This is a genomic window from Actinospica acidithermotolerans, assembly GCF_018139625.1.
Taxonomy (GTDB): Bacteria; Actinomycetota; Actinomycetes; order Streptomycetales; family Catenulisporaceae; genus Actinospica; species Actinospica acidithermotolerans.
Map to the genome: position 1 here is coordinate 1 of NZ_JAGSOH010000059.1, position 44,767 is coordinate 44,767.

The window sequence follows — 44,767 nt, forward strand, 5'->3', positions numbered from 1 at the left end:
CGCGCCAGGCGTTCAAGCTCCGCGCGCTCGTCATCGGTCAGGACCAACTCGCCGGCCTTCGGCCGTCCGGTACGAGGCATGCCCCATCGTATCACTTAGCTAACGAACTTTAGGCGCAGGACACTAGCGCGTTCTCCACGATGAGACCAACCGGGCCGAGGCGTATCGACTGACGGCCTCCGATGATCCAGCAGAGATAGCCAAGCAGGCCGAGCACCACCGGCACCCCGACGAACCCGCCCTCCGCTGCACGATGGCGCATCGAGACGATGCCGGCAAGATAGGCGAACAGCGGCAGGGCGCCGGCCAGCGCTCCGCAGCAGAGCACGGAGCCCCTGTTGCGCACGACAGTCTCGCTGCCCCGACGCGTGATCAGTCCCCGCGTGACGCTCGCCATGACCAGCTCCCTTTATCGCCGGGCAACCGCCGCGAATCGCAAGGCTACCAACACCTGCATTGGCTGGCTAACCACCTGTTTACAAGATCCGTAGTAGCGTCCGCGCCTCGCGCACGTCACGCTGACCTGCGGCCCCGTGGCCCGCTCCCCGCCAATGACCGTGATTGACCGCCATTACCGCTCCGTACGGGCACGCCGAAACGCGTAGGCTGCCGTGGCGCCTTTCGATCATGTCAAGCAAGTGCGGCGTCTGCGCTGACATAATGCGCGCGTGAGTCGAGCCTATGCGGTATGGCGCAGCGTACCCAAACATGACCGCGTCGAAGTGTGCAGGCTCGCTAAACAGCGCCTGCCGCACCCCAATCCGGCTGTAGCTGCGGCGGCTTCCGAATGGGCGCGTGCGTTCCAGCGTGGCGCCTGGTGGCGAAGGGTTCCGCCGTTCGTGCTCCCCGTGCTCGGAATCACCGAGGGGAACTTGACGTACGCATTGAGACCCAATGCGCCGTTTCGTCCAGTTCTTACTGCCGCATCTAGTGTTGTTGTCCTGTCCGGGCTGCTTAGCTGGAATACCCGGAATATCGCGAGCCTTGTGCGTACCCTGCCAACCACAGAAAAGCCAATGCCATCGCCGGTAGACAATTAGGCCAGCGACAAGACTGTCTGTCCATATTCGCTGTCAGCTTGGGAAGCATACTACGCGCCCCTTCGCTGACCTGCGCGCTGGTCAGCGGCTCGACGTGGAGTTGATCTCCTGTGAGTCCCTGTGATTCACGGTTCGGCTAACTCCTGACGGGCACGCGGCGGGCACGGCCGCACGGCGATGCGATACGTTGACTATCTGGCCGTTGACACGGCATAATCTCGCACACTGAGTGTGCAGGACGCTTGCTAGCCTCGATCCTTCAGCCGTAGTCATCCCTTGACTCAGGGGTTCGGCTGGCTTGGGTTGGAGCCCGGTTCGCGGCGTTTGTCCTCGCGGTGTGCGGGCTGGGGCTTGGCGTGGCCACCGCTTCGGCGGTTGACGCCCGCTTGACCTGCTGCTTCTCCTCCTTTCTGGTCGGTCCGGCGCTCAGGCCGGCGCCGGGATCGCGCCGAGGCGTTCCCAGGCCTCGATGACGGCGTGTGCCCACGGCCAGGTCTGCTCGATCTTCAGGATGCGTCGGCGGGCGTGCGTGACCAGGCGCGCGGGGATGTGCAGGATCGTCGTGCGCAGCGTCTCGGGTTCCGCGGCGGCGAGTTCGCGATGCTCGTCGAGGCCGAGGAGCTGGAGGTAGGCGAGCAGGTCGGCGGCGAGGTTCGCGGCCAGCAGCCAGGCCTGGTTGCGCGCGTATCCGTGGAAGGGCAGGGTTCTGATGCCGGTGGCCTTCTCGGTGCGCACCCGGTCTTCGACCACGGCGTGCTGGCGGTGCAGGGTGTCGAGGAAGAACACGTGGTGCGAGCCGGGCACGCCGCGTCCCAGGTCTTTGATGTTCGTGACGACCAGCTGGTAGCGCCAGCCAGTGGCTTTCTCGAACTCGGTGAGCTTCTTCGCGTGCCTGCGGGTGGGTTTGACCCGCCGGGCGATGAAACGCAGCCCGTCCGGCCAGCCGGTCCGGCGCCACAGCCCGGTCAGCTCGGCGACCTGTGCGACCGGGTCGATCGACCCGTCCTGCTCGACCGCGTGTACCCAGGCGTGCTCGGGCAGATCGGCGATCGCGGCCTCCTCCGCCGCGGTGATGGTGAACCCGCTGGTGAACGCGACCTTCCGGCGCGCGGTGGACAGGGAGAGCAGGTGCTCGAGCAGAGCATGGCTCGCACCCGCTCCATCCAGACGGATCAGAATCCTGCGGCGATGTCCGCGCGGGAGCTGACCGAGCGGGTCGCCGAGGACCGCGATGTGCTCGGAGGCGGTGTTCGAGCCCGCGTTTCCCGGCCGGAGCATCATGGCCAGGCACTCGAACGTGTTCGTGCACCACGCGGCCAGCGGGGCACCGGTAGGCCGTCGGCGAGGTGCCCGCGTGGTGCGGGTCCTTTTCCGGCGGCCCCCGGCCCGAACCGCCCGTGCGACTTTCACCGCAGGCGGCTCTCCAGTGATCTTCGTGCTCCGTCAGCCTCCGTGGTGGATGAGGTGGTGGCAGTCGCGGCAGACCACGAGGGTCTTGCGCCGTTTCTTGAGCATCACCGTCACCCAGTGCGGGTGTGGCTGCCTGCGGTCGGACAGATCTGCGAGCTTGGCGACGTGGTGGACAGCGATCTCATCGTGTCCGTTGCACAGCTCGCAGCGGCCGGCCAGGAGCCGGGAGACCAGCTCCTTGCGCCGGACCGGGGGCGCGAGCGCGGACTTGTCCACGATCAGCGCCTTCCTGTTCTGCCGCAGCGGAACTCCGCCGAACCTTGCGACCAGCGGTTTCCTGCCGGGACGCGTGGTAGTGGCCTGGAAGCACTTGTAGGGCCCGTACGGTGTGTCGATCCTGGCCCGGTATCTCCGGGACATGGCCGACACGGTCGAGCGGTGCTTGCCAGCCAGCGTCTTGAGCATCGAGGTCTCCATCACCCAGTGGAGCCGGTCCAGGCGGAAGACGTCCGATGCCAGCAGGTAGTACTGGACGATGCCCCGGTATTCAGCCCCGAACCGCCCGATGATCTCCCGATCGGTGGAGCCCATCAGGTCGGAACGGTGCACGGGTTTGCCGCGCTTCATGAACCGGGTGCACTTGGCCTCGATCATCGAGGTCGGCACCCGCAGCCGGATCACTCCGTTGACCGACCTGCGCCGGTGGGTGATCCGGGTGCTGCTGTGCTGCACCGTGATCTCGTAGCCGAGGAATCTCGCCGCACCGGTGCGGGCGTGAGTGATCAGGGTCTTGTCGTGCGAGAGTTCCAGCTTGAGTTCTTCGCGCAGGAACACCGCCAACCGCGCCTTGATCTTCTCGGCTTCGGCCTTGGGTCCGGCGAACCCGAGCAACACGTCGTCGGCATAGCGGATGTAGCGAAGCCGCCGGTAGCCCGGATCCATCGGATCAGAGCTGGGCAGCTCGCGCAGCCGCTTGCGGTGAGCCCGGAACGCGGCCATATCTCCGCGATCCCTGGCCCGACGCATCGCGTAGTACGTGTTGTGGTACTCCCGGCTGGGGGTGCGCTGGGAGCCTCGGGTGTATTCCGGGATGAGGACCTGCTCGACGAAGGTGTCCAACCGGTCCAGATAGATGTTGGACAAGATCGGCGATGCCACGCCGCCCTGCGGGGACCCGCTCAAGGTGGCGTGGAACACCCACTCCTCCAGGTATCCGGCTTGCAGCATGTGCCGCACCAGCCGCAGGAACCGGCCATCGTGGATCTTCTCGCCCAGCGTGCCCAGCATCACCCCGTGGTCGAGGCTGCCGAAACAGTCGGCGATATCGCCCTCGATGAACCAGGCCGTGCCCTGCCACGTGTCCGCAATCTTCCTGAGCGCGGTGTGGCAGCCCCGGCCCGGCCGGAACCCGTGGGAGGCGTCGTGGAACCTCGGCTCGTAGTACGCCTCCAACAGCAGACGCACCACCTCGGCCACCAGCTTGTCCGTCCACGTCGGAAGGCCCAGCGGGCGGCGGCCTCCGTTCCTTTTCGGGATGTGCACCCTGCGGGCCGGGCTCCACCGGAAGCGCTCATGGCGCAGCGCGTCGATCACGCGCCCGATCTTGCCCAGCGACATGCCGTCCACGGTCTCCCCGGTCGCCCCGGCCGTCATCGCCCCGTCGTTGGAGTAAAGACGCCCGTAGGCCAGCAGGTACAGCTGCGGGTTGAACAACTGTCGGTATAGCTCCTCCAACGGCAGGCCCCGCCTGCCGCGTTCACGCAGGACACCAAGCACCGTTTCGGCGCTCTGCATTTCGCATACCTCCCGAATCCTGGTGTCCGATCACCTGTGCCCCTTGGCCCTGCGGACGGCTTTCCCGTCCTCCTCGGCAGGTCGTAACTCCTGCGACTACTACGGGCACTCCGTCGCCATAGGGCTCGCGCCCCGTAGGCGATCCCATGTTCGTCTCCGACATACGTCTCGAGCGTGAGGTAGGCGCCCCACTCATCCCCTCGAACACCCTGACGGGGTGTCGCTTCGCCGCCCGGAAGGTGCGGAGGCCATTCCATCAAGCCGCCGCAGGCGACGACACCGGCCTCAGACGCCGTGCCGGTGGAGCCTTCGATTGTCTCCGCTGGAGATTGGGGTTCAAGCAGTCAAGCCTTCGCCATGTCACGCGGGCCCCCTGACGCGCCGCCCGTAGCGTCTCGGCACAGCCGTCAGTTTCCTGGCATGCTCTGGTCCCGTCACCGTTTCCGGATCGGGTTAGCCATCGGGCCCAGGAACCTCCTTCCAAGTTCCTCCCGGCTGCACCGGGGATACATCGAAGCGCCTCATGGCGCACTGAAAGCCCCACGTCCCCTTGTACGTCCCGGCCGCCCGCTCCTTCCTGGACGAGCAGGTGATCACGGTCGCGTCCATGTCGATCACCGTCCAGCCCGTGAGCGGTCTGCCCAGGATCACCAGCCATGGGAACCCGCCGTCGCGATCGGCCAGCAGTTCCCACGCCCGCGCCCGCACACTCGCCCTGGCCTCGGCAATCCTTGTCCGGGCCCGATCGTCGATCTCCCCGAGCAACCGCCACAACGTCGAATCCGACGCACCGTCGCCGATCAGCACGGCGTGGTGCCGGGCGAGCAGTTCGGCCTGCCGCAGATTCCTGGCGCCCAGCGCGATCCCCACGACCAAGCCGACCAGCGCGTTCGCGCGATCCAGCCTCCACGGACTCGACACCAGAGCCCCGCGCAGCCCTCCGACCAGCCCGACCCGGTCCGCCGTGCGGTGCAGCAACACCGCTCCCGCGTGCCCGACCAACCCACGACCCGAAGCCTCGAGCCCAAGCCCGCGGTCCCATCCACTACGCTTCTTCACCTGGAAGGTGCCTCGCTCCACCCGTCTGATCAGTCTTCAGCAAACCGATCATCGCAGGTGGCGGGCACCTTCCGTCATCTGGGCATCAGACCACGGATCCAGCCTGAATTCTTGAGGCTAGGAGCGGAGGCGTACACAGGAGGGACAGGTCGTTGTGTTCGTAAGCCGATGGCGCACGCCGCGACAGGCTGAGTGCGCGACGAACTTCCACACCATGCGAACCGCGTCCTTGGTCCTGCGGACACCGACGCATCGTGAAGCTAAAATTGCCATGGCCGGCGCTAGCGATGACGAGGCTCAACGTTGGTTGGGCTGGGAGCAGAAAGACGTATGCCCCGAGCCTCACCGCGCGACGTTATTGTCAGCCTCGGTCAACGAAGGTGACCGACCTGAGCGGTCTGTGGATGCTGCCTTCTGGGCACTCATAGCGATTGACCCAGGTCGACTCGCTATTGCTGGTCTCGTGGGATTTGTGCATTCGCCGGACGGGCTTTACAACCACGTCGGTGGTCATCTTGCTCCGCAGTATCGCGGCCGAGGCCTTGGGCGCGAGTTGTTCGCCGCCGCTCTGGTCCTCGGGCACCAGCACCTTGGAATTGAAGTCATCCGCGCGGGCGCTGAGAGCTCCAACATTGCGAGCCGCAAGTCACTGGAGGCTGCAGGATTCCGACCAGTCCATGGCGCTCCAGCCCACTCGCTTCCTAACGGAAGAGTCATAGCGGCCTGCTGGTACGAGCACGCCGCTCGGGCGTCTAAATGCCGCAGATCTCCCCGACCATAGCTGCCACGCCGATCGTGTAAGTGGACCAAAACAGGCATCATCCCACTGCTGAGCGCAAGACCCTCCGCTGTCAGCTTGGGAAGCAGAGTATCCACACCTGCGCTGACCTGCGCGGTGGTCAGAGGCTCGACGCGGAGTCGATCTCCCGTGAGTCCCCGTGATTCACCGTTCGGCTACCTCCTGACGGGCACGCGACGGGCACGGCTCGGCACTCCTGTCGCAGCGCAGTTGACCGGCCTCCACGGACGGCCTGTGCCTTCGCTGCCACCTGTAAGACGCGATCGTCCAATGCGATGGTGAGGAGCCCACCGATGCCTCGACTCTACGGTGCTCTGGCCTCGATCTTGGCCACAGTAAGTCTCGTCATGCTTGGGCTGATCATCCTCGGATACGGCGCATCACCGCTGCCGGTCCGCACCGCGCAGTACGCGGTGTGCATTGGCGGTCTCGTTCTCGCGGTCAGGCTTACGCGCGAAGCGTGGAGACGCCAGTAGCAACCGACCAGGTAGCTGAAGCCATTCGTCATGCCGGAAGTGAGGCATTTCGAACGCTGCCGTGTCAGGGCGGATACAGGGTCTCGGCTGGCGCGTCCTGGCGTCGTCCACTGTGGTCTGCGCTTGATCAACTCTCGTCAGCTGTTGCCTGTTGTCGTCTGCCACCGGGTCTTTCGCTGACTTCCTCGCCGGCGGTGGTGGGGGCGGACACGGGCGTCGCGATTCCGCCTGGGCCGAAGCGTACGTCGGTGAGAACGGCTTCCACCTCGGGCCGCTGTTCATCCACGCGTACGCGCTCGCGTACATCGTGGGTATCGCGCTCGCGGTGTTTCTCGGGCGCCGCCGCTGGGCGTCGGTCGGCGGGGACCCGGCGCTGGTCGAGGAGATGGCGATCTGGGGTGTGCCCGCCGGTCTGATCGGCGGCCGGATCTACTTCGACATCACCACCCCTGCTGCGATTCCGCACGTGTGGTACGGCGTGTTCGCCATGTGGGATGGCGGCATGGGTATCTGGGGCGGAGTCGCCCTGGCCGCAGCTGTGTGCATCTGGCGGCTGCGACGCCACGGCGCGAGCGTGCCGCTGATGATGGACGCCCTCGCCCCCTGCATCATGATGGCCCAGGGAATCGGACGGATCGGCAACTACTTCAACCAGGAATTGTTCGGCGGCCCCACGACCCCGCCCTGGGGCCTGAAGATCGACCCGCAGTACCGGCCGCCGGGCTACACCGGGTACGCCACCTTCCAGCCGACCTTCCTCTACGAGCTGATCTGGGACTTCGGCTTCGCCCTGTTCCTGATCTGGCTCGGACGCACCGGCAAGCTCCGCCCGGGCGGGCTGTTCCCGCTCTACGTCGCCGGCTACTCCGCGTTCCGGATCTTCGAGGAGTCCATCCGGATCGACTACTCGCAGTACATCCTCGGACTGCGCCTGAACTTCTTTATCGCCGTTGTGATGACCGCAGTCGGCTTGGCCTGGTTCGCCGTCAATCAGCTGCGCCCGCGCCGCGGCTCGGCAGCACCGGAGCCGGAGGCGGAAGGATCGACCTCCGAAGCGGCCGCCCAGCGCGCTCAAGGGGAAGCGGCACAATACCCAGGTCGGCGGCCGCGGGCGGCGGCGAAGACACCCTCGCAGCCCGCTGGGCCCGAGGACTGAACCGCCCGCATCCAGTCCGAACGAGCGATCCTCCGCGTCCGACCGCCGCGAGTATTGCACGGCGCTCGGCCCTTCAGACGAGCCAGTAGGCGGGGCCGTCTGGTTCTTCGAACACGCTCGAGCGCGGCCGGTGGTCGCCGCTCCGGCCGCGGCATTGATCCTGATCGGAGGTCAGCGGCGTCGAGCGCCCGCACGAGCGCGTCGAGCTTCATCGCGAGGAAGCCGCGAAAAGCGCACGACTCGGCGCTCGACGCGTCGATGCTCTCGGCGAGAAGCTCGTGATCCGAGAAGGCGCACGCCAATTCGTCCAGCCGGGTAGCGACGTATTCGCGGAAGGCGGCCTGGTCATCCCATGATGTGCGCGCCGTACCGTCCCCAGCCATCGCTACCTCTCTGTAGCCCCGTCCGACTCGGTGCATCCGCGGCCCAGCCGAGGTCAATCGTATCGGCTACCGAAATATTCGGCTGCCATCGGGTAGCTCGAGGGCATGCGCAGGCCATCGGAACTCGCGGCCGGAGGGCAAATCGGTACGGCGATCTGGTTGACCACGTGCGCGACCATCGCATTGTGCGCGCTCGCCGGACGGCATTCGGGCCGGTTCGTCTTCGCGCGCGGCCAGCAGGCACTCCCACATGCATACTGCGACGCATCTGAGGTGAAGCGAGGGCTTCGGTCCACAGCGATGAGGAGCGGGTTTGGCAGCGCCGCTGGTCGCGGTGCGACCCGGCGGGCCGGGGTACTGACCCTGATCCGCCGGCGCCGGGTCTTTCTCGGACCCTTTCCTACAGCCCCTGTCGAGCTCTAACCGTTGTCGCCGTCGGTGACCTTCACCGTCCAGGAGCACTCGGAGTTGACGCTTAGGTAGAACGTGCCCGGCCCGTCGTGCAGATAGGTCGTGTCTTGGCCCTTGTCGCCCATCGCGTTAGCCACAGGGTCGTCGAACAGGTCGTTGCCGCTCTGCTGGACGTCGGCGATGAAGTTGCCGGAGGTGCCGAAGCTCGCGCAGTCGTACGTGTAGGCAACGGAGTAGTCGCCGCTGCTGATCGTGAAGCTCTTGGTGGACTTGATGCCGTTGCCCTCTACGGTCAACACGACCTTCTTGGCCGGCGCCTGAGTCGTGGCTGGTGCCTGCGTCGTCGCCTGAACTGTCGCCTTGGCCCCGGCCGTGCTCGGCGCTGCGGCGACGGTCGTCGAGGTGCTGGCCGCGGCGCTGCCGCTTGACTTGTTGCCGCCCGCTATCCCGACGATCACGATGAGCAGGAAGAGACCGAGGATGGAGAACAGGACGATGCGCCCCTTCTTGCCCTTCTTCGGTGGCTGCGGCGGCCGGTAGGGCATGTACGGGTGCTGTGGCTGCTGAGGCTGCTGTCCGAACAGCGGGGCCTGCCCGTACTGCTGGTCCGATCCGTACTGAGGTGCCTGCCCTGCCGGCGGCTGGCCGCTACGTGAGCGTGGTGTGCCCCACCCATCGGACGGCTGCTGTCCCTGGTCGTACATCTGCCTCTCCCCTTGCGAAGTCTTAAGCGCGCGCACGCGAGCGATAGGCCGCCATGACTCCACTTGTTTATGTTTGTGATCTGTTATTCACATCGGTGAGCGCAGTCGAAGGCTGCAGGGCAGCCGAGCCCGTTGGAGCCCGCTGCGCAGACTGGGCCGGAAAGGTACCGGTCCAGTCTGCGGTCTGATCCGCTCGGCGCGGGTTTCGGCGTGCCGACGATCAGTTCGCTGAGGCCTGCTCTTGCTGGGCGGCGTTGGAGTTGGCCACGTTCGCGGCGTCCCGGAGCGCGTTGCTGACGGAGTGCAGTTGGGGGCGGTAGGTGCCGTCCCACTCGCCGCGGAATCGGGCGGCGTCGGCGCCGACCCACTGCACGCCGTGCAGTTGGCCGGTGAGGGAATTGATGATGTTGTCGATCTGCTCGGCGTCGTTCGACAACTGGCTGGCGAATGCCCGGACAGCCTCCGGATCCATGCCTTCGAACATGTCTTCTCCGCTCTCTCTGTTCGTCAACTGTTGTTGCGGACGGCCGCGGTGGCCGCCGGGGTCGGGGCGCCGGTCAGGCGTCGGTCCAGGCGAGTTGCACCGCGGTCGTTCTCCCTCCGGCCACGAACAGGGCGCGTCCGGGTGGGAAGTCTGTGGGGTCGATGCGGTTGAAGCCGGTGCGGAAGTGCGTGAATCCGTCGGTTTGCAGCGGGGCGAGGGCGAGGCCGGTGCGGCCCGACTTGATCGGTCCCTGGAGCCCGTTGGGCGAACCGGCGGGTGCGGAGCTTTCCGTCTCGCCCACGACCAGCCGGCGTTCGTGGACGAAGGCGCGTGCGAGTTCGGTCAGCGCGCTTTCGGCGGTGGCGAACTCCGGGAAGCACTCGATGAAGAGAGCCGCGCGACGCACCGGGTCGGGGGCGCGTTCCTGGAGCAGCTTCTCCGCCATCTGCTTCGCGGACTCGATCGAGTCCGCACAGGTGCTCCAGAGCGTGAGCCGGGACAGCTCGGAGGGTCGCGGGGCGAAGAAGTGCAGTTCGATCTCGGGATCCCAGCGGCGTAGCGCGCGAGCGAGCGTGCGCAGCGTTCCGGTGCGGCCGGAGCCGGGTGCTCCGGTGACGATGAAGGATCCGCTCGGCGTGAAGGTCTGCGGTTGGAGATCGGTGACCCGCAGGCCGATGACGGGCATGCCGTTGACGTCTGCGGGTAGAGTCGCCAGCGGGATGCGCTCCGGCACGCCCTCGATGGCGGGCGCGGCCGTGATGCCGGCTTTGACCATCGAATTGGCGAGCCGTCGCGTGTAGTTGGCTTGGATGCTGACGTCGTCGCTGCCGCCGAGGACTGCGGTTTGCAGCTCCATGCCGTGCAGGAGACCGCGTCCAGGAGGTGAGTCCGGCTTGAGGACGTCGGTGGGCGCGCCGAGCATCGCGTATTCGTTGGGGTCGGCCAGCCGCATCACGAGACGGGTCTGGATCGAGGAGGCGATCGCGTGCGGCACGGCGGCGGCGCGGTCGGCGGTTACCAGCACATGCACGCCCACGGGGCGTCCGGCAGCGGCGATGGCGGTGAAGTTCTCGAACACGCCGTCGCGGTCGTTCGACTCGTAGGCCTGGCGGAACGCTGCCATGCCGTCGACGAACAGCAGGATCCGCGGTTCGCCCGCCGCGTGCTCGCCGACTTTCTGCCGGTAGGCCGTGATCGAGCTGACCTCCGCCTTGGCGTAGCGGATCGCGCGCTCGCCGACCACTTCGCGGAGCCAGCGCAGCAGGCGCGCGGCGAGTTCGTGGTCGCCGGCGCCGATGACGTTGCCGACGTGCGGTAGCTCGGCGAGCATCGCCAGGCCGCGGGAGGCGAAGTCGAGTCCGTATACGTGGGTCGGGTCGATGGCCGCGCCGCGGGCGGCTGCCGCGGCGATGGTGCGCAGCAGGGTGCTCTTACCGGATCCGCCCGTGCCGTAGACCGCGAGGTTTCCGTCGTCGTCGGGCCGGAACGCCACAGTCGGCTGCTTCTGCTTACCTGGTTCGTCACCGAGCGCGAACACGAGTGTGTTCGGTCGGCCCGTAAGGGGAAAGCGCGACCTGTCGGCGAGGTCGTACACACGCCGGAGTTCGTCGAGCCACGGCCGGGCCGGTGCGGGCAGCGCGGCTTCGGTGTTGGCGGCGTTGATCGCCTCCACCATACGTTGCAGGTCGGTCGGTCCGGGATCGGCGAAACTCTCCTCGGCCTGCCGGCGCCACGCTTCCCCGGCGCCGAAGCGGAGCGGTTCGATCCCGATCTGAGGCGTGGGCCGGGACCGGGTCCAGCCGCCGGCGTACCCCACCTGGAAGGGCACCAGCCGACCGGGACCGGTCTTGGAGACAGCTCGCCCCGGTACGTCCTGGTCGAAGTAGGCGGCCTCGCGCGAGCCGAGCACGTCGAGGCTGTCCGCCTCGTCCGCCATGCGCAGCCCTAGACGCAGGTTCGTGTTGGCGCGCAGGTTGTCCGAGATCACTCCGGCCGGGCGCTGGGTGGCGAGGATCAGATGCACGCCGAGCGAGCGGCCGCGCTGGGCGACGTTGATCACGCCGTCGACGAACTCGGGTAGTTCCTTGACCAGGGCGGCGAACTCGTCGACGACGATCACCAGGCTCGGCGGCGCGTCGCTGTGCCCGCGGGATTCGAGTTCGAGCAGGTCTTTGGCACGATGCCTGGCGAAGTGCTCCTCGCGCCGGTGCAGTTCGGCGGACAGCGACGCCAGGCAGCGGCGCACGAGGTGTTTGTCGAGGTCGGTGACGAGACCGACGGTGTGCGGAAGGCGGTCGAGGTCGCCGAAGGCCGATCCGCCCTTGTAGTCCACGAGGAGAAACGTCAGGCGTTGCGGGCTGTGGGCGGCGGCCATCGCGAGGATCCAGGACTGGAGCAGTTCGCTCTTGCCGGATCCGGTGGTGCCGCCGACCAGGGCGTGCGGTCCATCGGCCCGCAGGTCGAGCGCGTGGGCGCCCCCGGCGCTGGTGCCGATCACCGCGCGCAGGGTTCCGGGTCTGCGCAGTCCGTCGGCGGTCGGCGGCGCGTAGTGGCCGGTGAGGATCGATCGGCTCTGCGACCAGCGTTCGAGGATCGCCGCCGATGTGACGCTGGCCTGCTGCTCGCCCAGCGCGATCAGCGGCACGCTGCGCGGCAGGTCGCTGGCGTCATCGGTCCGTGCGGCCGCGTCGGTAAGCGGCGCAAGGCGCATGGCCAGGTCGGCTGCCGTCGCGGCGTCGAGCGGCTCGTAGGCGACGGGGTCGACGTGCTCGCCCGATTCGGCGAACGCGACCGACCCGCGGTCGCCGTCCACGGTCGCGAACACGCGGCACGCGGCGGGCAGCCGGTCGGCGCGATCAGCGATCCAGAGCACGAAGATACCGTGTTCGCGTCCCTGCTCGGCGATCGCCACCAGGCGACTGCGCTCGGCCGGGGTGTCGTCCTCGACGATGACGAGGATCAGCGGCGCGGTGCTCGCGGAGTCCTTGTTCGCGGACCGCTGCGCGAGTTCTGTTTCGAGGGCGGTGAGCAGGGATAGTGCGTCACCGGCAGATGCGACGAGCCGGTGTCCGGGCAGCCGCGGGCTGGGCGTGGTGTGGGGCAGCCATTTGAGCCAGTCCCAGTCCGCTGAGGTGCGGGCGGAGGCGAATGCCGTGATCAGCATTTCGGACGGCGAGTGCAGCGCGGCGCCCTGGATGACCAGTCCGCGTGCGACGCCGAGGGTCGACTGACGCAATCCCGCAAGGCCGATTGCGCCGTGCTCGGCCGGGGCGGCGACCAGCGGGACCGCGGTCACGGTGGTGAGCGAGGAGAGCGCGCGGCCGAGTTCGGCGAGAAGCTCCGGCGAGCCGTTCTGCTCGGCCGACGACTCGATTGTGCTACGCGAGGGCTGGGTCGCGGTGCCGAGTCGGAATTCGCCAAATCCGGGTCCGCCGGGGCGGCGCGCCCAGAGCAAGGGCGTGCCGTGGCGAGCAGCCTCGACGCAGTCGGCGACCGACGGGTGCTCTGCCCGACGCACCTGCTCCTCGCGGGCGGCGGCGACGTGCACGTTTTCGGTGAGCTCGGCAAGGGCCGTGCGGAATTGCGCGGCCTCGCGGCGGTAGTCACGGCGCGAACTGCGAGCGGATTCCCACGCGTAGCCCAGGGCCATCAAAGGGCTAAGGCCGACGAACACCAGCGAGGTGATGCTGTGCGTCGTCAAGTAGAGCACCGCGCCGAGCAGCAGCGGGGTGAACAGAGGGATGATCGGGATGCGGGCGGTCTTGGCCGGTGCGGGCGGCTTCGGGGCCGCGAACGTCTCGCCGAGGTAGGTCGGGTTCAGGCGAGGCGGCCGGTTGAACCCGGCGCTCTCGCCGGTGGCCGCGCTGTGGGCGTCGGACGGATCGGCCTGTTCGAGGCGCAGTTCGGTATCGCCGATGCGCACCGTGTCGCCGACGCGCAGCAGCGCCCGCGCGACCGTGCCGCTGCCGATCTCGAGTCCGTTCGTGGAGCCGAGGTCGCTGATCTCCACCTGTTCGCCGACGGTGATCCGGGCGTGGCGCCGGGAGGCGAGGTCGTCGGCGAGGCGCACCGCGCAGGTCGCGTCGCGGCCGATGAACGCGGTCCCGCGGGGTAGCCGGAACTGCCTGCCCAGATCGGGACCTGCGGTCACCCGCAGCAGCACGGTCGGCCCGGAACCGCGGGCGCTCGGCGGCCGGCCGGCGACGAGGCGGACGGTCGTGCCGGAGCGCAGGCCGCTGCCGGCCACGGTGGCCTCGGGGTCGAGAGCGACCGGGTGCGGTGAGACGACCTGGAGGTAGGGCCCCGCATCGTCCGGCGTCGTCGGTGCGGTGCGCTTGCCGGCGCGGTTCTCCCCCACGGCCAGTGCGGCCGCCAGGTCGGCGACCTTGGCGCCTGCTTCCAGGGTGACGAGCAGGTCGACGTCCGGCTCGCTGTCGCGCCGCAGTGTGATCTTGAGCTTCACCGGGTGCCTCCCGCGGTCCGCAGCGTCCGGCGGGCTTTGGAGAGCGCCGGGATTTCAGGCATGAAGCTGCCGAGGCTGTACGCGGCGCGGGTCCGAGCGCGTCGGCCCGCCTGTCGGCTCAGTTCAGTGCGTGCTCTGCCGAGTCGCGACCAGTAGGCCGCACCCGCCTCGTCGGCCGGGTCGCCTGGACCGTAGACCGCGGCGTCCGCCTGGTGGGCGAGCGCGGCGAACTCGGCGCCCGGAAGGCACTCGGCCTGCTGACGGCGGGTCAGCCCGGCGGGTACCGTGATCCCGAGGTCGCGGCTGTGATCGATCAGGTCCAGCCATCCGGCGGCGAAGCGGTCGGATGCCGTTCCCCGGGTACGTCTGCGCCGTCGGCGAAGCTCCTTGGCGGCGCGGATCGCGCCGGCCACCAGGAGCAGCGCGAGCAGCGGCGAGGCGGCGAGAGCGAGGATGCGCAGCAGGTGTCCCAACCAGCTCGGCAGCACCTGGCTCGGTGCCTTCGCGTGCACGCTGCCCGGCGTGTTCACCCCCGAGCCGATGGGCGAACTCGGAGCCTGCGCCGAGTCGGGCGGCGGCACTACCGTGCCGGCCGCCTGCTGGGTGTTCTGCTTCGGCTGCGGCTGCGGAGCCTTGGAGGGGTCGGGTACGAACTGGGTGTACGGGATGCTCGCCCAAGCGCCGGAGGCGATGCGCACCTGCACCCAGGCGTGTATGTCGGATCCGCGTACGACGCCGTCGGCCTCGGGAACGGCGCCGAACACCACGCGCGCTTGCACGCCGAGGCTTTCGGCCATCAGCGCCAGGGCGGCGGCGTACTGCTCGTCGTCGCCGACCGGCTGGCGGCCGTTGAGGAAGGAGGTCAGCCGTCCGATGCCGTGGCCCGGCAGGTACTCGCCCTGGCCCGCGCCCCCGTCGCTGTAGGCTCCGTTGCGCCGCAGGTAGGACGCGATCGCCTCGATCTGAGCGATCGAGCCGGTCGCGCCCTGATCCCAGGCTGTGGCGCGTGCCGCGAACTGTGCCTGGTAGCCGTCGGTCAGCGAGCCGGACGGGTAGGGCTGGTCGGTGGCGGTCAGCGTCGGCTGGTTCAAGCTCGTTTGCAGCGTCAGGGTGTCGCCGGCCTGCAGGCCGCTGGTGACGATTCCGGAGCCGGTCGCAGAGTCGTACCACAGGTTGCCCGTCTGCTGCGTCGCATCCGCGCCCGTCAATGCGACGCTGTTGACCGTGCCGACGGTGGGCAGCCATACGCGCAGGTCCGTCGGAGCCGCGTATCCGGCATCGATAGTGATCTTGACCGTGGCGCTTGGCCCGGAGACTGGCGCGGTCGGCAGGGAGGAGGAGGTGACGCGGAGGTATTCGTCGCCGTCTGCCGGGTTGACGGCGCCCCAGACCCACCCGTTGTAGTCATCGAGTATTGAGATCTCGATCGGGGCTCCGGCGGGCAGCCCGGAGACGGTGAGGAGCTGCTGGTTCCAGAGTAGGTCGGCGTCCTTGGTGTACTTGCGGAAGCCGCTGAGCGGGCTCGGGTAGTCGGCCACGTTCAGCGGCGGCGAGACTCGGGTGCGCAGGATCGAACGCCCCTCCCCCTGAGCTCCCGGCGCGGACGGCTCGGCGGCCGCTGCGACCGCTCCAGCGGCCAGCAGCGTGACGGCCGCGACCGAGATGCGCAGCGTGCGCGCAGAACTGACGGCGACGGACCGGCCGCCGCGATGATTGCGCAGTGCGGTCCAGATGAGCAGGACGACCGTGAACAGCACGGCGGTGACCGGCCAGTTCGAAGGCTGGCTGGTGCCGAGTGCGAAGGCGAGTACGAGCACGCATACCGGGGATGCCAGCGGCGCCGCCGCGGCCCGGATGCGACGGATCACGAGGGCGCCAGTCGTGGCGCCGACGAGCCCGAGGATGAACGGCACGGCGAGAAACGCCTCGGTGTCACCGACCGGCGGCGGCGTGGTCAGCAACTGCTTCCAGCAACGCACGGCCGTCAGCGCGATCCCGCGCACCGCGGCAGGGGTGGGCGCTCCGAATCCGAGGCCTGATGCGAAGGAGAGCACGACGGGACCGGCCACGAGGTACGCGACTGCGGCGAAGAGCGCCGCGACGGCGACCGAACGCGTCGCCCACGCGGCGAGGCGGGTGGTGAGCAGACCGATCAGCACCCCTGCGACGCCGACTGCGAGAAACGCCCATCCCGCGTACGTGGCGCGCAGGGCGTACAGCGCTATGGCGCAGGCGGCGGCGAGGAACGAGTCGTCGATGAGCGTAGTGCCGGATTCGGCTCGGGAGATTCGTGGCGTTGTCATGCCGAGACGGCCTCACGGATCAGGACCGGCAGATCCTCGATACGGCGCAGCGAAAGAGCGCTGAGCGAACCGGAAGCGGTCACGCCGGTCGGGTTGTCCGGGTCGATGCGGATGGCGATGGAGCGCAGGCCGCGCGGGATGCGTCGGCAGACCTTGCGCAGCTGCGGGTAGTCGCGCACCGATCCGGTGACGATCATCACCGAGGTCGTGCGGGGTGCGACCCTCAGGCCGCGGGCGATCAGCGCGAACAGCCCGCCGCCGGAGTCGGCCTCGGCCCGGGCGCAGGCGTCGAGGGCCTGCGGAATGCTCGGCTCGTGCGCGAGCCGGTCCGCCACCAGCAGCGTCACCTGGAGCTTGTCCTGCAACGCCCGCACGGCGATGGATGCTCCCGTGCTGACAGCGGTCTCGAACTGCGCGGGGTCGCTGTAGGAGGCCAGTTCGCCGTCCACGAGCACGAGCAGGTGGGTCAGCCGGGTCTCGAGGAAGCGGCGGACCAGGAACGGCTTGTCCGGCCGGGTCGAGGCGAGCTTGGCGGAGGAGCGCCAGTGGATGTGCCGGGCGTCGTCGCTCGGCACGTATTCGCGCAGGGTGTGGAACTCCAGGTCGCTGGCCGAAACGTGCTCGGTGACCCTGCCCTCCAGATCGTGCAGTACGCCGGAGCCGAGCGGCGGCAGCGGGATCCGATAGGGGTGCACGAGCAGTTCGCGCTTGCCTGCCAGTACGAGGCGTCGGCGCACGAGTCCGAACGGGTCCCCGCGCACGGCGGTGGCCGGACCCACCTCGATCACGCCGCGCCGGTCGCCGGGAATGTCGAAGGGCTCGAATCGGTGCGCCATGCCCCGTCCGAGAACGGGCAGGTCGAAGGTGCGGCCGTCCGCGCTGCCGTCCGGAACCGAAAGGCGCGCGGGAACGAGGTTGAATCGTCGGCGATCGAGCGGCTCGTGCACTTCGACGGTCACCCGGCAATTGCCGCCGACCGTGATGCGCTGGGAGCTCATCTGCAGCTCTACGCGCAGCGAACTGCGCCCCAACGCCATCGCGCAGCAGAGCACGAAGACAACGAGGCCCATCACGGCGATCAGGCGCAACTCCGGCCAGTGCACGCGGCCGGATGCGCTCCACGCGGCGATTGCGGCCGCGAACACCGTCCATCCGGTGGCGGTTACCGAGCTGAGGGCCGAAAGCGACGCGCGCGTCACCGCGGCCTCGCGCGCAGTTTGGTACGTCGGCGCGGCGGCCTCGGCGAAGGCAAGCAGCCATTGCCTAGCGTGCGGTATCCCGAAACCTGTGGCGCGCACCGGTCCGAGCGTCGGATCGGTACCCGCCATCACTGGCCCTGTCCGTAACCGGGAGTGCCGCGGCGGCGGGTGTGGTCGTCCACGACCGTGGGGTCTTCCCGTCGCCGCGTCAGGTCCTCGGCCACACCGCCGCCGCCGGCGGGCTCGCCGCGGCGGCGGGTGTGGTCGTCCGCCGAGTCGGCGGCGCCCCGGCGCCGGGTGAGGTTCTGGTCCTCGGCGGCACCGGAGTTCCGGAACATCGGCGGCGCCACCGTTTCGAAGATCTCGTCGACGACCTGGTCGGCGGTGATGTCGTGGTACGGCGCCTCGTCGCTGAGCAGCAGCCGGTGGTTGAGAACGGCCTTGCTCAGGTTCCTGATGTCGTCCGGAATGACGTAGGCGCGCCCCTGCGCGATCGCCCAGGTCTTCGCGGCGCGCACGTACGCCATGCACCCGCGCGTGGACAGGCCCAGGTCGACGTACTTGTGGCCACGGGTGGCCTCGGCGATCTGGCTGATGTAGACCAGCACCTCCTCGCGCACGGTCACGCCGGTCGCGAACGCGGCCATCCGGGCGAAGGCCTCGCCCGCGATGACCGGCTGCACCAGTGCTGCACGGTCGCGCACCGTCGTGCCGGACATCAATGCCACCAGCGACCCCTGATCCGGGTAGCCGATCGCCGTCTTCATCAGGAAGCGGTCGAGTTGCGCCTCGGGCAGCGGGTAGGTTCCGGCGTGCTCGACCGGGTTCTGCGTGGCGATCACCATGAAGGGCCGGTCCACCTCGTGCGATCGGCCGTCGACGGTCACCCGCCCCTCCTCCATGACCTCGAGCAGCGCGGACTGGGTCTTGGGCGAGGCCCGGTTGATCTCGTCGGCGACCACGATCGAGTGGAAGACCGGGCCGGGCTTGAAGTCGAACGCCCGGGTGTCCTGGTTGTAGACCACGCCGCCGACCACGTCGGCGGGCAGCAGGTCGGGGGTGAACTGGATCCGGGCGGTGGTGCCCTGGATCGCGTTGGCGATGGCCCTTGCCAGCGAGGTCTTCCCGGTTCCCGGCACGTCCTCGAGCAGCAGGTGCCCGTCGGACAGCAGGCAGGTCAGCGCCAGCCGCACCACCCGGTCCTTGCCCAGGATCGCGCTGCCGACCGCGTCGACCAGCCGGTTGAAGGTCTCGGCGAATCTCTCGGCCTGCTCGTCGGTGATCGTCATCTCAGTGCTCTTTCCTCATCAGGGCCACACATAGGATCCGGACACTCCGCCGCAGGTCACTGTGACGGTGTCTCCCGGGTAGCCGAACCAGTTGTACGAGTCCTTCGACTGATTGGGGCCGTAGGTCTCGTTGATGAAGCCCTGGGCTCCGACCGAACTGTTGAATGAACAGGTCACGTTCCCGCTGAAGTTTGCGGTCTGCACGTGGATGTACGCGCATGAGCTGTTCGTGCAGCTGCCGCCCTGGCAGGCTGAACCGCCGCCGCCACCGCACTTCGTGCCCTGCGAAACCGTGACCGTCGCCGGCGGGGGCGGCGCGGCGGGCGTGCTCTGCGAGGCAGAGCCTGAGATCGAGGATCGGCCCGGGTCGGAGACCGTCACGTTGATCGTGTCGGTCGCGCTGTAGCCCATGGTGTCGCTGCCGTTCCAGCTCCACGCACCGGTGCCGGTGGTGAAGGTCTGGCTCTGCCTGCTCGTGTTGATCTGCACGGTCGCGGACTTGCCGTTCGGGTTCACCGAGACGGTGAAGTTCACGGTCTGCCCGCTCGCGGAGGTCTGGATCGACAGGCCGTTCAGCGGCCCATACGTGGTGACCGACGTCGAATCCGTGCTGTCGCAGGGGCTTCCGGCGTATTGGCCGCCGGTGCTGCCGTTGCAGTCCTGCAGGCTCAACGTCTCCGAGGTGCCGTTCGGCAGCCCGTTGACGGTCTCGGACACACCCGACTGACCTGCCGTCGGGAAGGTCCAGGTACCGCAGGTGCCGCCGCTGTAGGTGCAGGTGACCGTGGAGCTCGCGCCGTGCGAGGCGGGAGCGTCGAACTTGACCGTAGCCTGGCCGTCGACCCCTGTCGGAGTCGCGGAGAGGTTGGCGATCGGGTCCGGCGTGGCCGTCGCCTCCATCTGAGTGCCGGGACTCGGCGGCGAAGTGTGCGCGCTCGGGTTGAGCGACGCGTCGGCGTTCATCGCCGTGACCGTGTAGGTGTACACGGTGCCGTCGTTCGCGATTCCCGCGTCCAGGCAGTTCGTCGCCGTCACGTTCGAGCAGACCGTGTCGGTTCCACCGCCGGTCCGGGTGACTGTGTAGGTCGTCGGGCCGGGGCCGTTCGGATCCACCGCGGTCCACGAAATCGTCACGGCGCGGGAGTTGGATCCCGCCAGCTCGGTCGCGGAGAAGCTCGGTGCCGCCGGTTGGGCCGGAGCTCCGGCGGACTGGCCGGAGACGGTCGCGGACGGACCCGGGCCCTGGCGGTTGACCGGGATCACGGTGAACGTGTAAACCGTGTCGTTCACCAGGCCGGTCGCGGTGAACGAGGTTCCCGAGACCGTCGCGCTGCCGCCTCCGGTCCAGGTCACCGCGTAGTCGAGTACAGGGGTTCCCTGGTCGGGCGCGGCGTTCCAGTTCAGCTTCAGGGTGCCGTTCTGCGGATCGGAGACCGCCAGGCCGCTGACCGCTCCGGGCACCGTGTTCGGCGTGGCGGGACCGGACCGCGCGCTCGCGGGGCTCCAGCCGACGACGTTCTGAGCCTTGACCGTGAACGTGTAGGTGGTGCCGTTGGTCAACCCGGTGATCGTGCACGGCGAAGCCGGGCAGGTCTGGGAGCCGCCGGAGTAGTCGACCTGGTACGACTGGATCGGAGCGCCGTTGTCGGCCGGCGCGGCCCAGGACAGCAGCGCCGCTCCGCTCAGGACCGTGCCGCCGACCACGGGGGTTCCGGGCGCGGCGGGCGGGCCGAGGACGTTCAGGGTGATCTGCCCGCTGCCGCGCTGGTCGGTGCGCGAACTCTGGGCGACGTCGCTGACGACGATGGTGAACGTCATCGTGCCGTGCGAGGTGGAGCCCGGCGTGATGTGCACGACGCTGCCCGAGGAGGAGACCGAGGCGGCCATTCCCGATGACTGCGTGACCGACACCACCGAGTCGACCGGCTGGCGCAGCTGAGAGGTGATGTACGGTGCGACGTCGATCGTCGCGGTCTGGCCCGCCTGGACTCCGTTGACCGCGATCGGCGCGAGCGTCGGCGCGGCGGCGGCCACCGCCTGAACCGCCAGCCGCGAGGTCTTCGCCGGCGATCCGGCCACCCCGATCAGCAGCGTGCCGCTGGACTGCGCCGTCGCGGACGAGTCCGCCGAGACGACCGGCGTGCCGGTGCCGGAACCGGAGACGGACAGCCCGGGCGCGGCCCCCTGCCACTGCGCCGTGTAGCGCAGTGCGGCGGCACCGCCCGGCTGGGCGGTCCAGACGTGGCAGAGCGCGGCGACGTTCAGGCTGACCGACGGGCCGCCCTCGACGACACGGATCGTGTCGGCCGGGCAGCGCAGCACCGGGGTTTCCGGACCGACCTGCACCGGAATACTGACGACGGAGTAGAGTCCGTGCGGATCGGTGAGCGAGGCCCCGTCGGTCACCTGGACGGTGAGCGAGGCGGGACCGGTGTATCCGTCCAGCGCGGTCAGGGTCAGCGCGTGGATTCCGTCGGGTACCGCTCGCAGACCCGACACAGGCCCCGCCCAGATCTTGTCGGCGGTGGTCAGCTGTACGGCCTTGTCGGCGGGGTCGACGATGTAGTCGGAGAGTTTGACCGTCGTGCTGCCGCCCGCGGGCACCGTGACGAGGGCGCCGGGCTTGACGTAGGGCGCGCCGTATCCGGGTGCCGAGACGTAGATCATGCCGATCGTAGTGGCTCCGGCCGCGTCGCGAACCTGGTAGGCGACGGTCTGCGGCGCGGCGGTCACCGGCAGGACGACCTTGGAGCCGCTGATCTTCGCGGCCGCGTCGAACACCTGGGTCACCGTCAGGCCGGAGGCGGATCCGTCGGGATCGGTCACGTGGCCGAGCACGTCGACCGTGATCGTGGTCTGCTTCGGCTGCGGATTCGCGTACGTCGGCACCGCGACGGGCGGATTGAGGTACCCGCTCTGCCCGTGCACGGTGATCGTCGCCACCGACACGGGGTTGACGCCGTCGGTGATGCCGTAGGCGACCACGAGCGGCTTGCCGTTGGCAGCGGGCGCGGTGACCAAGATCGGCGAAGTCGGGGAGCTCAGCGAGGTCCCTGTCGGAAGCGGCTTGTTGAGCGTCGCCAGCGATGTCACGGAAACCGCGTCGTCCGGTGCCGCGACCGCGTCGGCCAGAACGTTCACGCTCACCTGCGCGCCGGGCGACGCCGTCACGTCCTCGTCGACGGCGATCGGAGGCTCAGGTGTGGCGGGCGGGACGACCGCGATGCTGATCGTCGACTGCCCGGTGGCGCCGAAGCGGTCCGCGACCTGGTAGGTGAATGTGTCGGTGCCGCTGCTGGTCGGGAAGGCCTGATAGGTCAGCGAGGTCGCGTTCTGCGACAGGATGCGGCCGAGCGAGGGCGCGGAGCCGAGTCCGGTGAGCGTCACCGAGTCGCCGTCCGGGTCGACGCCGCTCGTGCTGATCGGGATCGTGACGGTGTCGCCGGCGACGGTCCGCTCCTGGATCGGCGGCGGCGCGGGCGACCGGTTCGGGTCCATGGCCGTGGGGGCCGGGTCGACGGTCACGTAGAGGTAGCCGACCGCCTGGCCGCCGAGGTTGTTGCGGGCCAGGTACTCGACGGTCTCGACCACCGGCGACGCGACGGTCCGCGGGGCCGAGTAGGTGACCAGGTCGCCGGTGACGAACGCGGAGCCGTTTGCGGCACCGGCGGTCCCGGAGGGCGAGAGGACCTCGAGTTGACCTGCCCCTGGACTGCCGGGCACGTCGGGGGCCAGGGAGAGCGGCGCACCCGCCAGATCGATGTCCTTCACCAGGACGTCGCTGGTCACGGTGTCGCCGGCGCGCACGGTGGCGTATGTGGGCACGGTCAGCGGTGTGTCGACGGCCGGCGCGGCCAATTGCGTCACCGACACCTGGCCGGTCACCGGGGCGGTGATGCCGTCGGTCACGGTGTAGTCGACCAACTGCGGCACGGCGGACGCGGCAGGTGACAGAGCACTGATGCGCAGCCATCGCCCGTCGACGATGCCGACCTGCAGGCCCGAGTTCGCGTTCACCGGCGCCGCCTGCTGCACTTCGAGTAGCGCGCCGGAGGGGTCGAAGTCCGCGGCGAGCACGTCCACGGTCGCCGGCTGCTGACCGTGCAGCACCGCGATGCTCGGCAGCGTGACCGGCGGTTGCGGGCTGGACGGATCGGCGGTCACATCCACCCGGATCGCGCCGGTGGCGAACGGTGCGCTGCCGAACTGGTCGGTGTAGCTCAGCAGGTAGGTGCCGGGCCGTTGCGCGATGACCGTGACCGCGCCTTCGGCCTGGTTCGTGGTCACGGTGGTGCCGCTCGGCGAGGCCACCGCGGCGGCGATCTCCAGGGCGGCGCCCGGGTTCTGCGGGTCGGCACCGGGCAGGTCGTTGGCCAGCGGGTGGATCACGATCGGCTGACCGACCTCGCCGCGCGCGATGTCGGGCTCGGCCACCGGCGCGATGCCCGCGGTGTCGGTCGGGCTCTGCACCTGGATGGAGAGTGTGCCGGTGACCGGTGCGCCGATACCGTCCGAGACCTGATAATGCACGCTCTGCCCGCCACCGGAGGCCGGAGCGGTGTACTCGACGAAGCCGTCCGAGGTCGCGGCCGCGGATCCGGCCGAGGCGGTGGCCTCGACGAGGGCGAGCGGATCGCCGTCGTAGTCGCGCCAGTCCTGGAGCACCGGGATCTTCAGTGATCCGCCGGCCGGCACGGTCCAGGTGCGTCCGGTGAATCCGGTGCGCAGCGCGGGCAGGGCGTTCTGGCCGGAGGTGCGCACCTCCACTGTCACCGTGGCGGTCGCGGTCAGGCCTTTGCTGTCGTCCACGGTGTACTGGAAGTGGATCGAACCGGCCTGAATCCCGGCGGGCAGCGTGATCTCGACGCTTTGCGCGTCCGGGGCGATCTGCAGTCTGGCACCGGAGTTGTCGGGAGTCCCGACGCTCTGGACAGCGAGGATCGCGCCGGACGGGTCGGAGTCGACGTCGAGCACGTGCAGCACCGTCGTGCGCCCCGGACGGGCGCCGAGTGTGATGTCCTGCGCCTTCGGCGGCAGGTTCGCGGCCTGCTGCTGGTCCAGGTTCGACTGGCTGTTGGAGGAGTTCTTCGCGGACGCGGGCGGCTGAACCGCCGACCAGTCGTCGACCTCGCGCGCGTCGGACAGGTCCCACAGGCCGCCGGTCGCCAGGTCGTTGAGCACGATCTGGTTCCAGTTGACCCGGAAGCGCGGGGCGGCCAGCTCCTGGAGCCTGCTCAGGCCACCGCGCACGGCAGCGGCACCGTTGCAGGATCGCGCGTACCCGTCCGGGGTCTGCGCCCACGCCGCGTAGACGCACGTTCCGAGTTGGACCGGCGCGGCGGGTGCACCGGACCCGATACGTGACAGAGTGCTGACCGCTCCGGTGGCCAGGTCGACGGAGATCAGGTCGTGCGACGTGGACAGCACGACCGAGCCCTCGGCGCCGCCGGCCTGCTGCAGCTGCGTGTGCACATCGACGCCGGGCACGGTGACGCTCGGGCCGCCGATCGCGTACAGCCTGCCGTTCGCCGCGTCGAGAATCACGGCCTGCTCGCCGACCGCCGTGATCCGCGGATCGGTGAGGGCGTGCCCGATGCGCGAGTACTGGACCGACGCGAAGCCGCCGGTGCCCAGCGGCGCGACGATCGCGACCTTGCCGGCGGTGGAGACCGCGTAGATGGTCCCGTCCTGGCCGACGGTCAAGGCCTCATCGGTCGGCGACGCGGACGCGCCGAGGTTCGCGACGGCTGGGCTGCCGGACTGCAGCGCCGCAAGCGAGGTCAGGCCCGAGGCGGGGTCGAACCGCTGAGCACGCACCTCGCCCGTCAAGGAGTCGAGAACCGCGACAGTGCCCCCGGCGAAGCCGACCTGCTGCGCCCCGGACACCGGAACCGCCTGGTCCGAAAGCGTCGTGGCGTGCGCCGAGTCGACGGGATAGAGCTTGCCGGCGGCCTGGTCCCACGCGACGACGGCCGACTCGTCCTGGAGTATGTCGAGCTGGTAGCTCTGCTGGCCGGCCCCCGCCGGCGCGAACGCCGCGTCCAACGCTCCCGCCGGCTTGTTGAGCCGGCCGAACAGTCCGGCGCTATCGCTGGTGACCCAGATCCCGCCGTTGTTGAGCGCGGCGTGCTGCACCGGAACGCCCTGGGCGTCCACCGCCATGAACAGCAGCGCGCCCACCGCGGCGGTCAGCGCGCCGCCGGACAGCGCGGCGGCGAGCCGTCCGCCTCGCCGCCGCGTCGACGTCCTCATCAGTCTCATCTCATTAACTCCCGCAACCCGCCGCCGACCAGGACGAGCCCTGGCCTTCGCCGCCCGCCCGCACGACGCGCACCTGAATGCACATCCGCTGCCCGGCGGGATCTGATAGGTCGATCGATGTGGCACTGGTCGCCCCGGACCGCGAGGTGCCGACAACGCGCCAGGAGAAGCTGTCCGTCGCTTCCCGTGCCGAGTAGCTCCAGGTGAACCGGAGCGTCGCAGAGCTGATACGTGTGGCTGTCACCTCGGGTGTGCCCGGCGGCACCTGGTCGCCGAGCACGCCCGCGTCCTGCGCACCGGGCCCGGTGGCAACCGCACTCGCCGATCGCGAGGCCTGGCCGCCGCCGGATGTGCCGTGCCGCGAAAGACTGCCCGCTGCGACGAGCCCGCCGACCACGAGGAGAGCCGCGCCGCAGACGATCAGCACCCTGCGCTTCGACGGCTTGGCCGGCTCGGGCCCGGCCGGCCCGGCGGCGGTCGGTATCGGAACCGATCCGACCGGCCCTCGCGCGCCCCGAACGTCCTGCGCGGCGCCGCTTGTCACCGGCACGATGGCCGCCTGCAATTGAGCGTCGATCAACTCCAGTACCGCGACGACGTCGGCCGCGCGGCGCGGGCGGGCCGCAGGGTCCTTCTCCAGCATCGAACGCAACAGGTGCTCGAGCGCCGTCGGCACACCGTCACGACCCAAGCCCGGCAACCCGCTGCCGACAACCCGCCGTTCCAGGGCCTCGGGCGAGTTGTCGCCGCCCGGGATCTCGTACGGCGCGTGTCCGACCAGCAGATGCCACAGCGTCGCACCGAGCGCGTAGACGTCCGAAGCCACGCTGCCCCGACTGGCCTTGGTGATCACCTCAGGAGCCGACCAGGCCACCGAGACCGCCGGATCGCCAGGTCCGGCCTGCCCGTTGCGGCTGGGCGTCGCGATCCCGAAGTCGGACAGCCGCGGCGCGCGGCCATCCTCGTCCACCAGGATGTTCGAGGGCTTGATGTCGCGGTGCAGCCAGCTTCTCCGGTGCACCGCCTCGAGCGCCCGGCCGATCCGCAGCCCAGTCTCGACGACCTGCGCGACCGGCAGACCGTACGCCCCCACCCACTTCGAGAGGCTGCCGCCCGGGCAGTACCGCATGACGAAGTAGGGCTGCTGCCGGTCCGCGAGGGTGCCCTGGCCGAGGTAGGGAACGATCAGCGGATCGTCCCCGAAAGAGGAGAGCACCCGGATCTCATCCGCGAACTGGCCGCGCGCACTGTCATCGAGCAACGTCAGAACCTTGACGGCCACCTCCTCGCCGCGGCTTTCGTCGCGGTAGAGGTAGACGACGGCGTAGCCGCCCCTGCCGAGCAGCTTGCCGTCGCCGTAGCCGGGAATCGACGGCGCCTGCGCGCTCATCGCTCTTCCTCGAAGTAGATCCACACGTCCGGCGCGAGGGTCAGCACGGACCCGGGCACGATCTCCTGCGCCGTGCCCGGCGGTAGCAGGCGCGGGGCGAGATTCGGCCCGGCCAACTGGGTGCCGTTCATCGAACCGAGGTCGAGAGCGAGCACCCGCCACCCGTCGAGGCGTATCTCGACATGGTTGCGGGAGACGTCCCGATCGTCCGTGAGCGCGATCGCGTTCGGGCGCGGCCCGGGGCGCCCTGCGGGTATTTCGGGCTTCCGCCCGAACACCGCGTCGCGATCGAGCAGGTAGATCTCGCCGTTCGACAGCCGCAGCCGGCCGAGACACGGGCGCGCGACGGTCACCGGCTCCTGCGGTGCGACAGCCGCGCGGCACACCCGGCAGAAGATCGACTCGGTCGACGTGAGATGCCCGGACGGGCAACGAAGCGCCGTCACCAGGGGCTGGTCGGTCGCGCCGAACATCATCGGCTGCTGCGGCGGGAATGACGGCGAGATCGGCGCAAGCAGCGGTGCCGGGACGTCGGGCGGTGTCGCCGGCTCGGGCAACGGCGCTACCAGCGTCTGCTCGAGGGGTGACGGCGAGGGCCGCGCGATCGGCGCCCCGGGCCACACCGCCTCCGGCTCGAGGGCGGGCCCTGGCTCCGGTTCTGCCTCAGGCTCCAGCGTGCGCTCTGACCTTGGCTCTGGCTCCGCTGCGGGCGCCGAGGCCGGCGCGGGCACCGACCGTCCACTCGGGCTGCTCATCCAATCGAGATCCGATGCCTCGACGATGTACGTCCGAGCGTCCCCAGGCTCCATGAAGTCATCGAGATACGCCTCATCCGATTCCCGTCCCGCCGCTTGCGGCTGAACCGGCTCGGCCTGCTCGACCGACCTGGCCGCCTCCTCATCGACGTATTCGAGCGCTGACGCCATAACGATCCCGCTCTCGATGGGAAGGGTCGCCACATCACCGCGAACATCGTCGGTCGAGGACGCGAGCCGAACAGCGACGGGCTCGCCAGGCAGCGTCTGGCTGCCGTTCTCCTGACGGACTACACACACAACGCCGTCAGCGCCGGTTATCTCGGCTACCACCGCACCGTGCACGACCACGCGCGTCCCACTCTGCGTCTGGTACACGATCGCGAAACCCGCACCGGCCGCCGTCGCCCGCTTCAATTCCTCCAGCATGGCTTCAGCGGCGACCTCCACGCCCTGCCCCGTCTGACGAAGCTCCAACCAGCACTTCTCAAGCCGAACCTCCGACGCGGTATCAGCCAGCAACCAGGCACCGGCCGTCACGAACGCCATCCAGGAACCCGGCAGGTAACGCGAGATCGATTCGGTCATCGCTCCTCCTCGGATGGCGGGCGCGGAACAGTCCGCTCATCCGCTCCCCCTGCGGACGGTTCCTCCTCGTCGGCATGAACGACCACGACGACCGACACGTTGTCGCGTCCGCCGCGACGAACGGCCAGGCTCACCAGCGACGCCGCGGCCCCGGAAGGAGTGGGTTCGGCGCTCAGCACCTCCTCGATCTCCGCATCGTCGACCTCGCCGAACAGGCCGTCCGAGCAGAGCACGAACGTCTCCCCCGGGGTCGGCGGCAGCATGCACACGTCGGGCTCCGGCGCCGGATCCGAGCCGAGGGAGCGCGTCACCACGTGCCGGCTCGGATGTGTGGGAGCAGCCGCGGCGTCCAGAAGGCCCGCCGCGACCAACTCCGCGGCCTCGGTGTGATCCACGGTGAGCTGCGTCAAGGCGCCATGCGCGTACCGGTAGACACGGCAGTCGCCGGCGTTGAAGACCACCCAGTGGCGGCTTCCGCCGTACCAGGCCATGGCGAGCCCGGCGACGGTCGCACCCATGCCCGCCTGCGCGGGATTGCGCTGCGCGGACACGAGAATGTCCTGGTTCGAATCGAAGAGCCCGGTGCGGATGTCGTCGAGCCGGAGATCCTCGCTCATGTCGAGTTCCGCCAGCCGGTCGGTGACGATGGCGCTGGCGACCTCGCCGGCGGCGTGTCCGCCCATGCCGTCGGCGACCACGAAGACCCTGCGCCCGGCAAACACGCGATCTTCATTGACCGCGCGCACCGGGCCTGGATCGCTGGCCGCCCCCGCACTGACCTCGAGCGCCGCCATCGACTCGTCTGTCATCGCGAGTCGCTCTGCGCGGCGACGAAGGGGCGCCCGTCGAAGAGGGCCGCGACGCGTTCCATCGCCTGCTCCCGGGTGACGGGCACGGCGTGATCAGGGCTGTCTGCGGAGTCGGAGGCGGACCAGTTCCCGGCGGCGTCGATGGCGATCGCGACGGCAGCCGACCGGCCATCGCGCTCCGATGTGGCCACCAGCGCGGACGGCGTCCCCTCGGCGAGGTGGCGGGAGAGGAATCGCTGCAGTACGGCGGAGACCGGTTCCCTCGCGTCGAGGACCTCGGCCTTGAATCGGCCGAACCGCTCCGGGAACAGCGCCATCCGCGCCCCGCGCCCGTCTACCAGGTGGACCACGCTGCCACGCTCCCCGCACCAGGCGGCCGCCATCACGCTCGAGCCGTCGTCGTCCGACAGGGCCGTGAGCAGCGCGGACAGTTCGCCATCGAAGCGAAGATCCGGCAGGCTCGCGCGCTCGCCTTCATCCGTCGCGCCAACCGCCTCGCACAGCCCTCGCGCCAGGAGCGACGCTAATCCCGCACGCACCAGCGACGGCCCGCTTCCATCACCGTCCAAGCGCAGATTGCCGCGCAGCGTTGCTCGGCGCCGCGGCCGAAGCGCGAGTACGAACTCCAACTCGGCGAAGGTAAGCGTCAGCGATGTGGTCACGCAGGGGCCTCACGTTCAGGTAGATACGCAGTCCGTGCAGCGACAGACTGAAAGTAGGAGGTTCGAAACCGCGCGACGGCTTAGAGCGCCGGTACCCAATTCAGTGGGTTGTGACGAAGGAGCGAGAAAGCGTCCCGCACCCCGGATGCGACCACCCTCGCACCCGCCTCGGCACCGTGCAGCACCTGCTCGTCGAGTTGTGGGTCGAAATAGGATGCGACGTCGTTGGTCAACTCGGCCACGCCGAACGCGATCCCCGCGCCGACGATCACCGGAGCCACTTCGACGCCTGCCGCCACCAGCGCAACCTCTGCCACGCCGACGCCGACGCTGCCCAAGCTCAGGCCCGTGTCCACACCGGCTTTCAACGTTTCGGCGGAGCCCGGGTCGGCGGACCAGTCGACGGCGAGATTCGTGAAGTTGACGGCCAAGCCCACCACTTCCAGGGGCAGGGCCACCGACTCCAGCGAGTCGAGCACCTCGAAACCCTTGTCAGTCAACCCCAGGTCCTTGAGCTCATCCGCAACGACGCTGACATTGGCCAGTTTCAGGGCGTGCAATCCCTCGGCCCCTGCGGAGATGCCGAAGCTGATCGGGTCGAGGATGTTGAATCCCCCGCCCTCGCCGCTCGCCTCGCGTTGCTGGACTGCTTCCGCGCGCAGGCAGCGCGCCGCGTCCTGCAAGCCGGCTGCGGCGTTTCCGACCATTCCGGAGAAGCGCTGGGCCCAGATCTCGAAAAAATCGTGCGCGTCAGCCCCTTGCCACAACAACTGCTCCAGCACTCCCCCGACCCGACCGCGAATCTGATCGAGGGTCTGCGCATCCGAATCCATCTGGCTCGCAAGAGCGTCCAGCTGATCCGGATCGGCACCGATCAACATGCTTACCCCACCATCCACAGCTGTTGGCCACCAACCAACCGGGCCACCGTAGCGCGGCCGACGACCACGAAGAACAGCTTTGTAAAATCTTAACCATCACGATTCGGTCACCACGGGCCGCTCGCACCGAAGCCCGCCGAGACGGCCGCATGGGCAGAACATGCCTGGCAGGAGGACTCCCGCGCGATCTGCAAGTGAACCATGCTAGATATAGCCATGCTTACATATGTGCCAGCACCAACAGATCCGACGCAGACGCCCAAAGGGTCGGTAATGGGATGGTCAAGATCGCAATACCGCGCGCGACCCTGACGTGGACCGGGCGTTCACCCAGCTTGAAGCGCTGTCGCTATTCACAGCTACCTTTCATCAACCATAGAGTCATCACCTACACATACAGCGCAGCGCTTCGTCACGCGCGGCTGGGGAGAAACCGCTACGACCTGCTTCTGGTACTTACCGGCGAGGGCGCCCTCGCTGCTGGTCAGCCGCCATAGACGGTGCCGCAGCTTCCGGTGGTCGAAGTGACGGGGGTGACGCTGCACGACGTGGAGCGCGGGATCTGCACAGTGATGCTGTATGTGCTCGGATCGCCGGTGACCGCGGCAGCCGGGGTGTCGGCGCTCGTCACACCGTCTGTCACCCATTCGACGACCAGCGCGGGTGCGGCCTGGGTCAGTGTGATGTCGGGGCTCTTGTTGTCGCCGCTTCCCCTGCTGTCGCAAATCGTGTCGATCGACGTGCCGGCGTCGCTGTCGTCGATCGCCAGGCCGGTCCCGCGCGGCCAGGCGGATGCGCCGGAGGTGGCGAATGCCGCACTCACCTCGGCGCTGAACGCCCAGTAGACGTGGTTGCCGGGGCTGCCTTGGTCAGACGTACCGAGAACATCTGAGCACAGCGGATAGAGCCGGTCCGCGGCGATGTCCCGGCCGGCGTGCCATGTGACGGTGACGGTCGCGTGGTGACCGCTCGAATCCTCGATCTGGATGACGGAAGTCTTCACCGCGGCGCCGAAGTACGCGGGGAACGCGGTCAGCCCCGCGCTGGCAGAAGGCTGCGCTGACCGGCCCGCGGCGCCGGCGGATACCGACCTGGTCGGCTGGGCGGTCCGGCCTGCACCGCCGCTGCAACCACCCAGCGCGACCGACATGGCCACACCCGCCGTAAACGCGAGTAGCAGACCGGTACGAGCCGACCGGACCGCTCTCGTCGAGCCCCGTGGCCTCATATTCGTTCCTCCAGCTCGGATCTCGGTTATGCATGCCGCTCATCACGTCGAGCGGAACGAGCAGTCAACGTTGCGCGAGAAGTCGGCCGGTCGCTTTCGCGATGAACGTCTCCAGCGGCTCCGGCTGGCAGTCGGTCCTCAGCAGCAGCGGAGTGCCGCCCTCGGCCTTGCCGAAGCAATGAATACGGCCGGCGCGGACGGCCGCGGCAGGATCGAGATCGATGCGGTCGGACGCTGCGCCCCACAGGACGAGATCGGCCGGCTGAAGACCGGTGCGCAGCAGTGACTTGTCACGTAGCATCGCAAAGCGCCGGGTGGTGTCGAGGCCTCTGCCCCTCAGGACATAGTCGGTCAATCGCTTCCTGATGCTCCACTCCGGGCGACGGTCAACTGCCATGAGCGGGTGGGCGGCGGTGGCCTTATAGGCCCGGCACTGTTTGTCCAGGGCGAATGCCTCGAACTGCCACCGGTATCCGGTGATGACGGTCCGCTCGACAGCCTCCAACCCCGAGGGCCGTGGCGGCGGCGGGCGATGCTCGAGCACCGGCAGCGGGCGCACGCCTTCCTGCTGAAGACGCTTCACGGCCGCGGCGAAGAGCTCACGCATGCGTTCGATCGCCGTACGCCACTCGCGCAGTTCCTCGCGTTCCCAGGCGTCGTGGCGCGACTTCTCCTCGGCGCTCTTGGCGCGTTCGACCGCGGCCTGCGCCTCCAGCCTCCGGCGCTCGGATGACACCAGGTCGTCGAATCCGTCCATAACCCCTCCACAGAGTCGTTTCAACGTCTGAGCGCGCCCACGACGAGCGCGCCGAGGAACGCCAGAACCAGCGCGTAGGCCATCACATAGGCTGCGAAGAACATGAAGGCGAGTGCTGCGACGGCTATGACCAGCAGACTCATTACGATCAACACGCAGGCGCCGATGACCAGACCTGCCAGTTCGCCGATGGCGCTGGTCGTGGCGACGAACGCCAGGTTCGCGGCGGTCGCCGACGAGGTGCGCCGGGGCAGGATCACCGCGAGCGCCCCGAGCGCCGCGAACGTCGCGATCCCCGGGGTGGTGGCAAGCACCGTGGCCAGGCCCCACAGGGAAGACACCGGCCAGCGCAGAGTCCAGATGCCGAGCGCGTCCTGGAACCATCCCGGCCCGCGGCCGTAGGGCCCCGCGGCGATCTGCGGCACCGCGTCGTACAGGATGTGCCAGCCGATCAACAGGCCGGTCACAACCGCGGTCAGAAGGACGCGGACCCCTCGGTCGCCGGCATGCTGCCGCGCGACGACGTTCCCGACTGTGAACGCGACGGCGGCGACCGTGCCGATGAAGCCGACCATCAGCACGAGAGTGAACAACGGGCTGATGATCATCCAGGTCAGCACGGTGTGGCCCGAGCACTCAGGAAGCGCGTAAGCGAGCCACAGGTACCACCACAAGCAGGCGGAGACAACGCCGATCGCGGCGTTAGCGTTGAGCCGGTGCTTGTCGGTCAGCCGCACCGCGGCCGCGTCGGTCGCCAGCACCAACCCCTGGTAGGACACGATGACGCCCCCGATGTTGAGCGCCAGCACGATCACAAGCGCGAAACCGAGTACGCCGCCATCGCCGCCCGTCATCAGGGCGCACGGGTCGCCGCCGTTCTGCGCGCAGTGGAACAGCCCGGTCAGGTTGCTCCATGCCGAGGTGCCGTAGTCCATGCGGTCATCGTGGCCGGGCGGCGAGCCCGGGTGTACCCGTCACTTTTCCGGGGTGTCGGTCACCGCTCGCTCACGGCACAGTCGAGATGTGCCGATGCTGTCGAGACCGCGGACGCGGCCGACCAAGCGGCCCGCGAGCACTCGCGTGCGACGGCGAGCCGCGGCGCCTGTCGGCCGCCGATGTTCGTACGGGAATGTGGCCCGTGGACGGGTCACCGTGCATGATGACCGCGTGAGAACCCTGAGCGGCGGTCCGGGCGCTGAGTTCGCCGTTCCCGCGCAGACAAGGTCTGATACATGCATCGCCGATGAGGCGGCGGATTCCGTCTCCCGGCGGGCCGAGCGGGCCGTGGTGATCGCCGTGGTCGCGATCAGAGCGACGTTCTGCGCGCAGCTCGCGCTCGCGGTGCCGCACGGACTCACCAACTCCACCAGTCCGCGGCTGTTCGGCCTGCTGTCGATGCTCGCCCTCGCCGAATCCTCGACGCTCGCAGCCTTCGCGTGGCGCCGACGGCGCATCACCGCCGCCGCCGCCATCGCAGACCTCGCTTTCGCGTGCCTGGTCATCGCGGCAGAGCCCCTCTACAGCAGCCCGGCCGACCGCGTCGGCACCTGGGTGGCCTGGGGATTCGGCGCGGGCTGCGCCGCCACATTGACCGTGGGCACAGGCCTGCGCAGACGCCGTGACGCCGGCGCAGCGGCCGCGGTACTCGCCGCCGTCTACCTCGCCGTCAGCGCAGCGACGCCGCATCCCGCCACCGCCGTGGTCAACTCGGTCGCCTTGGTCGGCTTCATCGCTGCCGCCCATCTCGTCGCCGCATTCCTGCGCGAGCTCGCCGCCATCGCCGACCAGGCCAGAGCCGCCGCCGCACGGGCAGCCCAGGAGGCCGAACGCGAGCGACAGCGCAGGCTCCTGCACGATCAGGCCACGGTGCTCGCCCTTCTCAGCCACCGCCACGACGATCCCGTCCTCGAAGCCAGTCTGCGCATCCAAGCAGCCGCGGCCTCCCGACGCGTCCGCTCGTTCCTCGGCGACACCCGCATCGCAGAGGCGGACGTGGTTCTCTCCGAGGACCGACCGCTGCTGGTCGACGTCGTCGCCGCCGCGGTAGCTGACTTCACCGACCTGCCGATCACCGTCAACACAGACCTGGTACCGCATTCCCGGGTGCCATCCGACGCGGCCGAACTGCTGCTCGGAGCGATCCGCACCCTGCTGCACAATGTCCGCCGACACGCCAAGGCCACCACCGTCACCCTCCACGGCGACCTGATCGACGACGACCGGTGGGAACTGAGCATCATCGACGACGGAGCCGGCTTCGACCCGGCCACCACCCCGGTCGGCTACGGACTGAGCACGCAGGCAGGCCGAGCTCTCACCGACGCCGGATTCGCCGTGGCCCTCGACTCCGCCCCCGGCGAGGGCACCCGAATCACCATAACCGCCCCGGAAGGCCCCTGATGAACCCCGATGCCGACCAGCAGGCGACGGTCGCCGTGATCGATGACGACACCATTGTCCGCGAAGGGCTACGTGCGTTGATGCCAATGCACCGGGTGACCTGCGCATTCGAGCACCACAGCGAATTCCTGGCCGAGCGGCCCAGCGTCGACCTCGTTGTGCTGGACCTGAACCTGGACGGTGTCGGGCAGGCCGCCACCCGCCACGGCGCCACTGCCATCGCCGATGTCCGCGACGCCGGCTACCCCGTGCTGATTTATACCAACGAGAACCGGCGACTGGTGCTCGCCGGTTGCCTGGCAGCCGGGGCCGACGGCGTGATCCACAAGACCCAGTCGCTGCAGGAACTTGCCGACGCGATCACCGCCGTGCGCAACGGACAGACCGTCATCACGCCCGCGCTCACCGGCCTCGCCGAAGCCATCGACCGCTACGGCCACCTGCCCGCGCTCACCCCCAGACAGCGCCAGGTCCTGGCCGGCCGCGCGCGAGGCAAGACCTTCCGCCGCGTCGCCTCCGAACTCGGCATCAGCGAGAAGATGGCGCACGAGCACATGAGCGCCGTCACAACCAAGTTCGCCAACTACCTGCGCACCCACTCCCCCACCGACCTCGAACGCACACTCGGACTCGCGCAAGGAGATCTCCTTCACCGGCCTACGGTAGAAGAGTCGAGCCGACCTTCAGCCTGAAGACCACCTCGAGTTATCGGCTCGTCGGCGCCATGTATCCGGCGACGAACTTCGCCTTCGGGAGGGGATTTCGCGTTCCGTGGCGCGCGGGGGTAGCGCGCGCGAGAAGTGACCCGGATAGATCCAACTGCCGTCCACGGTAGGGGCATTTCCGATGTTCGGCGAGCAGATTGCAGCCTTTTTTGGTGGGCTCGCCATTTAGGCTCGAAGCCGTCGGGTTTGCTGAAGCGTGTGAAGCGCGCTACTTCGTTCGCTCAATTGAAGACGTCAGCCGACGGCTTCGGGCGCAGGGCTATGGCAGGCCTGGCGAAATCAGGGCGGCGCGTGAAGTTCTGGTAAAACGTGTGATCAAGCAACGTGCACGGGCATACTTGAGCTGATGGCTCGTTAGATTGTTGCGAGGAGGGGCAGTTGGTCGGGCTTGAGTTGGTTGCCGGGTACCTGATGGCCTGGGCCGTACGCAAGGCTCGCAGGGTCGGTCAGGAGCTCGACCAGGATGCGGACCTCGTCCTGGACGCCGGACTGGATCGACTGCACAACCTCGTGGTTGCGAAGCTCGGTAGCGACCCGGCCCTAGCCAGGCTTGAGCAGGAGGTTACAGACGGCGGCGAGGTGTCTGAGCGTACGCGGCGCCGGGTCGTGGATGCCGTCGCTGAAGCGGCTGAGTCGGACGAGGAGTTCTCGGCATCGCTGCGCGATCTGCTCGCGTCGCTTGAGCACGCCGCTGGCGGGGAGGGAGCGGGCATCATCGCGGGAACGCGGGCGGCCGTGGTCACAGGAGATGCCGAGGTAACGGCCAAGGATGGTAGCGCGGCAGCGCTGACCATGGGCGATGTCACACTCGGGGCGACGGACCCTTCCAAGCCGGGGCGCGGCTCGGCTTAGCTGGTCCCGGCGTACCGATCCTGAAGCCAGGTTTTCACGCGCACGATGCGTGGCAGATCTCCGCAACTGGTGGGAGCGTCGCGGCCGGCTATATCGAGAAGCTCTACCTCGCGGGCCCGCTGCCCCCGCTAGCCGCGCACTACGGCTGGCGGGAGTACATCGAACAGGTCCGCGGCATCGCGCCGCGCGACGGCCTGCTCGATCGCGACCCTGAGCTCGCGCAGATGGCTGCGTTCTGCGTTGCCAGCCTCGAGTCTAAAGCGCCGGGATACTGGTGGTGGCAGGCCGAGGCGTGGTCCGGTAAGAGCGCACTGACCTCATGGTTTTGTCTGAACGCGCCACCGGGTGTTGTGGTCGTGTCATTCTTCGTCACCGCCCGCTTCGGCGCGCAGGCCGATAGCGGGGCGTTCGTCGCCGCGATCGGAGCGCAGTTAGAGGAGCTTGTTGCAGAACGCCGTGCGTTAGCTTCTGCCGGCGATCACTCACTCGATCCAGCGCCGGCCGCATCGAACTGGAGGGCGCTGCTTTCCGAACTCGCAGCGCTATGCCGAGACAGGGAAGAGGTGCTTGTACTGCTGGTGGACGGTCTCGACGAGGACCAGAGCAGTGCGCGCAATCTGCCGAGCATAGCCGCGTTGCTGCCGAAGTCAGGGGTCGAGGGGCTGCGCGTGATCCTCGCGAGCCGCCCGCACCCGCCCCTCCCACTCGATGTGGCCGCCGATCACCCTCTCCACGACCCGGCCATCGTGCGGCATCTTGCTCGCTCTCCGCACGCGCGAGTGATGCGCGATGCGGCGCTGTTGGAGCTTCAGCGCATGCTTGCCGATTCCGCGGTCGCCCTCGACGTCGTCGGTTTGCTCGCTGCCGCGCGCGGCGGTCTGAGCCTGCCGGACATCGAAGAGCTGACTGGGCTCGCGCCCTACGAGATTCAGTGGGTTCTGACAGGCTCGGCAGGACGGATGATCAGCTCCCGCGAGACCGGTTGGCGAACCTCTGGAGCGGCAGGGACCGTGTTCCTGCTGGTACACGAAACGCTCCAGCCCGAGGTGCGCGCGGCGCTGGGCGAGGCCCGCTTCACCGCCTACGTCAACCGGCTGCACGCGTGGGCGGATCGCTACCGCGAGCTTGGATGGCCCGCCGAGACGCCTGTATACGTACTGCGCGGATACCAGGCCATGCTGCAAGACCGCGGCGACACCGAACGTCTCGTCGCGCTCGGCATCGACACGGTGCGTCACGGCCGGATGCTGAAGCAGAGCGGCGGTGATTTCGCCAGCTTCGCCGAGATCGACGCCGCCCAGCGCGCTGTGCTGCTTCAGCGGGACCCGAACCTGCAGGATCTGGCGTGGCTTGCCGTGCATCGCGCCGATCTCGTAGCCGGCAATACGCATATGCCCGCCGAACTTCCGAAGGTGTGGATCCTGCTGGGCGACGTGGAACGTGGCGAAGCCCTCTCGCGCTCTCGTGGGCAAGACGACCAGGAGCTCGCGCAACTTATCGAACCCTTGCTCAGCGCTCACCGATTTGAGCGCGCCAAGGAGATCGCCCTCGGCCTGGATTTCGATGGGCAACGGAGATTGGCGTTGGAGGCGGTCGCCACAGCGCAGGTCAAGGCCGGACTTTATGACGATGCCGAGAACACGGCACTCGCGATGGACGCGCTGGGCGACCAGGCAGCCGCGCTGTGCCGAGTCATGGTGGCGTTTCGCGCCGTCGGGCAGGACGCACGTGCCGCGCACCTAGCCACGACCGTGGGCCGCACCTCCTACCCCTCTGGGTTGCCTCCGCTGGCTATGGTGCGCATAGGGCTCTACGACCAAGTCGAGGCGGCGCTCAGTACGAAGATTCCGGAGGATTCGTCTCAGGCGAGGAGTCACGCTGAGAATGTGGCCTCTGTCGCCGCCGCAATGGCCGAGGCCGGAGAATGGGAACGTGCGCGCCGAGTCGCGGAGTTGCGTCCCGGGTACCGTGACACGAAGCCTTCCAGGCTCGGGAGCTTCCACGCGGGCTTGGCCCTCACCTACTTCAACGCCGGACTCGACGACTACGCCCTAATCGACGCGCAGATAGCTGAGCCGTGCGTAGACGGGCTTTTCGGCGGTGGGGACTCACTGCGGACCAGGATCGCCCCTATCTACGCGGGCCTTGGCCACCACGAGCGTGCGACGGCCGTGGTCGCCGAGATAGAGCACCGCCTCGGCCGAGCCGCGACCTGGGTCGAGGTCGCAGCGGCCTGCGTCAAACGGGGAATGCGGCAACAGGCGCATCGCTACGCAGATCAGGCCGTCAGCGAAGTGGAGAATTTCGTCGCAACCAGCAAGGCCGCTGACCTCCCGGCAATCGACTTTCTTGGGGGCCTTCTCCGAAGCCTCACTGCGGCGGGATGCGACGCCGAATGCGAACGGCTCATGGTCGTTATCGAGGCGATTACCCACAATCGCCACACGGCTGACGACCTCGCAAGCACCGCGCAAGCCTTTGGCGTTCGCGGAAACTACGACGCGGCGCGAAAGTCTGCGCAGGAGATAACGGCGCCGGAACACCGAGCTCGCGCGCTTGCCGCGCTCGCCCTGGAACTCGTCAAGGCGGGGCTTGCGCACGAAGCGGCGCGATGCGCGGAAGACGCCGAGGCCGCGGTACGAGAGTCTGCGACGACGTTTCGCACGCAAGCCCTCGCCGATCTCGCAACATACACCCGAAACGTGCCGAAGCGACCGCAGCCGTCAAGCGAGAGCCCGTCGTGGGATGCTGAGGAACGGGCATTGCTCGAGGCAGCACTTAAGTTCGCCGAGCTCGGAAAGCATCAGGCGGCAGAGCACACCGCATCTGCGATACGTCGTCCAGACCACCGAGCCATGGCCCTTGCCGAAGTCGCACTAATACTTCACCGCTCCGGACACATAAACCCGGCCACCCAGATCGCCGACACAGCCACCGAAACAGACATAACAGAGGACAAGGTATTCGTCCTCGCACACCTAGCCGACTACTTTCGCTCCGCCGGACTCGAAGGGGCCGCGCGGAGGGCGGCGCTGAAGTCCGCACGCCACGTGAACGATCGCGACACCACCGAACTCGAGCTCGTCATCGCAAGCCGCAGCCTCGTCAACTGCGGGCTCGACGACGACGCCGAACAGCTCATTGAACGCATCGCCGATCCCCGCACCCGTGCGAAGGTCAGCATCGAGATGGCCACAGCCCTCGCCGGCGCCTGTTCACGCGAGCGAGAACCCGACGAACACCGGCTTCTACGTGCACGTCGTCACCTTGCATACGGCCTAGTGGCGGCTTCCTGGAAGGACACTCTTCCAGCGTTGAAGCTGGTGGAAACCGATGCGCTCTCCAGAATCGAGCAGTACCTTACTCACGCGGCTTCCACCGGGACGACGTAGCACACGTGAACAGCATTATCGGTACGCCGAGAGATCCGGGCAAGCCTTAACACCTCGAGTTCGGTTTGGCGTAACGCATTATCCACCGCATCTCCGGCTGACTCGTGGACCGCCAGTTACCGTCCGCCGCTCCCGCCGACTATCGCCTGTCGGCACAGGCCGCCCTTGTAGTGGGCCGAGTCAGCGGCCTGCAACCGAGTACCCGACTCGGTCCGAAGGCGTCCGCACCGTCGACGCCGAAGCAACCGGCAGCACCCACTGACCTTAACCCGAAGGAGTCAGTGGTAAAGCGCGCCGCGGGCCACTCCGTTGGGAGAGCCGGTGTTCATCGGCGTCCATCGCCACGAAGGCATCGGCGCGCCGTGCACCGGTTCAGAGTGTGCCGGTCAGGGCTTGCAGGGCGAGGCTGCTGAGAGCGACCGTCGCCCACAACACCGCGCCGAGCAGCACTGGACGGTGCCCAGCGCGGCGCATGTCGGCCAGGCGCATCGAAAGGCCGATGCCGGCCAGCGCGGTGGTGATCAGGAAGGTGCCGAACGTGGAAAGCGGCGAGTGCCAACCCGCCGGGATCACGCCAATGCTGTCGAGGGCGGCGGCGGCGAGAAAGCCGATCAGGAACACGGGCACGATCTTGCGCCATGGCATCGCTCTGAGGCTGAAGCCTGGAACGACGTCCCCCTCCCCAGATGCGGCGGTGCGCGCCTCGCGCCTCGCGGTGAACGCTGCCAGTCCGATCACGATCGGGATCAACATCAGGGTTCGAGTGAGTTTGATCACGATGCCGTAGGAGCCCGCTCCCCCGCCGTAAGCGAAGGACGCGGCCACGACAGAGGAGGTGTCGTTGATCGCGGTTCCCGCCCACAGGCCGAAGGAGTGCGGACTCATACCGAGCAGGTGGCCGACCAGGGGGAACAGCAGGACGGCGGCGATGTTGAAGGTGAAAATCGTACCGATGGCGTAGGCGACCTCAACCTGCTTCGCCTTGATCACCGAGGTGGTCGCGGCAATTGCGGAGGCGCCGCAGATGCCGGTGCCCACGCCGATCAGGATCTGGGTGTTGCCGCGCACCCCGAGCAGCCGACCGAACAGCCACGCTCCGGCCAAAGCGGCGGTCAGGCTGCCGAGCATGACCGGCAACGAGTCGCCTCCCACGCGCACGACCTGCTGGAGCGAGAGCCCGGTCCCGAGGACCACGATGGAAAGTTGAAGGACGGGCTTGGACGCAACGGCGTAGCCCGGCCTCCACCGGGTGCCGTGGAATGGCGGAATGAATGTCGCGGCGAGGACACCGAGCACGATGCCGAACACCGGGCCGCCGACGATTGGCGCGAGATGGCCGAGCCAGGTGGCGATCACCGCAACGGCGACGGCAAGGCCGAGCCCCGGCAGCACCCGCGCGATACGCGAGTGACGCGGTGCGTCCGGCTTGGTGCAGACCAGGGCGTGTTCGGTCGCGGTCACCGCGACGGCGTATCCGACTCGACGAACCCAGCCCGGGCGCGTGCCATCACCAGACCTCCTCATAATGTCCGGACATTCAAGGTACTCATAGAGCGTACATTTCGCAAGCAGTACCATGAGCTGACAGTCCGCGTCGGAAGGCACACGGTGACAGCGCTCGACCGCGATGCCGCCACCCCGCTGTGGCGGCAGTTGCAGACCGACCTCGAAGCGCGGCTCAAATCCGGGGAGTTCGCCGAACGCTTCCCGGGCGAATTGGCCCTGGGCGAGCACTACGGAGTCAGTCGGCACACCGTCCGACAGGCGCTGCGTCAACTGCGCGCCGACGGGCTGGTGCTGGCCGAACGCGGCCGCCAGCCGCGTATCGCGCCCGCGTCCGAGATTCACCAGCCGATGGGCGCGCTCTACAGCCTGTTCGCCCGCGTCGAAGCCACCGGACTCGGCCAGCACAGCCTCGTGCGCGCACTCGACGTCCGCGCCGACGCCGTCGTCGCCGACCGGCTCGGCTTGGAAGGCTCGACGCCGCTCTTCCACCTCGAACGAGTGCGCCACGCCGGCGATCAACCCCTGGCCCTCGACCGGGTCTGGATGCCCGCCGAAATCGCCGCCCCGCTCCTCAACGCCGATTTCACGCACACCAGCCTCTACGCCGAATTGGCCGAACGCGCCGGTGTGCGCCTGGAGCACGGAAGCGAAGAGATCCACGCAGTCCTGCCCGCCGCCGCGGAACGCACGCTGCTGCACTGCTCGCCGACCACCGCGGGCTTCTCCATCCACCGCATCGGATATTCCGGGGGCGCCCCGGTGGAATGGCGCCACACCCTCGTGCGCGGCGACCGCTTCGCGCTGACCGCCGACTTCTCCGCCCAGGCCGGCTATCGGCTACGCCCGGCGCAGACCAGGACTGCCGCCTCTTAGGAGCGGAACCGAACCCGCGTCGCCGCGCTACGCGACGCGGTCTTTCGGTCCTGAGCGCCCGTAGGGGCCATCACGTACTGGAGATCAGCAGTCCGGTGGCGAGTGCGAGCAGCGCGACGCCGTAAGCGCGGGTGAGCCATTCCGATTGCGCGCGGATCGCCAGGCGCGCGCCGAGGTATGCGGCGGGGGTTGCCGGGAGGGCGTAGGCGAGCACGACCAACCAGTCGATGTGCCCGAGCACTGCGTGGGTGATGGTGCCCGGCACCGCCAACGCCGCGGAAACCGCCAGTGACGTAGCCAAAGCACGTTTGATCGGCATACGCAGGATCAGCAGGAAAAGCGGGGTGAGCAGGAATCCGCCGCTGTTGGCCAACAGGCCGGAGACCACCCCTACTACGGCGGCGACAGAGATCACCCGGATTCTCGCTGCCCCGTTCCCGGCTCCACGTTCGCCTGACTCGCGGGGGAAGATCGTCAGGCGCAGTCCGATCGCGGCCACAACGCCCTCTGTGATCTGCACCAGGAGCCTGCCTCCCACGTGCGGGGTGAGCGGTGCTCCACCCACCGTCGCGGGGAGGCCGATCGCAATGCACCAGGTCGCCACGCGCCGATCAAGGTAACCGCGCTTCTGGTAGGCGCCCGAGGCGGCCACGGCGATCGGCACGGCTGCCGGCAGCGGAGATGCCAGGGCCACGAACGGCGCCACACCGATCGCATTCAGCAGCGGTGTGCCCACGGCCGACCCCCCAGCCCCGAACAGGCCAGCGAACAAACCCACCCCTGACCCGACCAGCGCGATCAGCCACCACGACATGAGGAATCACCAGACTTTGAGCCTGCGCTCTCCTGCCTCTTCCTCCTCACCTACCCCGGAGCACAGACCGACTCAACATCCGACCCGGCAGTGCACGTCGCGCGATCAGGATCTCGGTCGGCGGTTTCACCGCGTCGTCTCCAACTGGCCGATAGCGGCTCAGGACGTTCGCCTCGCGTACCCGGCGGCTACCGCCATACTCCTCGGCGCGCATACTCCTCCGCGCGCGGCCCCTTCAGTCGGCTACCTGGTGGCCTGAGTCCTGTGGCGCGGGGCCTGGCCTGGTCGCGACCACGAGCGCGTCGAGCGCAGGCCTGTCCGCACCTGGCACGCGGCGTTCGACGCGTTCGGCCTGTACCACCGTAAGCGGAGCCACAGCGTCCACCAACTGCGGGACGGTATGGAGCACGGATGGGTCTTGCGGGCCGCCTACTCCCTCGGCCAGGTTGGCCGCGTCGTGGCTGACCACGATCAGCACACCGCGCGGGGCCACTGCGGCAGCGGCCCTGGCGATGACCGGCTTGATCACGGTCGGCGGCAGTTGCAGATACGCGATCACGACCGCGTCGAAAGCTCCAGCCTCCGGCTGGAACTCAGTCACATCGGCCTCCACCCAATCCACCGACACACCCGCCGCGTCAGCCTGCGCCCTACCCTTGGCCAGGGCCACGGCGGAGAAGTCCACAGCGGTCACCCGCCAGCCGAGCTCGGCCAGCCAGAGCGCGTTGCGGCCCTCTCCGCACGCGAGGTCGAGTGCCCGGCCCGGTACACGAGCTTCGAGTGTCCGCACGACGAAGACGTTCGCGGATCCGCCCCACACGGACTCCTGCTGCGCGTAGCGCTCGTCCCAGGCAGACCGGTCCATGACTCAACTCCCGTCCTCGCGACCGCCAACTCGCGGCCCGCCTCATCCATGTTCAGTGCCCGCGCCTTCCCGATCAACTCGTCCAGGCCAGGCTCAGAGGGAGCGCCGGGATACCCAGGGCGATCGGGATGCGTTATCCAGTCCATATTCGGTCATCGCGGACGGCAGTCTCGTCGGCCTGGCCTGACGACAACCAGCACCGCCCTCGTAACCGGCGGCGCGAGCGAGTTTGGCGCGGCTGCGGCCGAGCGGCTCCGGGCCGTTGGCGAGAACGTGACGACACTCAATCACCAGGTCCACCTGCATTCATCTCATTCAACAATTCTGCGCATCGCCACAACTGAGCTGGCCCACTGGCCCAGTGGGCTGAGCTTGACGACCTCGCCGGTCTGGGGCGCCCGTATGAGTAAACCCTGGCCGAGGTACATGCCGACATGACCGGGGGCCTGTGGAGTTCCGTCGGAGCCGGGTATGAACAGCAGGTCGCCGGGCTGGAGCTGGGCGATGCTGTAGACGGGGCGGCCGGCGTTGACCTGGTCGAACGTAGTGCGCGGTAGGTGCACGCCGTGGTGGGCGTAGGCGGCCTGGATCAGGGGGCTTGTCCCTGAAGCGCGGACACCGGTTGCTATGCGGCTGTGGCCAGGGTAGTCGATCGGAGTTCGTACTCGATCGGGCTGTGGTAATCGAGCGCTGAGTGCAGTCGGCGGGTGTTGTACCGGGTGGCCCAGCTGAACACGGCCAGTCTGGCGTCTCGGGCGCTCGGCCAGCGTTTGGCGCCTTGCAGCGTCTCGCGTTTGAGAGTGGCGTTGAACGCCTCGGCCGCGGCGTTGTCCGCGCTCGTGCCGACGTTCCCGCGGGAGCGGATCACCCCGAGCCGGTCGCAGAGTTCAGTGAACTGCTTGGAAACGTATTGCTTGGGTTCAAGGGGTCGTTGCAACACCGGTTGCTGATACCGAGTATAGTTGTTCTTCGAAGACTTCGGCCGGGGTTCGCCAGCCGAGGATCTTGCGGGGCCGATTGTTGATCGCCAGGGCGACAGC

Annotated in this window: 30 protein-coding genes and 1 pseudogene; 7 read left to right on the top strand and 24 right to left on the bottom strand. The window is 68.5% G+C overall.

Annotation, left to right across the window (positions count from 1 at the left end; all coding sequences use genetic code 11):
• Nucleotides 1–109: 109 nt before the first annotated feature.
• The 4 genes from KDK95_RS19605 to KDK95_RS19620 all read right to left on the bottom strand — a co-directional run bounded on the left by KDK95_RS19605 (nucleotide 110) and on the right by KDK95_RS19620 (nucleotide 5,225).
• Complete coding sequence (locus KDK95_RS19605) at nucleotides 110–397, bottom strand: hypothetical protein (RefSeq protein WP_212519666.1); 288 nt, start codon at nucleotides 395–397, stop codon at nucleotides 110–112.
• 1,069 nt (nucleotides 398–1,466) lie between these two features.
• The gene (locus KDK95_RS19610; RefSeq protein WP_212519667.1) at nucleotides 1,467–2,450 is read right to left on the bottom strand and encodes a transposase; all 984 of its coding nucleotides are present in this window, start codon (nucleotides 2,448–2,450) and stop codon (nucleotides 1,467–1,469) included.
• 33 nt (nucleotides 2,451–2,483) lie between these two features.
• A complete protein-coding gene (locus KDK95_RS19615) occupies nucleotides 2,484–4,244 on the bottom strand; it encodes a reverse transcriptase/maturase family protein (RefSeq protein WP_372463356.1) in 1,761 nt (586 codons plus the stop codon).
• 453 nt (nucleotides 4,245–4,697) lie between these two features.
• Nucleotides 4,698–5,225 (bottom strand): hypothetical protein, encoded by a 528-nt coding sequence (locus tag KDK95_RS19620; RefSeq protein ID WP_372463357.1) that lies wholly within the window; start codon nucleotides 5,223–5,225, stop codon nucleotides 4,698–4,700.
• A 292-nt stretch (nucleotides 5,226–5,517) separates the two neighbouring features.
• Here KDK95_RS19620 and KDK95_RS38295 point away from each other — a divergent pair, with 292 nt between their 5' ends.
• Together KDK95_RS38295 and lgt are read left to right on the top strand one after the other, a co-directional pair.
• On the top strand, nucleotides 5,518–6,084 hold the full coding sequence (locus KDK95_RS38295; RefSeq protein WP_212519670.1) for a GNAT family N-acetyltransferase: 567 nt from the start codon (nucleotides 5,518–5,520) through the stop codon (nucleotides 6,082–6,084).
• Nucleotides 6,085–6,729: 645 nt separating this feature from the next.
• Complete coding sequence (gene lgt, locus KDK95_RS19630; protein ID WP_212519671.1) at nucleotides 6,730–7,734, top strand: prolipoprotein diacylglyceryl transferase; 1,005 nt, start codon at nucleotides 6,730–6,732, stop codon at nucleotides 7,732–7,734.
• Nucleotides 7,735–8,536: 802 nt separating this feature from the next.
• Here the strand turns inward: lgt and KDK95_RS19635 are convergent.
• The 15 genes from KDK95_RS19635 to KDK95_RS19705 form a co-directional block, all read right to left on the bottom strand.
• A complete protein-coding gene (locus tag KDK95_RS19635) occupies nucleotides 8,537–9,232 on the bottom strand; it encodes a hypothetical protein (protein WP_212519672.1) in 696 nt (231 codons plus the stop codon).
• 220 nt (nucleotides 9,233–9,452) lie between these two features.
• Nucleotides 9,453–9,716, bottom strand: coding sequence for a WXG100 family type VII secretion target (locus tag KDK95_RS19640; protein ID WP_212519673.1), 264 nt, complete (start codon nucleotides 9,714–9,716; stop codon nucleotides 9,453–9,455).
• Between the two features lie 73 nt (nucleotides 9,717–9,789).
• On the bottom strand, nucleotides 9,790–14,178 hold the full coding sequence (locus KDK95_RS19645; RefSeq protein ID WP_212519674.1) for a type VII secretion EssC family protein: 4,389 nt from the start codon (nucleotides 14,176–14,178) through the stop codon (nucleotides 9,790–9,792).
• Complete coding sequence (locus tag KDK95_RS19650) at nucleotides 14,175–16,481, bottom strand: transglutaminase-like domain-containing protein (protein WP_212519675.1); 2,307 nt, start codon at nucleotides 16,479–16,481, stop codon at nucleotides 14,175–14,177. The genes KDK95_RS19645 and KDK95_RS19650 overlap by 4 nt, the downstream gene beginning before the upstream one ends.
• Nucleotides 16,478–17,779, bottom strand: a complete 1,302-nt coding sequence (locus KDK95_RS37435) for a DUF58 domain-containing protein (RefSeq protein WP_212519676.1) — start codon at nucleotides 17,777–17,779, stop codon at nucleotides 16,478–16,480. The genes KDK95_RS19650 and KDK95_RS37435 overlap by 4 nt, the downstream gene beginning before the upstream one ends.
• Nucleotides 17,780–17,808: 29 nt before the next feature.
• The gene (locus tag KDK95_RS19660; protein WP_212519677.1) at nucleotides 17,809–18,969 is read right to left on the bottom strand and encodes an AAA family ATPase; all 1,161 of its coding nucleotides are present in this window, start codon (nucleotides 18,967–18,969) and stop codon (nucleotides 17,809–17,811) included.
• Between the two features lie 18 nt (nucleotides 18,970–18,987).
• Nucleotides 18,988–25,221, bottom strand: a complete 6,234-nt coding sequence (locus KDK95_RS19665; RefSeq protein WP_212519678.1) for an Ig-like domain-containing protein — start codon at nucleotides 25,219–25,221, stop codon at nucleotides 18,988–18,990.
• Nucleotides 25,222–25,234: 13 nt separating this feature from the next.
• The gene (locus KDK95_RS19670) at nucleotides 25,235–26,620 is read right to left on the bottom strand and encodes a serine/threonine-protein kinase (RefSeq protein ID WP_212519679.1); all 1,386 of its coding nucleotides are present in this window, start codon (nucleotides 26,618–26,620) and stop codon (nucleotides 25,235–25,237) included.
• Nucleotides 26,617–27,963 carry an FHA domain-containing protein gene (locus KDK95_RS19675; RefSeq protein ID WP_212519680.1) on the bottom strand — a complete coding sequence of 449 codons (1,347 nt, stop codon included), beginning with the start codon at nucleotides 27,961–27,963 and terminating at the stop codon, nucleotides 26,617–26,619. Before KDK95_RS19675 ends, KDK95_RS19670 begins: the two co-directional genes overlap by 4 nt.
• Nucleotides 27,960–28,757: a PP2C family protein-serine/threonine phosphatase gene (locus KDK95_RS19680; protein WP_212519681.1), complete on the bottom strand. Its 798-nt coding sequence runs from the start codon at nucleotides 28,755–28,757 to the stop codon at nucleotides 27,960–27,962. Before KDK95_RS19680 ends, KDK95_RS19675 begins: the two co-directional genes overlap by 4 nt.
• 11 nt (nucleotides 28,758–28,768) lie before the next feature.
• Nucleotides 28,769–29,434 (bottom strand): hypothetical protein, encoded by a 666-nt coding sequence (locus KDK95_RS19685; protein WP_212519682.1) that lies wholly within the window; start codon nucleotides 29,432–29,434, stop codon nucleotides 28,769–28,771.
• Nucleotides 29,435–29,514: 80 nt separating this feature from the next.
• Nucleotides 29,515–30,315, bottom strand: a complete 801-nt coding sequence (locus KDK95_RS19690) for a WXG100 family type VII secretion target (RefSeq protein ID WP_212519683.1) — start codon at nucleotides 30,313–30,315, stop codon at nucleotides 29,515–29,517.
• 484 nt (nucleotides 30,316–30,799) lie between these two features.
• Complete coding sequence (locus KDK95_RS19695) at nucleotides 30,800–31,465, bottom strand: hypothetical protein (RefSeq protein ID WP_212519684.1); 666 nt, start codon at nucleotides 31,463–31,465, stop codon at nucleotides 30,800–30,802.
• A gap of 142 nt (nucleotides 31,466–31,607) precedes the next feature.
• Nucleotides 31,608–32,300 (bottom strand): hypothetical protein, encoded by a 693-nt coding sequence (locus KDK95_RS19700; RefSeq protein ID WP_212519685.1) that lies wholly within the window; start codon nucleotides 32,298–32,300, stop codon nucleotides 31,608–31,610.
• A 20-nt stretch (nucleotides 32,301–32,320) separates the two neighbouring features.
• The gene (locus KDK95_RS19705; RefSeq protein WP_212519686.1) at nucleotides 32,321–33,235 is read right to left on the bottom strand and encodes a hypothetical protein; all 915 of its coding nucleotides are present in this window, start codon (nucleotides 33,233–33,235) and stop codon (nucleotides 32,321–32,323) included.
• Between the two features lie 232 nt (nucleotides 33,236–33,467).
• Here KDK95_RS19705 and KDK95_RS19710 point away from each other — a divergent pair, with 232 nt between their 5' ends.
• The 4 genes from KDK95_RS19710 to KDK95_RS19725 all read left to right on the top strand — a co-directional run bounded on the left by KDK95_RS19710 (nucleotide 33,468) and on the right by KDK95_RS19725 (nucleotide 39,669).
• The gene (locus KDK95_RS19710) at nucleotides 33,468–34,700 is read left to right on the top strand and encodes an ATP-binding protein (RefSeq protein WP_212519687.1); all 1,233 of its coding nucleotides are present in this window, start codon (nucleotides 33,468–33,470) and stop codon (nucleotides 34,698–34,700) included.
• A complete protein-coding gene (locus tag KDK95_RS19715) occupies nucleotides 34,700–35,392 on the top strand; it encodes a response regulator transcription factor (protein WP_212519688.1) in 693 nt (230 codons plus the stop codon). Before KDK95_RS19710 ends, KDK95_RS19715 begins: the two co-directional genes overlap by 1 nt.
• 411 nt (nucleotides 35,393–35,803) lie before the next feature.
• Entirely contained in the window at nucleotides 35,804–36,277 is a 474-nt protein-coding gene (locus tag KDK95_RS19720; protein ID WP_212519689.1) for a hypothetical protein, read from the top strand.
• A 224-nt stretch (nucleotides 36,278–36,501) separates the two neighbouring features.
• On the top strand, nucleotides 36,502–39,669 hold the full coding sequence (locus KDK95_RS19725; protein WP_212519690.1) for a P-loop domain-containing protein: 3,168 nt from the start codon (nucleotides 36,502–36,504) through the stop codon (nucleotides 39,667–39,669).
• 372 nt (nucleotides 39,670–40,041) lie between these two features.
• On the opposite strand, the gene KDK95_RS19730 is transcribed toward KDK95_RS19725, so the two are convergent.
• Nucleotides 40,042–41,130, bottom strand: a complete 1,089-nt coding sequence (locus tag KDK95_RS19730; protein WP_212519691.1) for a YeiH family protein — start codon at nucleotides 41,128–41,130, stop codon at nucleotides 40,042–40,044.
• Nucleotides 41,131–41,277: 147 nt separating this feature from the next.
• On the opposite strand from KDK95_RS19730, the gene KDK95_RS19735 reads away from it, so the two are divergent.
• The gene (locus KDK95_RS19735) at nucleotides 41,278–42,048 is read left to right on the top strand and encodes a GntR family transcriptional regulator (protein ID WP_212519692.1); all 771 of its coding nucleotides are present in this window, start codon (nucleotides 41,278–41,280) and stop codon (nucleotides 42,046–42,048) included.
• A gap of 70 nt (nucleotides 42,049–42,118) precedes the next feature.
• Here the strand turns inward: KDK95_RS19735 and KDK95_RS19740 are convergent, their stop codons facing one another.
• From KDK95_RS19740 to KDK95_RS19755, 4 genes and pseudogenes are all read right to left on the bottom strand, one after another.
• Entirely contained in the window at nucleotides 42,119–42,862 is a 744-nt protein-coding gene (locus KDK95_RS19740) for a sulfite exporter TauE/SafE family protein (RefSeq protein ID WP_212519693.1), read from the bottom strand.
• A 235-nt stretch (nucleotides 42,863–43,097) separates the two neighbouring features.
• On the bottom strand, nucleotides 43,098–43,727 hold the full coding sequence (locus KDK95_RS19745) for a class I SAM-dependent methyltransferase (protein WP_212519694.1): 630 nt from the start codon (nucleotides 43,725–43,727) through the stop codon (nucleotides 43,098–43,100).
• A 311-nt stretch (nucleotides 43,728–44,038) separates the two neighbouring features.
• Complete coding sequence (locus KDK95_RS38300) at nucleotides 44,039–44,455, bottom strand: C40 family peptidase (protein WP_372463358.1); 417 nt, start codon at nucleotides 44,453–44,455, stop codon at nucleotides 44,039–44,041.
• A pseudogene (locus KDK95_RS19755) lies at nucleotides 44,353–44,640 on the bottom strand (integrase core domain-containing protein); the annotation flags it as partial. The pseudogene KDK95_RS19755 and the gene KDK95_RS38300, both read right to left, overlap by 103 nt.
• Nucleotides 44,641–44,767: the final 127 nt, after the last annotated feature.

Bases quoted from the DNA above. Each gene is read 5' to 3' on its own strand.
- KDK95_RS19605 (WP_212519666.1), bottom strand. From the start codon at position 397: ATGGCGAGCGTCACGCGGGGACTGATCACGCGTCGGGGCAGCGAGACT.
- KDK95_RS19615 (WP_372463356.1), bottom strand. From the start codon at position 4,244: ATGCAGAGCGCCGAAACGGTGCTTGGTGTCCTGCGTGAACGCGGCAGG.
- KDK95_RS38295 (WP_212519670.1), top strand. From the start codon at position 5,518: ATGCGAACCGCGTCCTTGGTCCTGCGGACACCGACGCATCGTGAAGCT.
- KDK95_RS19635 (WP_212519672.1), bottom strand. From the start codon at position 9,232: ATGTACGACCAGGGACAGCAGCCGTCCGATGGGTGGGGCACACCACGC.
- KDK95_RS19640 (WP_212519673.1), bottom strand. From the start codon at position 9,716: ATGTTCGAAGGCATGGATCCGGAGGCTGTCCGGGCATTCGCCAGCCAG.
- KDK95_RS19650 (WP_212519675.1), bottom strand. From the start codon at position 16,481: ATGACAACGCCACGAATCTCCCGAGCCGAATCCGGCACTACGCTCATC.
- KDK95_RS19660 (WP_212519677.1), bottom strand. From the start codon at position 18,969: ATGACGATCACCGACGAGCAGGCCGAGAGATTCGCCGAGACCTTCAAC.
- KDK95_RS19665 (WP_212519678.1), bottom strand. From the start codon at position 25,221: ATGAGGACGTCGACGCGGCGGCGAGGCGGACGGCTCGCCGCCGCGCTG.
- KDK95_RS19670 (WP_212519679.1), bottom strand. From the start codon at position 26,620: ATGAGCGCGCAGGCGCCGTCGATTCCCGGCTACGGCGACGGCAAGCTG.
- KDK95_RS19675 (WP_212519680.1), bottom strand. From the start codon at position 27,963: ATGACCGAATCGATCTCGCGTTACCTGCCGGGTTCCTGGATGGCGTTC.
- KDK95_RS19680 (WP_212519681.1), bottom strand. From the start codon at position 28,757: ATGGCGGCGCTCGAGGTCAGTGCGGGGGCGGCCAGCGATCCAGGCCCG.
- KDK95_RS19690 (WP_212519683.1), bottom strand. From the start codon at position 30,315: ATGTTGATCGGTGCCGATCCGGATCAGCTGGACGCTCTTGCGAGCCAG.
- KDK95_RS19695 (WP_212519684.1), bottom strand. From the start codon at position 31,465: ATGTCGGTCGCGCTGGGTGGTTGCAGCGGCGGTGCAGGCCGGACCGCC.
- KDK95_RS19700 (WP_212519685.1), bottom strand. From the start codon at position 32,300: ATGGACGGATTCGACGACCTGGTGTCATCCGAGCGCCGGAGGCTGGAG.
- KDK95_RS19705 (WP_212519686.1), bottom strand. From the start codon at position 33,235: ATGGACTACGGCACCTCGGCATGGAGCAACCTGACCGGGCTGTTCCAC.
- KDK95_RS19715 (WP_212519688.1), top strand. From the start codon at position 34,700: ATGAACCCCGATGCCGACCAGCAGGCGACGGTCGCCGTGATCGATGAC.
- KDK95_RS19725 (WP_212519690.1), top strand. From the start codon at position 36,502: ATGGCTGCGTTCTGCGTTGCCAGCCTCGAGTCTAAAGCGCCGGGATAC.
- KDK95_RS19740 (WP_212519693.1), bottom strand. From the start codon at position 42,862: ATGTCGTGGTGGCTGATCGCGCTGGTCGGGTCAGGGGTGGGTTTGTTC.
- KDK95_RS19745 (WP_212519694.1), bottom strand. From the start codon at position 43,727: ATGGACCGGTCTGCCTGGGACGAGCGCTACGCGCAGCAGGAGTCCGTG.